Origin of the sequence: Lacrimispora sp. 38-1, assembly GCF_049890855.1 — a bacterium.
Taxonomy (GTDB): Bacteria; Bacillota; Clostridia; order Lachnospirales; family Lachnospiraceae; genus Lacrimispora.
The window spans coordinates 173,014-230,684 of record NZ_JBANEW010000053.1 but is presented as its reverse complement, the minus strand read 5'-3'; the positions used below and the strand labels follow the sequence as shown (position 1 = coordinate 230,684).

Sequence of the window (57,671 nt, the reverse complement as noted above, 5' to 3'; positions counted from 1 at the left end):
TCGATTTTGGTCCCCTGCTATCCAATCCAAAAATGTTTCTCTTCGGTGGTGCAGCGCAGTTTGGTATCTTTTTTACGATCTTACTGGCAGTGCTTTTCAACTTTGATTTAAATGATGCCGCCGCAATCGGTATAATCGGCGCTGCCGATGGTCCTACCTCCATTCTGGTTTCCCAGATCATGCATTCCCGGTACATGGGCGCAATCGCTGTTGCTGCGTATTCTTATATGGCGCTGGTGCCAATTGTACAACCTTTCGCTGTCAGACTTGTTACAACGAAAAAGGAACGTATGATACGGATGGAATACAATCCGGCATCTGTAACGAAATTAACCAGAATTTTGTTTCCGATCATTGTTACCATGGTCTCAGGTCTCATTGCACCTCAGTCTGTTGCGCTGGTAGGCTTCCTGATGTTTGGAAATTTAATCAGGGAGTGCGGCTGTCTGGGAAGCTTATCAGATACCGCACAAAACACGCTTGCAAACCTGATCACTTTGCTGCTTGGTATTACAATCTCCTTCAGTATGCAGGCGGAAGCCTTTGTAAATGCCAAAACCTTACTGATTATGCTGCTTGGGCTGGTTGCATTTGTATTTGACTCAATCGGCGGTGTTCTATTTGCCAAATTTCTGAATCTGTTCCTGAAAAACAAAATCAATCCAATGATTGGGGCTGCCGGAATTTCTGCTTTCCCCATGTCAGCCCGTGTTATTCAAAAGATGGGACTTAAGGAAGATCCCACAAACCATCTTTTAATGCATGCCATCAGCGCAAATGTGGCAGGACAGATTGGCTCAGTTGTTGCAGGAGGAGTTGTTATTAATATTGTAAGCCAGATACTTAAGAATATGGCTTAACTGAAAGGAGTACGATATGAATACGCAAAACGTGATATACGCTTTAGAGATCATGGGAAAAGGCATGGCTTCTATATTTCTAGTAATTGGAATTTTAACCTTAATTGTCGTCCTGCTATCAAAGATTACTAATACGTCTGGATCAGGACAAGATGATACTTCAAAAGAATAAGGACATGTTTCATGAGCAGATAACAATGACTCTGTTTTTTCATTGTTATCTGCTCATTTTTTTATTTTACCCCAAAAGCTTCTGCTGTTCGAACCTGAATCTTAAAACTAGTGGCATATAAAATTTTCAGTAAAAGTGTAGCATATTTTTTTCTCTCTAATATAATGTAGTATACCATGACGGTATAATTAGAAAGCCTTAATTATCAAGTAAAATGGAGGTCACATCATGAATGATCAAGATATCAGAACAAGCGAATATGATGGAGATGAAATTCAGGACTATTCGTGCAATTGCGGCTGCTCATGTGAACGGCCCAAAAAGTTTCTTAAACCCAACCGGACAATCTTAAAGTGCGGCAGCCCGGGAGGCGTGTCTCTTCCAGCATTAACAGCTGCCGGTTCTACCTTTACTTTAGCTTCTGTTACTGTAGATACTAAATATTTAAAAAGACCTTGTATCAAATTTGAATTTGCGAGCAATGTCATAACCACCGCTGCTGTCATAACTCTCAATTTCCAGTTGTTTAAGCAGTGTAAAAATCAGATTACTGCTCTTCCGGTAGGACCAATCTGGACATTCTCACGGGCCGTTGCGATTACAGACAGCAATACTTTTAGCTTCTTTGTCTGCGACTGCGATTTCTGTAGCGATGATTGCTGCACTTACAGCGTAGTTGCTACCGTAGCTGGTGTTGCTTCAGTTGGCGTAACCGCCATTAACAATGCAACTCTTGCAGCACTCATTGTAGATAACGAATGTTATTAATAAAACCTGAGAAACAGCAGGAAGCAGGGCCGTATTATTTGCAAATAGTTGCATGAACTGACTTTCTTCATAGATAGAGCATTTGGTCTTACCGGCCGAATACTCTATCTATGAACATTCATATAAGGAGCTATCGCCATGTATAACTGCTTTTTCGGTATGCCTTTCCGTCGAAACATGTCATATAACAGAACGTTCAATAAAAATCCTCAGCCTGCCCATACAAAAACATATGACAGCCGGCAATATCCGAAAAGCAATCATGAGCGCCCTGTAAAATATTCTGCTGCTGATGATGTTCTGTTAAAGAGTTCTGAATTAGGAGGAATTATTCTACCTGACAGTTCCGAAAGGGGCGCTACATATATCGTAGCATCAATAAACCTGGATACCTCCACTTACAGAAATTATATCATATATTTTAATTTCTCCTGTAATATTGAAACAATCAGTGCCAGACTGCATCTTCGTTTTCAGCTGGTCAGACAGGAGGCCTGCCAGTTAACGAAGATTCCTGTCAGTGCAAATTATGTTTATGCCAGAAATGTGCTGGCAACAGAAACTAATATACTAGCATTCACAGCCTGTGATTGTAATCCGTCGAAATGTAAATGCTGTAATTATATCGTATATATGGAAGTTATGGGTTTTGACACCACTGGCACCATCATAGTTACAAACCCGGTTCTATTCGCATCTCTCATTGAGGATAACAATAAAAACCAGAAAGGAGAATTATGATAAATCATACCATGAAAAGATTCAAGAATTCCATGATTAATATAAATAAAAATACTTTTAAATGGGAAGACAATATGATTCAAATTCCCAATATTTCCCGAATATGGGTTGGAAACTGTTTTAAAGATCAATTACCGGTACATTTATATATAATTTTATTTTTTATAGCTTTATCTGGCTTTAATCAGGCAGTCCGCATCATTTTGCTGATTATCCTCATCACCTGCCTCCTGGTTTGGATAGCATGGTACTTGAAAAGAAAGGATATTAAAGATATTAATATTGAGATAAATACAGGAATAATTTTTTCTTTTGCTTCCAATAATGAAGATTTTACTCAGCAGGTATACGAACTAATTATTGACCATTTAGCAAAAAAAGAGGGTTACTCTGATATAAATATAGATTTTAGCGGTGATGGTAAAATAGATGAAATTACTTTAGAAGTTGAAGAAAAACCCATCACGAAAGAAATAATTAATGTACAGTCAGTAAAAGAAACCAGCCCGGTAATCATTGATCTTCAAAAATTACTTGCTAAATATGCCGATAAAAGCACTGATGATAAGGACACTTTGGAGCTTATTGAAAATACGATCATGCTAACGCAATTTAGCGATAATGAAGGAATTAAGCAGTCTTTTAGTGAATTTATTAAAAAAGGATTGATTAATGACTGTAATGAGCTTGGATTATATTCTTTGATTGAAGCAATCAGAAAAGCTGTTTATAACGCATGATATAAAAGTTGTTTTTTATACGAAACCTCCATTCAAAAAAATGATGCTTTTTACTCCTTTTTGGTAAAGATTCAGCGTAAAGCACCTGCTAAAAAGGAGTTTTTTTCTGTTGGAAACAAACACTCTGCAAATCCATTTTCTTAACATTGTCAGGCTCATTTCTCTCAATTGGGACAACCGGAATTCTTCACCCAAATCGTGTAAAACAATCAAACAGCTGAATTAAATTCTAACAAACTGAAGGATAGATACATATGATATGTTATAAAGGTGTGTATAAGCCCTTTATAATATAGTTTCCGAACTATAAGAATGCTACACGTTGGCAGGAGGAAATAACTATGAATGATTGTAGAGATTGGGATAATAATCGCTGCTGTTGCGGACCGCAGGGACCCAGAGGACCACAGGGTCCCAGAGGCTGTCCTGGACCTACCGGACCACAGGGTCCCAGAGGCTGTCCTGGACCTACCGGACCTACCGGACCACAGGGAATTCCAGGACCTGATGGACCTACCGGACCTACCGGTCCTATCGGGCCTACCGGGCCTACCGGTGCTACTGGCGCTACCGGTGCTACCGGACCTACCGGGCCTACCGGGCCTACCGGACCTGTAGGCGCTACCGGCGCTACTGGTGCTACCGGACCTACCGGGCCTACTGGCGCTACCGGTGCTACCGGCGCTACCGGCGCTACCGGACCTACCGGGCCTACCGGCGCTACTGGCGCAACTGGCGCTACCGGACCTACCGGACCTACCGGCGCTACCGGCGCCACCGGCGCTGCTGGGCCTGCCGGACCTACCGGACCTACCGGACCTACCGGACCAATAGGACCTGTCGGGCCTACCGGACCTACTGGCGCTACTGGCGCTACTGGCGCTACCGGCGCTACTGGCGCTACCGGACCTACCGGACCTACCGGGCCTACTGGCGCTACCGGTGCTACTGGTGCTACTGGCGCTACCGGACCTACCGGGCCTACCGGACCTACTGGCGCTACCGGTGCTACCGGCGCTACCGGACCTACCGGACCTACCGGACCTACCGGACCTACTGGTGCTACCGGCGCTACTGGCGCTACCGGACCTACCGGGCCTACTGGCGCTACTGGCGCTACCGGTGCTACCGGACCTACCGGACCTACCGGCGCTACTGGCGCTACTGGCGCTACCGGACCTACCGGACCTACTGGCGCTACCGGTGCTACCGGTGCTACCGGACCTACCGGACCTACCGGCGCTACTGGCGCTACTGGCGCTACTGGGCCTACCGGACCTACCGGACCTTCTGGAGCAGCCGCGCAGTTAAGAGGTATCGAAGTACAGCTTAGTACAGGAACTTCTGTAGCAGACGGCAGTCCCGTTATTTTTGATACAGTACTGATTGACCAAAGTCTCAATATTGCTTATGATACCACTACAGGTGTCGCAACCATTAATGCCACTGGAGTATATTATGTATCCTGGTGGATTTCTACAGATGGTGCAGGACCTTCCACTTATGTTGAATTTACTACTCAGGTAAATGGCAGCGGAGGTACTGTTGCTGACTCACCGATTGTAACAGGCCAGCTGAATGGATCCGCTCTGGTAACCGTAGGTGCGATCCCCGCAACTGTGCAAATTATTAACACAACCGGTCAGACAGTATTCTTCGGTGACACTCCAGTTAAAGCTCATATGATAATCCTTGAAGTTTCGCTTTAGTTTATCCATTAAAACATGAAAAGCGCCGGTTTTCATTCCGGCGCTTTTTTGTCACATAAGCGGTGCAAATAACCTGAGTGCACGCCCTGCAAATCTCTCATACCATGGATCATTTGGTATATCTTCCAAAGAAATTCTTCTGCATAAGGACAACGTTTCCTGGAAATCCCGTTCAACCTCCCGGATTACCTCATTCCGGTACAGATACGTTCCGCATTCAAAGTGAAGATACAAACTTCTGAAGTCCAAATTGATTGTTCCTACTGCTGCCTTTGTATCATCACTTGTAAATACTTTTGCATGCATGAATCCCGGTGTATATTCCCATATTTTAACTCCTGACCTGATCAGTTCCCCATAATGTGATTTAGCAAGCAGAAACGCGTATTTTTTATCTGGGATATGAGGAAGAATAATGGAGACATCCACTCCTCTTTTCGCTGCAAATGTGAGCGATTTAACCATCTCATAATCAAGGATCAGATAGGGAGTCATAATATGCACATATTGTCTGGCATTATTAATGATGTCAAGGTAAATCTCTTTTCCAACTGCCTCCGTATCAAACGGACTGTCTCCGTAAGGAATCACAAATCCCTCCATATTAAGCTCCAGGGGGTAAAAATACTCCGGATCTCTTAAATAATTATCGTATTTTTCCGGTTCTTTTTCAGATATATTCCACATTTGAAGAAACATCATGGTAAAGCTGGTTACGGCATCTCCTTTCAGCATAATACCCGTGTCTTTCCAATGACCAAACCGAACTTTTCTGTTGATGTATTCATCTGCCAGATTTATTCCTCCTGTAAATGCAGTATGTCCGTCCACCACAAGAATTTTTCTATGATCCCTGTTATTCTGGTAACTGGATAGAACCGGTCTGATTGGGGAAAATACTTTTGCCATTAACCCCTTTTCCTTAAGAATTTTAATATAATTATGAGGAAGAAACGTGAAAGAACCCATGCCATCATACATAATTCTCACTTCTACCCCTTCCCTGCTTTTCGTTTCCAGCAGTTCCAGTATGCAATCCCACATCTCCCCTCTCTCAATAATAAAAAACTCCAGAAAAATAAATCTCTTTGCAGCCGCCATTTCCCGTTTCATGGCTTCAAACATTGCCTCTCCAGAAGGAAAGTATTGTGCATTGGTATTTCCATATGCCGGATAATGTCCGGATTTTTTGATATAATGAGCCAGATTTGCATTTCTTCTGCTGACTCTGGATAATTGCTCTGATACCTTTAAGTTCTGCTCCAGATAGCACTCCGTCTCATTCATACTGGATATTAACTTCTTTTCCATAAAGCGTTCAATAATCTGCAGCTCTGCCATCATATAGAAAAACGTACCAAAAACCGGCACCGCTGTTACAGGAATCATCCAGCTCATTTTAAAACTGGGATTGTCTTCTTTATTTAATATATAAATAATAACCAGCGCACTGAGCAACGTAACAGCACCATAAAAATACGCCAGATAATAGCTCAGAAAGCGGAATGCTGCGGCCAGAACAAGAATTTGTATCACAAGTGAAGCAACTGCAAACATCGTCCTTCCAAAAATAATCCGTAGCATTTTTTTGATATAACCCATCTTTTGTACCTCCACGTTTCCTTACATGGTTCCTATTATACCGCCTGGCCGGTTATCTTGCAAGAGTCTGGAAATGAACCGGCAGCCACAGATAAGTCTGATTGAAATCCCCTTTTATTTACAGTATAATAGCATAATAATAAAAATTATCAAAAGGAGACCATCTATGGAAAAATCTAAGGTTTATTACACAAATTTTCATACCACTTTCCGTGAAAACCTTCCTCAAAAGCTTGCCCGGCTCATTAAAACAGCCGGAATGACCGAGCACATTCATTTCCAGAATAAATATGCTGCAGTAAAGATTCATTTTGGAGAACTGGGCAACTTATCATTTTTGCGTCCTAATTATGCGAAGGTAGTGGTTGACTTAATTAAAGAAGGCGGCGGTAAACCGTTTTTAACTGATTGCAACACTTTATACGTAGGAAGCAGAAAGAACGCCCTGGATCATCTGGATACTGCCTATGAAAATGGATTTTCCCCCTTCTCCACCGGCTGCCATGTTCTGATTGCCGATGGTCTGAAGGGAACAGATGAAATTCTGGTTCCCATAGACGGGGAATACATTAAAGAAGCTAAAATCGGACGGGCTGTCATGGATGCTGATATTTTCATATCTCTCACTCATTTTAAAGGTCATGAAAGCACAGGCTTTGGCGGAACATTAAAAAACATTGGAATGGGCTGCGGATCCAGAGCCGGAAAGATGGAGATGCATAACGCCGGGAAACCTCATGTAACAGAAGAATCATGCATCGGCTGTCATGCCTGCGAAAAAAACTGTGCTCACGATGCCTTCTCTTTTCAAAATAAAAAAGCATTCATTGACAGCAGTAAATGTGTCAGCTGCGGCCGCTGCATCGGTGTTTGTCCAGTCGATGCCATCGAATCAGATTGTGATGAATCCAACGATATTCTAAACTGCAAAATAGCGGAATACACCCAGGCAGTCTTAAAGGACCGCCCCCACTTTCATATCAGCCTTGTGATGGATGTTTCCCCTTATTGTGACTGCCATTCAGAAAATGACATCCCGATCATACCAGATGTGGGCATGTTCGCTTCTTTTGATCCCGTTGCGCTGGATGTTGCCTGTGCCGACGCAGTTAACAGACAGCCAGTTATGGCAGGAAGTATTCTGGAAAAACATGGAAGCCATCATCACGATCATTTTAAAGACACTCATCCCAATACAAACTGGGAGTCTTCCATTGAGCACGCAGTTAAAATAGGACTTGGAAGTGCCCAGTATGAGCTGATTTCCATATAGAAAAAGAGAGAGGAACCCCCTCTCTCTCTTTAATCAGACCACCCCAGATGATAAACTCCATCCTCACTTAAGGGAACTTTGTCCCTTCCGATCTGCCACACAGATATTTCGCTGTTATTGATCTTCTTTTCAGGAATATCCTTCGCTATAATCAGCTGAGGCCACACAAACGTGGTATCTGCCTCTTTTCCGTCAAAACATATTTTAGAATAAGGAGTGAAATTCTCTCCGTAAATCAGCAGATTGGAATCATTGTAAACCACCTTATCAATTTTTATCTTATCTGTTCCCATCTTCAAATTGGTTTTCTGGTATGGAGTTTCTCCGCCATAAACTTCATGTTCTCCATAAAGAATATCATACTCCAGGTTTTTCATGTCCTCCAAATATTTTTCCTTGTCTGTATTTTCACCATTTAAATATTTTTGATGAAACCGGATCATGGTACCTTCGTGGATATTCAGCATATTAAGGACGTGAGAAGAAATCTGATAAGCCTCCACATCCTTTTTAACCACTGGCAGATTCATGTTATTCCAGATGACGTATTCCGTCTGGAACAGAGAGTGATTCTTCATATCGTCCTCACTCCATTCAAAACCCGGAAGATGATCTCCATACATCACCAGTACAATAGGTTCTTTGCGGGTTCTTAAAGTATTAACAAGTGACCGTATAAATTGATCCATCTCGCTGATCTGCTGGCAGTAATATTCAAAATTCGGATACTTTCCGTGTCCCTGCACCGATATGGTATAGATATAGTCCGGCCCAGGCGTGGAGTCTAACGTCTTTATAATCTCCCCGGTCAAAATTTTATCCTTACACCAGCCAGTAGGATTGCGCTCAATATTGTTCATATATTCAATGGGAGTAAATGTATCAAATCCCAGCTGGGCAAATACCCTGTTTCTGTCATAAAAGGTAGCTTCATTGTTATGAATGGTGTGAGCCGTATAACCCAGATTTTTCAAATCAAACGCAGTACTCTCACAGGATGTTTTTTTAAGAACTGTCTTATATGGATACTCACCTGGTCCGAAGAAGTCCAGATTCATGCCTGTTATGGATTCAAATTCAGTATTGGCTGTTCCTGCTCCAACAGAAGGAACACTTATATATCCGCCCGGATAGTTTTTCTGCAGCTGGTGGAAAAAAGGTATGGGATCATACGTCACCGGGTTATTTTTCCACAAAGAAGGATCAAAAAACGATTCCAGCTGAATCATAATCACATTGGGTTTGGTGTTCTCTGTAATTGCATAAGTATTCTCAGGCACCAGTTCCTCTGACTGAATGGTCTCCAGTGTCTCAGATCCGTATCCTTCCGGCTTTGATATACCGGTATTAAAAACGGAATTGGAAAAGCAATAAGGAAATCCATAGGTTTTAAAGCCCTGACCGATATTACCAAAGTGAACAGCCACAAGTCCGCACTTCATGGCTCCGCTGGTAATACCAAGTACCAGCACGGTACTTAAAAATATTACAGCCATACCGGAACCAACCCGTGTCTTCTCCTGACTGACCGGTGCTTTTTTCCAGACTCCCACCAGTAAAATAATTGCAACTACTCCTGCCACACCCATGAAAATAATCTGCATCCAGGTAAAGTAAACCGTAGCAAGACTCATGGCATACTTCACCAATCGTAAATCCGCTGCTGTAAATGGCGTTGTACGGAAAATCAGAAGTATACCGTTTACAATTCCCATAAAAATCCAAATAAAAGTTATTAAAAAACAGGCAAATGCTTTCCGCCTTGTAATAAATATGACTGTAAAAGGAAGTAGGATGATCAAAGTATTAAGTAAAAAAATTAAAAAACTATTTCCTATATAAGAACCCAGATTAAACAATGACTTCCTGCTTGCCAGCTCAATCACAATATTAATACCTGCAGAAAGAGCCAGGAGCCTGCAAAGCCATCTGATATAAGCTTTCATAGTATACCTCATTTTCTAAACTCGTTTGCTGACCGGGTTTAGTCTATCACATTTTACAGCAAATTTACATACCTTTTTCAAAAAAATAAATTTAAAAAGGACCGGATCAAGTCCGGCCCCTCGTTATTATTCCTGTTCTTCCGTAGGTTCAAACACGTCATCATTCACAGCGTTGATGCCTGCAGTTACATTTACTTCCTCTGCCGATGCAGTCTGTTCCTTCTCATCCGTCTCTTCTGGAACAGGATCAGCAGCAGCTTCTTTCACAGGCGCTCCGCATTTTCCGCAATACAGGGAACTTTTCGGAACCTTGGCTCCGCACTCTGCGCAGATACGGCTGCCTTCGCTTTGGGTCAATTCAATCTCCAGAGCGGCAATTCTTGCCCGGCTGGCTCTGACAGTTTCATAAGCCTTAGTATAAGCTTCCTTTGGCTCACTGTTGTCTTCATAATACAGTTTTCCGATGACTGCATAAGCCTCTTCCAGCTTAGTCTTTTCTGCACCGATCTGTGTCTTCAGCTGTATCGTCTCAGTCAATGCTTTCGCCTTCGTTGCAACCTCTTTGCCGGTATCACTAAGTGTCTTTCCCAGCTCTTCAAAAAATGCCATCCGTGATTCCTCCTTTGACTTTTGCTCCTACTATTGTAACTTTATTGGAAGAAAAAGTCAATGAAAGTCTGATTTCACACTGCTCATTTTGGTTTGACTGCATCTCTTACCGAATCAGGAAGCAGTTTTAAAGGCACTGTATACTGGATCTCACTGCGGCTGCCAAGTGCGCTGCTGACAGCGGAAAAACTGATCCGTTCTGTGTTCGACATACCAAATGGGTTCATGCCCACATACTCTTCAATTGCTGCCTGACTCATAATTTGAGTAATCACCTGGGGATCAGTGATCGTATAATACCTGGCACTGCTGTTTTCGTAACTTTCTTTTTCATACTCAGAATACAGGCTCAAATCAAAATTAATTTCTTTCATTCCCTCAAAGGAAGTCCAGCTGTCTACATCAAGCTGGCATTCTCTTAATAATTCAAGAGTATTTTTAAAGGATGGATAGATCGGATAAAACCCTCTGGAAGTCACATCACTATACTGCCAGGAATTTTGATTTTCCTCTCTTGTGCTGTCCGCCTCAGCCTGCTTCTTAGTCATAAACTGTATGGAAGCCACTGGATTTTCATTGTTCATAGTCTCCACTTTTAACTGTCCAAAATCCTTCTGGTATGCGAGAAGCAGTTTTTCCGTCATAGCCTTATCTGTACCGTTCTTATCACGGCTCACAATACTGGACTGTGATCCTCTGCTGACTCTTACCGCAGATGTGTTTTCAGCCGTCTGACTGAAAATAGGATACACAGCCTGAATGAAATCCGGATCTTCATATAGCTGAGTCAGTTCTTCTTTCATATCTGCATCTCTTAAGGAATAACTGCGATAAACATTTTTTCCATTCTTCAAGGTGTATTTCACAGAAAAATCATGCCACATTCCCTCTTCATCCCAGTTGGAAGAACTAAGCTCTTTCCAATCCGTCCCCCTGTTATTTTTAACTGCTTTTTTCACCATGGACAGAACCGGGGTATGATTCTTGAGATTCATGTGAGCGAAAATATAGTGATCAGAGCTTTGATATTCCCATTGATACTCTCCCTGAAGATCCTGGCTCACATCTCCATAGGAAACCCAATAATTTTTATCTGTAAGAGAAACCGCAATGGAGTCTATGGAACTCTCCGTCGGAATATAGCTGTCATATTTAAACAGATCAAGCTGAAAACTGGCAAATATCAACGCTGCCACAAGAGCGGAAGCAATCATCTGTTTCCAGTGGGAAAATAATTTTCTAAAATCAAAGTGATATATAATTTCAATAACGCAGTGAGATAAGAACATCCCGCAAAGCAGTCCAAACACTGCCCAACCAAAATCCGAACGGATCAGCCAGAAAAAGAAGCATCCGGAAAGAGACGATAAAACAACAATGGGAATCCGGATAATTGGCATACTGATTTTAAAAGCCATTGCCTTTTTCGCGGACTCGGAACCCCTTTTCTTGTACAAAAGCAGACAAAGAAAGGTAAATATGATAAATAATACAGCCACAAGTATAATTTGTAACCCTCGGAGTCCGTCTGATCCCCTTCTAGCAGCAACTATATTAGAAATAAATATTGCATAAGGAGAAGATTTCATCAGAAACGGGAGGAATAACTCTTCTCCACTCTTATAGCTGGTAACAAAGAAGTGTCCATAGCATCCTTGTATAATCATAAGTAAAAGCGTAAAATAACCTTCAAACACTGCAGTTCCGAGTATACCCACGATCACGCTGCCTGTCATAATCATCGCCAGGACCGTAACGGCATATATCATGGAATAATGCAGCAGATAAAGCAAATAACCTGAAACCACAGAGCCCATAAGACTTGCAGGAGATATACCATAAGCCGCTATAACACCGAGGGATAGAATTAAATTGATTCCGTAAGCTGCTGCTACAATTAATATACCATTCATGTAATTGGCCCAGAATAAGTGTTTTCTGTTCACGGGAATACCATGATAGAAGTCAACTTTCTGTTTGGAATGGAGATAAGAAAAACTTGTAACCCCCATTATGATAGATAAAACAATCATCAGGAATGCAATCCAGCCATTCTGAAATCCCAGCAAATCCCTTAACTCAGAGATCATAAATGCCCGGCTTTCCTCCTGCTTCAAGAACTCTCCTATAATCATGGCTATGGCTACCGGAAGGGAAAAGAAAAACATCAAAAATGCAAGAGTCACTGCCCAGAGCCTGCGCTTTCCATCTTCCTTTATCAGATTAAAAAATAAGCTTTTTGATGTCATATCCTGCCACCTCCGTCTCACTTATAAATATTTCTTCCAGCGATAAGGGAATAATCTCATAGAATACCGGCTGGAGTGACTCCATCATTCCAATAACCGCTTCCTTTGTTCCCCGCACTGTCATGGTATAAAGCTTTCCCCGCGTCTCAGTCTTAATCCGGTCTAATGACGCCAGATCCGCCTCTGTCATACCATCTTTTAAAACACACTGAACCTTATGAATATTCAGCTTTAAATCGTCTAAATCTCTGGATAGTAAAATACCGCCTCTATGCAGCAAGCCTACATGGTCACAGATATCCTCAAGCTCTCTTAAATTGTGAGAAGCAATAATAGGAGTTAAATTTCTTTCCGCCATATCATTTGCAAAAATACTCTTTACTGCCTGTCGCATAACCGGATCCAGACCATCAAATGTCTCATCACAGAACAAATAATCTGTATTGGCGCTGATGCCGCAGGCCACAGACAGCTGCTTCTTCATACCTTTTGAGAAGGTATGCACCTTTCTTCTCATCTCAAGACCGAAATTACCAATCAGACTTTCAAAACGCTTCCGGTCAAATTCCGGGTAAACTTTGCTGTAGAATTCCATCATGTCCCTGGGAGTCGCATTATTAAAATAATACTGATCGTCTGAAATATAGAAAAATTTCTTTTTTACACTCTCATTTTCAAAAACAGACTCTCCATCTATGGTTACGGTACCTTCATCCGGCTTTAAAATTCCGCTTAGCAGCCTTAAAAAAGTACTTTTTCCGGCTCCATTGGTTCCAATCAGACCAAATACATTCCCATCTTTTATCTCAGCACTCACATGGTCCAATGCCATAATGCTGTCAAATCGTTTTGTCAAATTCTCTGCCTGAATCATTCTTCTGCTCCTCCCCCTGATTTAGATCCTTCCATCACCCATTCCTCTGCCAGCCATGAATGGGCTTTATCCTCTTTTAAACCGGCCCTTTTTGCCTCTTCGACCCAGCCGCCAAGCTTATTCTTTAATTCACTGGTTTTCAAAGCACGAATGGAGCTGGTATCTGCTACAAAGCTGCCTCTTCCTTTTACAGAATAAATAAATCCCCTCCGTTCAAGCTCCGTATAAGCTCTTTGAATCGTATTAGGATTAATGGACAAATCAGTGGCCAGACTTCTTACAGAGGGCAGCTGGCTGTCTTGTTCCAGAACTCCGCAAATCATAAGGTCTTTTAATTTTTCCACAATCTGTTCGTAAATAGGTCTGCGGTCTTTATAATCAAGCAGAATCATAGTTCACCTCTTTCTTAACTGTACTAACACTTTTAATACACTTAATATAGCAGATTGCCTCCGATTTGTCAACCGGAGGCTGGAAAATATTTCATTAATTTTTTCTATCTTCAACAATCAGAATCCGAATCGCGTTTATTGTAATGCTCCAGTTAAAAACATATAATGTATAAGAGGCATTTCCTCTGATATAAATATTAGAAGAAAGAAGAATATTTTCACTCTGGGTACTGCTGTTCATTACCGAAACAAGATAAAAACCTGTTTTCTGGTATTGAAAACCCGTAACCTCCTTATAATCCACTTCCCTGAATGTAAGTACTCCGCCATTTAAAAAGACGTTCACTTTTCGATTAGTAATAGACAAATTACAAACCCGAAAGCACCCTGTGCTAATCCCCCCATTGCAGTACATATCCATAATCTCCATAATATCAGGACCGGAATCTGAATTGATAACTGCTACTGTAATTGCCTGCCCCACAGGAACTTCTATTTGTTTTTCTATATAAACATATCCGTTTTCTCCTTCCACTGTCACCGTCTGCGTTTCAGCTGAAACTCTCCCGTATTGGCTCATATCCCCATTATCCAGTCCATTCACTGCAAGCTGTTTATTAATATAGATCTGAAATGGATTATAACCGGCGGCTGCATTCAGAAACCTCACCAGTCCATATTCACTGTTATTACAGAAGTAACATGGTATTATTGGCTTAGGAAATACAGTTATCACAGAAGAATTCTGATTGTCTGTTTCAGTCCCAGAATCTGACTGGGGTTTATTAACTTCCTGATTAGAATCGGGACTTTGATCTTTATTTGTATCATTTCTCATATAATAAATGATTCCCATATAATTCCTCTTTATTATCGTTATATAGTAAGTTTATTCCGCGAACAATCCTCAGTGCCTGTCTGAAATCAATCATCCTGCATTTGTTATAAGGATACTGGAAGATTTCTAATGGTATTTTCACTACTTCTCAAAAAAAATGCACCCGGATAACCGGGTGCACCTTTTTTTATCAGTAATTCAATTATTCATTTCCGTATAAAGTAACCAGCTTCTGCAGATATTCAAATCTTGCTTTTGCATCGTCCTCATTCTTACCGAATAATTCAGCTGCTCTTTCAGGATTCTTCATAGCTAAGGATGCGTAACGAACCTCACCCTTTAAGAATTCCTGGTATCCTTCCAGTGCAGGAGCCTTGCTGTCTAAGGAGAACTTCTTCTCAGCAGCAGGATTGAAACGGAAGTTATTCCAGTATCCGCACTCAACAGCAAGCTTCTCTTCTGTCTGTGCCTTTGACATACCCTTCTTGATACCATGGCTGATACATGGAGCGTATGCGATAATTAAGGATGGTCCCGGATATGCTTCTGCCTCTGCAATTGCCTTAACAGTCTGATTGTAATCAGCACCCATAGCAATCTGTGCTACATATACATAACCATAGCTCATGGCAATACTTGCAAGATCCTTCTTCTTCGTATCTTTTCCGCCAGCTGCGAACTGTGCTACTGCACCAGTCTTGGTAGCCTTGGAAGACTGACCACCTGTATTGGAATAGATCTCAGTATCAAATACCATAATGTTGATGTCCTTACCGCTTGCAAGAACGTGGTCAACACCGCCGAAACCGATATCATATGCCCAGCCGTCACCACCAAAGATCCACTGAGACTTCTTGCCAAGGAAATCCTTTCCTTTCACAACAGCTTTGGATAATTCGCAGTCAACTCCCTCTAATGCTGCAACCAGTTTATCGGATGCAGAACCATTGGTAACACCGACATTGAATGTGTCTAAATATTCTTTGCATGCAGCTTTTACTTCATCAGATGCTTTATCGGAATTGCAGATTTCTTCTACTTTATTCTTTAATCCTTCTCTGATCGCATTCTGAGCTAAAAGCATACCATAACCGTATTCCGCATTATCCTCGAATAAGGAGTTAGCCCATGCAGGACCCTGTCCCTTAGCATTTACAGTGTAAGGTGTAGAAGGTGAAGAGTTACCCCAGATGGAAGAACATCCAGTTGCATTTGCAATGTACATTCTGTCACCGAATAACTGTGTGATTAATTTTGCATAAGGTGTCTCGCCGCAGCCTGCACATGCTCCTGAGTACTCAAGAAGAGGCTGTTTAAACTGACTGCCCTTAACAGTTGCTTCTTTGAATTTATCAATAACTTCCTGCTTGATTGGCAGAGTCTGACCATATTCAAATGTTTCCTGCATTACATCACAGTTTGCTTCCATGTTAACCATGGTAAGAGCCTTTTCGCCCTTCTTTCCAGGACAAACATTAGCACAGGAACCGCAGCCGGTACAGTCAAATGCAGATACAGTGATTGCGAACTGATATCCTGGCATACCGGTCATTGGAAGAACTTTCATGTTCTCAGGTTTCTTAGCAGCCTCTTCCTCTGTTAAAGCGATTGGACGGATAACAGCGTGAGGACATACATAAGAACAGAAGTTACACTGAATACAGTTGTCCGGATTCCACTGAGGAATGGTTACTGCAATACCACGTTTCTCGTAAGCAGCAGATCCGGAAGGTGTGGAACCGTCAACATAATCAACAAATGCAGATACTGGTAAGGAATTACCGTCCTGAGCGTTGACCTTTGTCTGAACGTTGTTAACAAAATCAACAACATCCTGTCTTCCATCTGTGATCTTCTTATAATCAAGACCTTCGTCTTCGCAGTTCTTCCAGCTCTCTGGAACTTCGATTTTAACAACGCCCTTTGCACCGGCATCAATTGCTGCCCAGTTCTTCTGAACGATCTCTTCACCCTTACGGCCGTAAGTTGCCTTTGCAGCAGCTTTCATAAGCTCGTTTGCTTTTGCTGCAGGAATGATTCCTGTCAGTTCAAAGAATGCAGACTGAAGAATGGTGTTGATACGGGTTGCACCCATACCAGTTTCGATACCGATCTTAACACCGTCAATGGTGTAGAATTTGATGTTGTGCTCAGCAATATACTTCTTAACCTGTCCAGGTAAGTGCTTTTCAAGACCTTCCTGATCCCATGGGCAGTTTAATAAGAACACACCGCCGTCAACCAGTTCCTGAACCATATTGTACTTACGGATATAGGAAGGATTGTGGCATGCTACGAAATTAGCTCTGCGGATTAAATAGGTTGATTTAATCGGCTTATGTCCGAAACGTAAGTGAGACATCGTGATACCGCCGGACTTCTTGGAATCATAATCGAAGTAAGCCTGTGCGTACATATCAGTATTATCACCGATAATCTTAATGGAGTTCTTGTTGGCACCTACGGTACCGTCAGCACCAAGACCCCAGAACTTACAGTTAGAAGTACCCTCTGGAGTAGTGACGATCTCAGCTCCTGTCTCAAGAGAAAGGTGAGTTACGTCATCCACAATACCGATGGTAAACGGAGTCTTTGTCTTGTTCTCGTAAACAGCTACGATCTGAGCTGGAGTAGTGTCTTTGGAACCAAGGCCATAACGTCCGGTAAGGATCTTAACCTGATCAAACTTTGTTCCCTTTAAAGCCGCAACAACATCTAAGTATAACGGTTCGCCTAAAGAGCCTGGTTCTTTTGTTCTGTCTAAAACAGAAATAGTTTTAACTGTATCAGGAATTGCATCGATCAGAGCCTGTGCGCTGAATGGTCTGTAAAGACGTACTTTTACGACACCAACCTTATGGCCTGCTGCAACTAAATAGTCAAGGGTTTCTTCAATTGTATCATTAACAGAGCCCATGGAAATAATTACATGATCTGCATCTGCAGCGCCATAGTAATTGAAAAGTCTGTAATCAGTACCGATCTTTGCATTCACCTTGTCCATATATTTCTGAACAATTGCAGGCAGTGCATCATAGTACGGATTGCATGCTTCTCTTGCCTGGAAGAAGATGTCAGGGTTCTGAGCAGAACCTCTCAGACATGGATGATTTGGATTTAATGCATGACTGCGGAACTCATCAACTGCATCCATATTTACCATCTCTTTTAAGTCTTCATAATCCCATGTTTCAATCTTCTGAATCTCGTGGGAAGTACGGAAACCATCGAAGAAGTTAATAAATGGTACTTTACCCTCAAGAGCTGCCATATGAGCAACCGGAGTTAAGTCCATAACTTCCTGTACGCTGGATTCGCACATCATAGCACAGCCGGTCTGGCGGCAAGCATAAACATCAGAGTGGTCACCAAAGATTGATAAGGCATGGCTTGCAATAGCACGTGCAGATACATTGATAACGCCAGGTAACTGCTCGCCGGCAATTTTATAAAGATTAGGGATCATGAGTAACAGACCCTGGGAAGCTGTATAGGTGGTAGTCAGAGCACCAGCTGCCAAGGAACCGTGAACCGCACCTGCGGCACCTGCCTCAGACTGCATCTCTGTAATGTGCACTGTCTGGCCAAAAATATTGGTTCTTCCGTCTGTAGACCATTCATCTGTAGCTTCTGCCATAGGTGAAGACGGGGTTATAGGATAGATTGCCGCTACATCAGTAAATGCATAGGATGCATGTGCTGCTGCATGGTTTCCATCCATGGTTTTCATTTTTCTTGCCATTCTTGATTTCCTCCTGCAAATGTGAATATTTGTATAATTTGGTTCCCCTTAGGGGAAAGTGACCTGACATTATTATAACAATTATTCAACAAAAAGCAAATATTAAAACTGGAAAATAAAGTATTATTTTCAAAACAATTTAAAAAAAGACAGCATCAGATTGGAAAAACGCGTCTGACACTGTCTATTTTACACGATTTTACTACTGGCTCATGGGATTGGGCTGAATCACAGTCTGAGTATTGTCAGCAGTGGTTCCTTCCGTCTCCGTCTGGGTTGCCGCAGTGTTCTGGGTTTCCTGTGCCGGTGCCTGCGGGGTTGTCTCCGCATTCACTCCCGGACCATTCCCTGTTGCCGCCGTAGTCTGGGTACTGCCCTGACTGTTCTCCGGTACTGATGCTGACGGATCTGTGGCAGGTACCACAACACCGGATGTATTGCGCTTGATTGTGGCGGGCTTGCCGCGGTACGTACTGTTATGGAAGAATTCATCGCTTACCACAGTACCATCCTTTTTAGTCACCAGATTAGTTACCCAGCGGCTTCCCTTGGTTTCCTGCTTAATGACTTTTTCCTCTCCCGGCTGCATGGTCTGATCCTCTTCATAAATTGGCGCCGGAGCATCTAACTCCGCTGTCTTCTGGGAGGTCATTGACAATGTCACACCATCTTCCAGTATCGAGATACCTACTATGGAAATCTTAAGCTTGCGGTCAGCAAAACTGGTCCTGATCGCGATGGCGCTGGAAGAATTATTGATAAACTTCATATCCGGTCCGCCAAAGCTTACCATGGCATCCTCACCAGGGGTAACATAGGAAGGTTCATAACTGTGAGCATGGCGCTCTGTGGTTGTCAGTCCTGCAAAAACAACTGCATTATACAGTGTAGAAGAAACCTGGCATACACCGCCTCCCGGCTCTTCAATCAGCACTCCGTTTAAATAAGCTCCAGCCGGGCGGTATCCCTTTGCAGAGGAACGCTCACCAGTTGTCTTATTAAAAGAGAACTCTTCTCCGGGCTGCAGAATCAGGCCATTCAGTGCAGTGGAAGCAAGCTCGATGTTCTTATTCCTGTCGCTGTTTGTGGTGGTCGTCGTCGTATAGGTCCCGATCACTTTATACAGTGCCTTTGCCTGCTCTTCTGTAATTTCAGGAGCAGTTTCATTCACCTGAGCAGAAACAGAAGCCTTATAATTCTTCGCCTTAATCTGTGCAAGAATATCGGCTGTCAGCTTGTCCTGATCAACGGCAATTCCCTTTTCTTCCCCGGAATAAACAAACTTCCCGGTGCTTTTATCAAAGCCGGAAATAGAACCATTCTTAGCGGGTACATCCCACTTAGCCGCAATGGCTTTTACCTCAGTCTTTACGTCATCTTCAAGGCCCTCGGTATCAATGGTATACTCTTCTTTCGCATCTTTGCTGTAAATCTCCTCCAGCAGAGTATCAATTCTGCTGTCCAGAAAATTCTTCAGTTCATAGGTTTCGTCCTGATAAGTAACTTTCATCCCCCAGCCAAGTGACTGATCTATGGTTTTTTTTGCCTCAGCCCTTGATAAACCTGTAATTGAAATTCCTTCTACATGTACCTCTTTTTTCAGCTGGGTCTCAGAGACTGTCGTGGAATTCACATCTGTCTCCTTCGTCTTATGACCCCCAATATACTTAACAGCAGCCATAACACTGATAACGGAGGCAACAGCGAAAACAGCAGCCAGCAGAATCTTCGTAATGCCGTACTGCGGCCCTCTTCTTCTCTTCTTCCCACGCCTTTGCTGATAGGAGCTGCCCCCTCTGTAAGACTGGCTTGTCCTTCTGCCTGAATTCGGCGTATTTCTTTTGCTTCCGTTCTGGGAGGAATAGGTTCTTCCCCCGCTTCTTTGTCTGTTATCATCCTGACTCATTTACTTCACCTTTTTACATGATTATGTAGCATTACACTGAGTAGTATACCATACTTTGTGGGAAATGCTATTACGTTTTTATGAATTTTCTTAATTATTTTTCGCGTAAATTCTACATTTTACAGAACTAAAAAAACATGTTACTATAGTATTAATAAACTATTTCATTTCGGAGGTTACTATGAATTTTGTCGATCTTCACGTTCATTCAAATGCTTCAGACGGCACCTTCACACCTGCCAGAGTCGTAGAACTGGCAGCACAAAAGGGACTCTCGGCAATTGCGCTTACAGACCACGATACAATAGAAGGCATCCCCGAAGCACAGAAAGCAGCAGAAAATCTGCCATTGGAAGTCATTCCCGGCATCGAGCTCTCCTGTGTTTATCTGGAAGAGGAAATTCACATTTTAGGGCTTTATGTCGATCTGACTGATAAAAAGTTTCTTGCAGAGACTGACAATTTAAAAGAGATCCGCATAAAAAGGAACCTGGAAATGATAAACCGGTTTCAAAATGCCGGAATTGATATCACGCTCCTGGAAGTGCAGGCCGGAAATCCTGATACAGTCATTACCCGGGCCCATTTTGCCCGTATCCTTTTGGAAAAAGGTTATGTCACAAGCATGGAGCAGGCATTTAAAAAATATTTAAGCTATCATGGCCCTTACTGTCCCAGGAAGGAAAAAATCACACCGGAGCATGCCATGAAACTACTGGGAGACTGTAACGCTTCACCTGTTCTCGCCCACCCTTACCAGTATCACCTGGGAGACAAAAAAACGGAAGAACTGGTCTCCTTTTTAAAACAACTGGGACTTCACGGTCTGGAGGTATACCACTCTTCCAATAATCAATATGAAAGCGGAAAGTTAAAAAAACTCGCAAAAAAATACCAGCTCTTTCCTACCGGCGGCTCTGACTTTCACGGAACCAACAAGCCAGACATTGACTTAGGTACAGGAAGAGGCGGTCTTCGTGTCTCAGCCCTGCTTCTTGATGATATCAAAAGAATACGGCAGGAGAAGGGGCTGTAAACCTCATCCTGCCCATATCATAAATTATCCGATTTTTCCTTCATCCATATAACGGGCAAGGTCTATGGCAAAGTACGTAATGAGAATGTCTGCCCCTGCACGAAAGATGCTCACTGCTGACTCACACACTGTTTTTTCTTCATCCATATAACCGGCTTTGGCAGCAGCCTTGATCATGGAATACTCTCCGCTCACACTGTAAGCTGCCACAGGCACATCTGTACGGTCTGCTACCTCACGAATGATATCCAGATAGGAAAGAGCCGGTTTCACCATTACGATATCCGCACCTTCGGCCACGTCAAGCTCCACTTCCTTTAACGCTTCCTTCCTGTTATGGTAATCCATCTGATAGCTTTTGCGGTCTCCGAAGGCAGGTGCCGACCCGGCGGCCTCCCGGAACGGTCCGTAAAAAGCAGAAGCATATTTGGCAGAATATGCCATAATCGGAACATTCACGAACCCTGCTTCATCAAGAGCCCGCCTTATGGAGCTGATCCTTCCATCCATCATATCAGACGGAGCCACCATATGAGCACCCGCGTTTGCATGAGAGACTGCAATGCGGTTTAGGTATTCCAGAGTCTGGTCATTATCCACATACTCTCCATCTAAAATCCCACAATGTCCGTGGGATGTATATTCGCACATACACACGTCAGTTATGATATAAACAGAGGGATAGAATTCCCTGATGTACCGGATGGTACGCTGCACAATTCCATTATCATCATATGCCTGGCTGCCGCAGCTGTCCTTTGATGCCGGTATTCCAAACAGAATCACCTTGTTAATTCCCGCAGATATAAGCTGATCAAGAATAACGTTCAGCCGGTCCACACTATATCGATACTGTCCTTCCATAGAAGGAATCTCTTCTACTATGCCTTCTCCATCCACCGCAAACAGCGGATAAACAAGGGACTGCCTGGATACTCTGGTCTCCCGAACCATCTTTCTTAAGGATTCAGATGTTCTGAGTCTTCTAGGTCTGAATAATAAATCCATTTCCATTACCTCCCTTTTATTCCTGTCCTATTATACACCCTCTCAAATAAGATTCAAGTAATTCTTGCGGCATTGGAAAAGATTGCTTATAATAGCAGATGTACAATATGAACCAGAAATGAGGTACTTTATTATGGAAGAATTCTATCAGGCAATCGAAGAAGCCATACGTAACACCGGATATGACGCACCGGTAAACGGGCAGGAAATCTACGATGAGATCTGTGATGAAATTGAAAGCAGGGAGCCGGGAGCTTACGTGTTTATGTCTAAAAAAACAGATGAAATTTTCTTTGAGTACAAGATTCAGATCTTTGAAGATCAGTTTAATTTAAGTGCCATTGACATTCACACCCCGGATCAGGTTTATCACGCTGACCTTGATTAACCGAAAAAGGATATCCGAACGACTGTATTCGTCTTCCGGATATCCTTTTTTTCTTACTGTTTCACTGTTTTTCCACGTTTTAAGCGTTCTTTCGCCCAAATTCTTTTATTCACGATTTCTCTTAAAACAGCATATAAGACGGAACAAAGCGGGATAAAAATCAGCATCCCCACAATTCCCATGGCGCTGCCGCCTATGGTTACCGCAACCAGAACCCAGATGGCAGGAAGACCAACCGAATTTCCCACCACATGAGGATAGATGAAATTTCCTTCAATCTGCTGCAGAACGAAAAAGATGATGAGAAACAGGGCAGCATCAAAGGGTTTTACCATCAGCATTAAAAAGGCCCCGATTGCACAGCCGATAAATGCCCCGAACATAGGAATCAGCGCGGTAAACGCAATCAGCACTCCAATAAGTAGTGCATACGGAAGACGCAATACCGATAATGTGATAAAGAACATACTTCCAAGTATGACTGCCTCCACGCACTGTCCTGCAAGAAAATTGGAAAAGGTACGACTGGCAAGACTTAATATTTCCAAAATTCTCTCAGATGCATGGTCAGGAAGAAATGCTTTCATAAGTTTTTTTATCTGCCTGGATAAATTTTCCTTCTGTAAAAGAATATAAACTGCAAACACCAGACCAATTGCAAAGGTGGTTACTCCGCTTATTATGCTTAAAGCTGCAGATATGGTGGAAGATAATACCGTTCCGGCGCCAACAGATAAAAATTGGACAATCTTCTCAAGATAAGATTTCCAGTCAATATGGATGTTGTTAATATAATCTGCTATTTCCGGATATTGGGAAAACAGCTTTTCTGCCTCTGCCTTTACTCCGTTCCAAAAAACGGGTAAACTGTACTGCAGGCTTAAGACTGTATCAAACAACTGGGGCATGACTACAAAAATAACCAGAAGTAAAATTCCGATTACAAACAAAAAGGTCAGGCACAGGCTTAAGGGACGGCGAAACTGACTTTCTTTTTTTACCGGCAGGACCCCTTCTATTGCGCGCATGGGAACATTTAAAACAAATGCCATGACACCTCCTAACAAAAAAGGGGTAAGAATCGCAACTGCCCGTACAAGAAGGGCAAATAAACTTCTATAATTAATACCTGCTACTACGGCAACCACAGTAAATACAATCAACCAGCGTATTTTTTTTATTGTGCTGTCATTTAATTCCATTCAATCCTCCTCTTAAAGCTCTTCTTTAAACACTTTCTGAATTTCCTGAAACGATGTCTGGAAGGTTCCCTGCGCCAACAGGGTGTTACCGCCACCGCGTCCATTTAATCTTTCATTTAACTGACGGCTGAGTGCCCGCATATCTGCCGTGCTGCTTCCTGCTGCATACTGATACAGACCTTCTTCCCCGGAACATACCAATACGATGCTGCCCTTTTTTTCTTCATACAGCATCGTGCAGAACTGTCTTAGCTGCACCGGCATAAGATTCTCTTCAAGTACCAGCAAAGGGGCGTCCGATTCCGGATATTCTGCCGCCTTTCGTACAAACAGCTCTCTGGTAAGGCGGTTTAAATCACCGTCCTTCCTGATTCCATCCTCTTTTAGCTTTGAAACCGCATCGGACACGCTGTCCGGCTTTGCCGATAATAATACGGAAATGTTCTGGACAGTCTTTAATTTTCTCCGGTAATCAAGCAGTGCCTCCCTGCCGCACAGCAGTGACACTCTCACCCCGCCTTTATAACGTGCCAGACCTGTAACTTTTAAGATGCCGATCTCTCCTGCAGTCATTACGTGGGTTCCGCAGCAGGCACATACATCCGCTCCCGGAAATTCAATAATCCGGACCTGTCCGCTTAATTCCTTCTTGCTTCTGTAATCAAGAGCATCCAGCTCTTCTTTTGAAGGATAAGTCTCAAGAACCGGTATATTCTGCCAGATCAGTTCATTGACCTCTGCTTCCACTTCTTCTAACTGCTCCATGGTCAAAGTTCCGTTAAAATCAACGGTCACTTCGTCTTTGCCCATATGAAATCCTATATTATCATAACCGTAATGCTTATGTACCACGCCTGAAAGCAAATGCTCTCCGGAATGATTCTGCATATGGCTGAATCTTCTCTCCCAGTCCAGGATTCCAGTTACCAGCGTCTTTTCCGGAATGGGCCTGTCCGTAATATGAACGATTCCCTCCGGCCGCTCCCTGACATCACAGACAAGGGCTTCTCCCAACGTTCCTGTATCCGCCGGCTGCCCTCCCCCCTCAGGGTAAAAGGCTGTCCTGTTTAACCGAACCAGATATTTTCCATCTTTATCCGGCCTGCACTCAACTACCTCTGCTTCAAATTTTTTCACGTAGGGTCTCTCATAATATAATTTTTCCATCTTTTACTCCTTTTAATCCTGTTGCTACTAATTATACACAACATTTCTTTAAGTTCAATCATATCAAATCTAAAATTTTTCAGAAAAAATGGAAACAGTGGCAAGCTGACTTTCATACACTTACAGTGTAAACAAATTATTTGGAGGAACCAATATGAGTGATCTGGCAGCAACTAACTGTGGATGCGGATGCGATTGCAACAACGGAGGATGCGGTAATAACGGTTGTAATATTATCTGGATTATCCTTCTTCTGTGCTGCTGCGGCGGTAATGGCTTCGGCGGCGGATGCGGCAACGGTTGTGGCGGTTGTGGCGGTTGTGGAAATGATGGTTGTGGCAGTTGGATTTGGATCATCATTCTTCTGTTCTGCTGCGGCGGCTGTGGCTTCGGCGGCGGATGTGGCGGCGGATTCGGCTGCTAAACAAAACATAAAGCAGGACCCGAACCATCTTTGGTTCGGGTCCTGTTTACGTTTACCCCCGGCTCTGTCCTTTCTCCTGCCCCGGTCTTGTAAAAGAAGCCTGATTCATTGTGCCTTCCTGGGTATTTCTGTTTTCTTTCTGTTTCATGCATTCATCATCAATTTCGTAAACTGCATTTCCATCTATGATTAATCGGTTTCTCATATATATCACTCTCCTGTAATACTAATATATGCGGCTGCATATATTGTCAACAAGAAAAGTAAGGATCTCTTGAAATGAATAACGATCAAAATGTCCATGCAAATGAATTAGACTCCCGTATCGGCGATAATCATCTTGATATGATGAAGGCTGCCCTGCCTTATATGAATGTTCCCCAGCAACGTTTTATCTCCACCTTTGTCAAATTCAGGGAACTGCAGCGTACCATAAACTTATTTGAGGATGATGAAGTGGCAGCTATGGGAATCTGCTCTGTAGGTGAAAAGGAGCGGTCTGACTCTCCCATCGAAATGTTAAACACCATCAAGCCTTATGCCAATCCTTCAGAGCAGGATTTAATTGATTTATTTATCAACATTTTCCAGGGATTTAACCTGGCAAACGCCTATTCGGAAGTTGTCCCCAGTTCTACAATTCCGCTGCAGGCACAGGCACAGCCGCAATCCCAGTCACAAAACCAGACTCATTCCGACGGACAAAACCGTTCCGGCAATTCCCACCGGCAGAACAATCCATTTGGCAGGATGCCCTTTGAGCAACTAAAGAACTTCATGCCGCCGGAACAGCAGTCACGCCTGGAAACCATGCAGCTTATGATGTCCGCCATGCAGCAGATGAATTAAAGTGTGACAGTCCCCCAGCCCGTTTTTTACATATTCACAGGAAAGGAAGCGTATCAACTTATGAATACCAACTGGAAACAGGACCCACGATTAAAAAATATGAATCCCCAGAAGCTATCCATGCTGACCGAATTTGCCAAGCGGGCAGAGTCCGCTCCAAAAGACCAGCTGTTCCCGACTCTTATGAGTCTGAGCGCGGAGGCCAGTCAGAAGGGCATACAGTTCAGCGATGAGGAGACGGATCTTCTTATTTCTATTATCAGTGCCAACATGAATCCAGGCGAACGGCAGCGCATAGAAACCATTCGCATGCTTTCAAAAAATATGATGAAGCGAAATGGAAAGAAATAAATTACCGGTGCCGGGACACAAGTCCTGGCACCGGTATTCTATACAAATATAGTATTTTACTAAAAACTTAGTGTTGCCATAAAAACTTGAATTAGTAACAGTGATAAATAAGATCTTCGAACACGCAGTCTGTATATATAACCAATGGTACAATATATCAGCCACATTTTCAGAACATTAATTGCTAATACTCCATCCTTAACAAATATCAGAATCGCAGCACTGATACAAATACTTCCAAGCAATATGACCAATCTAAGTATGTCCCCAACCCGGAACAATATATCTTTGAATTTTGTACGACTGGAAAAATACATGATACCATCTGAGTATATTCCTTTACCTTTTATAATATCGTGAAGATCACCTGTAAAATATAACAGAAAAATAAAATTCAACGCTAGGTAAAGCGCTATACTCAACTGATTGAAATATAAATCCCCTTTGTTTATCAATAATATTTTCAGCACCAGACTGATTACAGAAAGAACAAGTAATATTGAAATAAGAGCTGTAGATTTTTTTATGTGAATGCCAGGTAATTTACTTTGTTTTTTTACAATCATATCTGATTTCAATTCATCAGCGTCACTGGAGGGAATTCCAAATATGATACAATGATTGTTCTGGCATAGAATTTCCATTTTCTCAGCTTTCATTTCTTCAATTTGTGCATCTGTTTTATCATCTAGATGTTTGTGATAAATAACGCAAGACTTTGGTGCCCTGGCTTTTTCATAAAAAAATTTTAATATATTGCAGGATTCTCCTATTATACCGCAAATATGATATCCCTCTGCCATCTGCTTTTCTATCATTTCAGTCAAAGCGGCATTCTCATAAAATTGATAATTATTATATACAATTTTGCATTTGTTTTTCTGTCTCTCAAACATTGGAATCAATCCTCCTTCGCTTTGATTGAATTCTATCATTCAGCATATACCCGATGCGAAGAGTTATCAACCCAAATGCCAAAATTATATACATTGAGTGCCAAAATTAGCATATACCCCTGAAACATGCATTGAAGCTTTGAAGCAAAATAAGGACACTACAGCTGTACTTCTTCAGTCATAGTGTCCTTACTTAATGCTTAGAATTTTTTCTTAAAACTATTTACAGACAATATTTATAATCCTTCCGGGAACATAAATTTCCTTCACAATAGCCCCAGTAATCTTATCCGGAATCAGTGCTTTGCCCGCTTCAATTGCATCTTCCTTTGAAACATCTGCCGGAAGTTTTACCACAGCTCTTGTTTTTCCATTCACCTGAACGGCAACTTCGATTTCATCCTCTTTCATGGCCTCTTCACTCCACTCCGGCCATGTTGCATGGAACACGGAATCTGTGCCGCCAAGCTGCTGCCACAGTTCCTCTCCGATATGAGGGGCAAATGGTGCGAGAAGAATTACAAAGGTCTTTAATGTCTCTTTATCAATGCCGCCGGCTGTTTTTGCAAGCTCGATCAGTTTATTGTTATATTCCATAAAGCCGGAAATAACCGTATTTAAGTTAAACTGGTTGAAACGCTGTTCAATATCAAATACCAGTTTGTTGCGAAGACGGATCATTTCCTTTGTGGCTGCCACGTTCTGACCGCAGTTGTCTGATACCAGATTATAGAAACGGTTTAAGAAACGGCTGACACCTTCAATTCCTCTGTCATCCCACTCTGCATCTAACTCCGGCGGTCCTACAAAGAGCTCATACATACGGAGAGAATCACATCCATAATCCTGAACAAGCTCGTCGGGAGATACCACATTGCCCTTTGATTTGCTCATCTTAATTCCGTTTTTACCTGTAATCATTCCCTGATTAAACAGTTTGGTAAACGGCTCATCAAAATCCACCACACCGATGTCAGATAAAAACTTGGTGTAGAAACGGGAATAAAGAAGATGGAGAACCGCATGCTCCACACCCCCGATATACATATCAACAGGAAGATATTTATCTGCCTTTTCCCTGGATACCAGTTCCTTATCATTGTGGCTGTCTACGTAACGGAGGAAATACCAGGAAGAACCCGCCCACTGAGGCATGGTATTTGTCTCTCTCTTTGCAGCTGCACCACATACCGGACAGGTGGTGTTTACCCACTCGTCAATATCAGCAAGAGGAGATTCTCCTGTACCAGTGGGCTGATAGCTTTCCACTTCCGGAAGAGTGAGAGGAAGCTGGTCTTCCGGTACCGGAACATTGCCGCAGTGAGGGCAGTGAATGATCGGAATCGGCTCACCCCAGTAACGCTGTCTGGAAAATACCCAGTCACGAAGCTTGAAGTTCACCGTTTTCCTGCCAAGGCCTCTTGCTTCGATCATGGCAGGTGCTTCCTTTTTAAGAACTGCTGATTCCATGCCGTTCCATTCTCCGGAATTGATCATGGTTCCGTTTGCCTCTGTATAGGCCTCTGTCATGTTCTCAATTTCTTTGCCGTCTTTTGCAATTACCTGAATGATGGGGATATTGAATTTGGTTGCAAATTCAAAGTCTCTGTCATCATGAGCCGGAACGCACATGATTGCGCCTGTACCGTAGTCACCAAGTACGTAATCGGAAATCCAGATCGGAACCTTTGCACCGCTTAATGGATTCATGGCATAGCTGCCAGTAAATACACCGGTTTTTTCCTTATCCTGCAGACGGTCAACATTGGATTTCATGGATGCATCATAGATATACTGGTCCACTGCTGCTTTTGTTTCCGGTACTGCAAGGGAAGACGCAAGCGCATGCTCCGGTGCGAGCACCATAAAGGTTGCTCCGTATAACGTATCAGGTCTTGTGGTGTAAACCGTAATGGCCTCTTCCCGTCCTTCTACTTTAAAGTCTACTTCTGCACCGTAAGATTTTCCAATCCAGTCCGTCTGCATCTTCTTAACCTTTTCCGGCCAGTCAAGCTTATCCAGGTCATTTAAAAGGCGGTCTGCATAAGCAGTGATTTTTAACATCCACTGCCTTAAGTTCTTTTTCGTTACTGTGGTTCCACAGCGCTCGCAGCAGCCGTTTACCACTTCCTCATTGGCAAGACCAGTTTTACAGGAAGGACACCAGTTAATGGGGAATTCCTTTTCATAAGCCAGACCCTTCTTAAACATCTGGACAAAAATCCACTGAGTCCATTTGTAAAATGCCGGATCTGTGGTATTGACTTCCATATCCCAGTCATAAACAGCAGCAATCTCATTAATCTGTCTTTTAATATTGCTCACATTCTCAGCTGTAGATTTTGCCGGATGGACACCCATTTTAATTGCATAATTTTCTGCCGGAAGACCAAACGCATCCCAGCCCATTGGGTGAATGACATAATGACCCTTTAAAATCTGATAACGGCTCCATACGTCAGAAATTACATAACCTCTCCAGTGGCCTACATGAAGACCGCTGCCGGACGGATAAGGGAACATATCCAGACAATAATATTTTGGTTTTTTTCCATCGTCAACATTGATCGGGTTCTTCGCCCAATTCTCACGCCATTTTTTTTCAATGGCACTGTGGTTATAAGATGATGCCATAACAATATTCCTCCTTTTGTGAAAGGGATTTCCCCTGTTTTAACATTCACGGGTATATCAGCATAAAAAAAGCGCCTCCAACCGTAATAAAACGGCTATAGAGACGCAGAATCTACCGCGTGGTACCACTCTATTTCATACAAATGTATGCGCTCAACCGGACAGACTCTCCTGTCCGCCCGCTGTAACGGTTGGGATTCCGGCTATACCTACACAAAAGCCATGGCTTTCTTCAGTATGCTACTCAAAGGCCAGTTCAGCTGTCTTCCCCAACCGGCTCTCACCAACCGCCGGCTCTCTGAATGCTTCAGACTGCTTACTACTCCTAATCACAGTATTTTTGCTAACTGTAAATGTAACATAATTGCCCGAATGTGTCAACCCGATTTTATGAAAACTCTGCGACAACAAAGGAAATGGCAGACAATACAAAAAATAATATCATTCCAACATTCAAAAATAGAACTTTACCCGCTCCTCTGCCCCATACCGCTTCGTCGCCCTGCCAGAAAATCCAGTCACCCTTTGTGATAAAAAACAACACGATCCCCGCAAGCATGGACCCGTATAGAAGCAGAGCATAGATGACTACAAATGCTAAGTTATTCTGAATAAAAATTGCTGCGACTGATCCCAGGAAGTTAATGATCATATGAAACAGAATGGTATAGCGAAGCCGCCCTGTTCTGGTATAAATGTAACCAAACACAAGACCAATTCCAAATGCATAGAAGAACTGATAAAAATTCCCATGGCAGAGCCCAAAAATCACGGCAGATACCAGAATAGCAGCTTTATCTCCATATCTTCGGATGCGGTCAATCAAGAGTCTGCGAAAGAGAAATTCTTCACAGACCGGCGCCATAACCACCATAATTGCAAAGATAGTTCCTGTATTCAGTCCTTTAAGCACTTCCTCAACCGGATTGATCATGGGCTTTCCTTCCAGAGCACTGATGACAGTCATGAGAAGCCGTCCCAATAAATTTCCGGCAATCAATGCGCTGATGCAGATAAAAAAAGAACAGATCAACAGCTTTTTTCCCGCGCTCCGGCTTACCGGTTTATGGGTGACAGGCATATTTTTAATAATTAAAAATAAAACCAGCCCTCCTGCTGCATAATTTGCCAGAGAAGCAGCAAACAGATACCAGCCCCGTGGCAAATTAAAAATTCCAGCCTGATCAAATACATGAATCATTACTTTTAAAGCTATCTGTAAAACAATTGATGCACTAAGAAAACCGGTATATCCGATTCCTATTCTTCCAAAAACTTTTTTTGCGGCCCTCGTCTCTTCCACTAAAAACCTTACCTCCTGTTTAACTGATACCAGTTTAGCACAGATTGTTCAATTACGCAATTCATCCGGAATGCCGCAGCCTGATTAAGAAAAAGGCGGATCCAATTTATTCTTTGGATCCGCCAGTGTTATCACTTCATTTAAACATCCATACGGTCAACCTTGGCTGCCCGTTCCTCTACCTCTTTCTTCTGTACATCTCCCGGAGCCAGTTCATAGCGGCTGAACTCATATTCAAAAGTACCGATACCGCCTGTCATGGAACGAAGGTCTGTATTATAGCCAAACAGCTCAGATACGGGTATATCGGCTTCAATGACCTGCTTTCCATGGTGATTGGAGTTCATTCCCAGAACCCGTCCTCTTCTCCGGTTTAAATCTCCCATGACATCTCCGGTAAACTTATCCGGCACTGTGACTTTTAAGGATGCGATTGGTTCCAAGAGCACCGGATTGGCGTCCATAAAGCCTTTTTTAAAGGCAAGCGTTGCTGCCATCTTAAAGGCAAGCTCTGAGGAATCCACCGGATGATAGGAGCCATCAGTCAGAGTCGCTTTGATCCCCACAACGGGATATGCAGCAAGGGGGCCCTTTAAGACACATTCTGCAATTCCCTTCTCCACTGCCGGGAAATAATTCTTGGGAACAGCTCCTCCAAACACAGATTCTTCAAATACATAGGGAGTTTCCAAATCCCCGGAAGGCTCAAAGGTCATCTTTACATCACCAAACTGGCCATGACCGCCTGACTGCTTCTTATATCTTCCCTGAACCTCCACTTTTTTACGGATGGTCTCGCGGAAAGCAAATTTAGGCTTGCTTAATTCAATCTCAACTTTATAGCGGTTTAACAGCTTGCTGACCACTACCTCCAGCTGCTGGTCACCGATTGCATACAGAAGTGACTGCCGGTTTTCCGTATCATTCACTGCTTTTAAGGTCCAATCCTCTTCCGTCAGTTTCGCCAGTGCGTTGGAAACCTTATCATCGTCACCCTTTGTCTTCGTCTTATACCGCATATACGTATAAGGGGTGGAAATCTCAGGCTTGTGATATACGATGGGTGCGGAACGAAGCGCTATGGTATCACCGGTCTGTGTCACGTTTAATTTGGATACAGCACCGATATCGCCAGCCTTTAATTCCGGCACTTCTATGGCATCTTTTCCTCTCAGCAGATAGAGTTTTCCAATCTTTTCTTCCGTGTCCTTATTCACATTATAGATCGCTGAATCTGATTTCAGTGTTCCCGTACAGATCTTTAGCAGGGAATACTTTCCGATAAACGGATCTAAGATGGTCTTAAATACACGGGCCGACAGAGACACATTGTCATTGTATCTGGCAGTAAACCGTTCTCCGGTGGAGACATCCACACCGATACATTCATAACGCTCCGGTGATGGAAAATACTTGTCAATCGCCTGTAAAACCATCTTTACACCCTGGGCATTAATTCCGGAACCCAGCATAACCGGAACTATATTGCCCTGTATTACATGTTCCCGAAGTGCAGAAGAAATCTCTTCCAGGGTAAACTCATCGCCTGAGAAATACCGTTCCATGTATTCCTCGCTGATCTCAGCAACTGCCTCCATCAGAGCTTCTCTGGCTATACCTAAATTCTTCTGGCTGTAATCAGGAATCTCACATTCAACATAATCGCTGTTAACGGTAAAGCGCCGCCCAGCCATTTTCACCACATTCACAAATCCTACGAACTTCTCATTCTCTCTGATAGGAAGGTGGAACGGTGCTATTTTTCTTCCGAACTCTTTTTCCAGCTTCAAAAGCAGTTCACGAAAGCTGGCCTGATCATCATCCATATTAGTTACAAAAAACAGTCTGGGAAGCTTGTACTTTTCACAAAGCTCCCATGCCTTTAACGTACCAACTTCAATTCCTGCCTTGCAGTTTACTACGATTACAGCAGCATCTGCCACGCTGATTGCCTCTTCAACTTCACCAACAAAATCAAAATAACCGGGAGTATCAAGTAAGTTAATCTTGATCGGTCCATCCTCTCCTTCATATTCCAACGGAATCAGGGAAGTGGAGATGGAGAACTGTCTCTTAATCTCTTCTTTGTCATAATCGCTGATGGTATTGCCATCGGAAATTTTTCCCATTCTGCTGATGGCTCCGGTCACTAACGCCATAGCTTCTGCAAGGGTAGTTTTACCGGCGCCCCCGTGCCCAAGTAAGGCGACGTTACGGATCTGTTTGGTTCCATACACGTTCATAAACATTCCTCCTGTTCGGTATTTAAGTCTATAACAATATTTTACTAAAAATGTCTTATAATTGCAAGCAAAAGGTACAATTTGCACAAATATTTTTCGACATTTTTCTATTTTTTGATAAAAGAAAAGAGGGGCGCGCTCTCCCTCTTTCTCATTTTTGCCTATTAATATTCTCTTTTTTCCTAAATCCGACTTTTCAGCGCGTAAGACTGCTTTTCTCTGAAGCCTGAAGTGCAGCATCAAGGGCAGTGATCCGGGGTATGGCAATGCTCACCTCAGGCAGCCCATTTCGGACTTTTTCTTCCACCATGCCGCGGAGAATATGGTTTTTCACCAGAAGACTTCCCCATAACCAGAGGTTTAGTCCGCCCGTTTTCATCTTAGCTGCTGTATCATGAATCAGCCCCCATAAGGCATCTGCGCACTCCCGGTGAATGCCCATGGCTGTCTCATCTCCTAATGCTGCTGCCTGACAGGCCAGAAGGGAAAATCTGGCTATCCGGGACTTTTCCATCAGATTGGCATTGATATATTCATCTATTTTCCCCAATGTGTCAAGCCCGGTTGACTTTATAAAAAGCGGGGTGAGAATGGGACTTTTACCCCGTCCGGATAAATCATTTCCAACTGTCCTTAAAACCTTCAGTCCCAGATCAAAGCCGCTTCCCTCATCGCTTACAATATGATTAAAACCGCCCGTCCGGTATATGGATCCATTCTCATCTCTGCCAAAGCAGACAGAGCCTGTGCCGGATACGATTACAAGAGCCGGCAGTTCCGTAAGATAAAGAAATACTTCACAGTCATTCATTACCATCAGCTTATCTGGTAAAAATCCCATCTCTTCAAAAAAGGATCTGCATTCCTGCTCATGAAACGGGGAATCAATCCCGCTTGCTGCCACGCAGATTCCCAGACAGCAGCCAGGATCCAGCTTCAGTTCCATAAGAGCAGGAATCACCAGCTCGCGGTAACGCAGCCTGCTTTTTTCTGCCCCGTCTGTATTAAGGCTGCAGCCAGGAGCCGTAAGTTCACCCAGCACTTTTCCTGTGGGATCACAGACCTTTAACCGTCCGTTGGTTCCCCCCACATCCAGTCCGGCATAATATCCTGTCATAATCAAGTACTCCTCCCAGTTGTCATTTCCATGGCATAAAACCAGCTGTGGTAAACATCTCATTTCCGTCCAGAAGATACTTCTTTAATGAGGTCTGAAGCGATGTGGTACAGGAAAAATGTTCCAGTGCTTCCATGGTAAAATCAAACCCCATGACCCGTTCCAGTATCTGTGGACGTTCTGTCATTACAGGCATTTTATTAAATCTCTGCATAAAGCTGATGAGCCTCCCGGTTTGAGGCAGGATGTGCTCCAGATGGGCATCCAGCATCCAGCTTTCGCAGACAAGAATATGATTCTCATAATATTTTTTTGCAGTCTTTAAAGAGGAATCAACGCTGTCCGGGGACAAATCTGAACCTTCCGGAATATGAACAGCAACCGCCTTCTCTCCCGGAGCAAGCTTAAGCTCCCATTCCTCCAGATTTAATGAGACGGGTGCATCCACGCTTACAGTTCCCTTTTTTAAATCCGCAGAGTATCCGGTTACAGTCCTGTCCTTAAAGTCCAGATAAGTTCTTATTTCTCTTATCATGCTTCTTCCGTTTGTACCGGAGATATATCCGTCCTGATCAATCATAACATCCGGGCAGGCCAGTGCCATAAACTCTCCGGATTGTCTGTTTTCATAGATCAGAAAAGGAAATTCATAAGTCACTTCCTCGAACTGCAGACTGCCGAATCTTCGTACTTTTCCGGCAAGTGAACGGAACACCCACTCAATCCGGTCAAGCCCGGTCTGTCCCTGGTGATATTTGCGGTATGACTGAATCCAGATTTCAACATCCTTTAAAGATTCCCAGACAACAGATTCCGGAATGCCCTGTTTCATTAATTCTTTTTCCAGCTCCGGCAGCATCCAGTCAATGTAAACAACCGGAAGTAAAAAATCATCCAAATGAAGGAGCCTGGCATGCCTGATTCCAAACATCATGGCTTCTGCTGCTCCCTCAGGATCTTTTTCCACCAGCAAAAGCTCACGGCATCTGCTGAAATTTCTCATAAAATAAGCATTACTCTCATAGGCAGCGGAAGAAAAAGCCACCGCCGCCTGAGTATCTTCACTAAATATACTGTGTCTTATCATTGTTATCTGCAAATCCCACTTTTAAGGGGCCTGCTGTTAAAATACGTTGTCCGTCATCAAATACCGGCCGGAGATTTTCTGCATAGGCTGAGAACTCAGCCAGGGTCTTAAAATCCTGGTTGCTGCCGCATACACAGAAGTATGCAATGTCATCCCCATAGGTTCTGTACTCGCATTCAAACAGCTGGTCATCAACAGGCTCCAAAATACCGCTGCACCAGAGTGCAGCAAATCCTCCTGCCTTTCTTCCGAAAAGCCAGTGGCCGGAGACATTGGTTTCCAAAAACTTCGGTGCAGGAAAATAAGCATGTGTAAAATGAATGGGATGCTCCTCCGGGATGTGATAAACAGCTCCCAGTAAATTTCCCTCCTGAACCAGTGCAGGCATTACCCCATTTCCGTACCAATACCCCGGTCTCATGGAACTGGAATCACAGGTTCCGCCCGGGTGATTCGTAAAGATGTCAGTTTCCTTATCAAGGGCAGCATACCACATGTGCTGCTGATAGCCATATACTCCCGGCTCAAAGCAGGTGGTTCCATGAAACCGTTCGTTCAGTGACTTGGTGTATTCACAGGTGGATGTATCCGAATCCGGATCCAGGGTAAGGTTCCTCCAGCGTTTAAATTCCGGGTCCGGTCTGGGGGACTGAACGGAAGTCATGCAGTACTCCGGCGTTTTCTTCAGCCTTATGAGAGCATTTCCTGTGGAATAATCCATATCTGCCGGACGCTCCATAAGTTCCTTTAACCCTTCTGGAAGTTTATAGCTGCTGCATGAATAAAAGCCCAGCCAACCCTCTCCGTAGGAATAAGGGACATCAGGATTGATTAAATTCATCAGTGCCTGGGCTCCCTGCTCAAAGGGATGGATCACTTCTCTGTATACACGTCCCATAGGGGCAATGACAACACCGTCATAGGTATGGAGACACAGCATTTCAAGAAGTTTATCGGTAATCTTTACTGCCCTTTTTGAAATGGCTTCCTCTGAAAAATCGATTACATTTAAAAGCGCTGCAAACGTAACGCACATATAAACTGTGCTTAAGAATTCTTCAAATCCATGTTCTTCCACATCCGCCAGCCATGCTTCTACCTTGGTTCTTCCGAATTCAAAAAGCTCTCTGCCAGTCATGTCTGCCCGCGGGAAATACTCATCCGGATACATCTCTCCTGCATTCATGGCACAGGTATAGAACATAAGAGAATGGTTTTCGCTCCAGAAGCACATGGCGTCAGATCCTTTTTGATCCATCCAGTAACGCCAGTTTAAAAGAACCTCTTTTGCACGTTTCGCCAGATCCTCACTGACCGGATAATTCTTTAGATATCTGACCATGCCGCACACCAGAAAATCAGAGCAGTCATATCTGCTTTCTATTTGGTCCAGCGTCTCATAAAGAAGTTCTATATCCCGCCCGTTGTCCATTCCAAGGGCTTTTCTTGCAAGAATATTGGAAATGGAAAATCCGAATTTATCACCTCTGGACAGACTTTCTGCTTCTGCAATTCTATGGAAAATAGCCTTTTTATTCTCCTCAAAGTATTTGTCTTTCCCATATTCCGGTCTCTGAGCCAGGATATTCTCCACTTTTCTGGTGAGGACTCCATGGTCACTTTTTACACTTACTAAAATAACACCTGGCTTTTCGACCTCAAGCTTCACCTGATTTTTCCCGCTGATCTCCTGCCATTCCTTCCGGCTTTTCACCTGTGCAAAATCAGGGCTCTGGCTGTCGTAGGCCAAAGAGGCACCTTTGGGCGCACATTCTTTAAAAGTCATGATGGAATTCTTAATGGAGATGGAACCAAGCCAGTTTTCAATCCGTACCAGTTCATCGGTATGTTTCTCATCAGGCAGTACAACAGAGATCTCTTCCATGTGATCCATGATCTGAATGCCGAACAACGTTCTCGTATCCCTGACACCCAGAGTCTGAAGGCTGACATAGATTTCATTGATTCCTTTTTTCAGCCGGAGTTCCATCTGTTTCTTTTTAATTGGTTTATAAACCGGCGTATCCATACGGCATACCAGTTCCCTGTTGCACCAGACATCTACAGCTGCATAGGACCATACAACTGCATTCACGGTCAGATCTTCTTTTACCTCTATTCCCGTCACCGCATCAAGCTCCACTTTCTGCAGTGTGGAATAAAATGTGCTTTCGTCTACAAACCAGTTTCCATAGTGATAATAATACTTCCATGGCATCTGAAGCCTGCTGTTTTCTCCAAGGATGGCAGGGCCATCCGGACAGGACCTGCTTAAGTCAGCTACAATGGATCTTAAATGCTGTTCATAACGCAGCTGGTTGTCATCTGTTTCATGATTGATAAAATCCGTTTCTTTCGGACCGGATATCAGATAATTGGTAAGAAATCCGGTTCTGTTCAATTGCAATTTTTCCATTGTCTTATCCCTTTGCTGTGCCATCAGTCTGTCTGTTATAAGATGACGTCTGGTGCACATATAAATATTTTTTTGATATGGTATATAGTTATATTAAATGATTTCATAAAAAAATCACATGGCATTTTCAACGTTTGATGTAACTTTTTTTAACATTTCCCAGGAATGACTGCTCTTTTTCACAAAAAAACTGCATACCAGGCCGCTTTTTCCAGCACAAATTATCCAATAATCAGGTTCTAAATAATAATCTACTTTAAAGTGTAAAAGTTTAACGTATAAAAGCGTTGACAACTTCCCTGCTATCCATTACAATGGGGATTAATCATTTGTAAGAAAAGAGGAAAAAGGGATATGATTATTATTATGAAACCAAACACTTCTGCAGAAGCTGTCAGTAAAGTAAAACACTTTATTGAATCCAACGGCCTGACCGCTCATTTATCAGAGGGAACGGAAGTAACCATAGTAGGTGTTGTAGGAGATAAGACGAAAATTCAGGGTGCGAATATTGAGATGATGGATGGTGTGGATAAAATCGTTGCAGTTACAGAAAGCTATAAGGTGGTTAATAAGAAATTTCATCCGGAAGATTCCGTAATCACTGTAGGCAATGCAAAAATTGGTCCCGGCCACCTTGCCATGATGGCTGGTCCCTGTGCCATAGAAAACCATGACATGCTTTTAGAAACTGCCTATGCAGTAAAAAAAGCCGGCGCCCAGTTTTTAAGAGGCGGTGCTTACAAGCCAAGGACTTCCCCCTACGCATTTCAGGGTCTGGAGGAAGAAGGATTACAATATATGAAAGAAGCCAGAGAGGCAACAGGACTGAATGTAATCTGCGAGGTAACCAGTCTCCGCGCACTGGAAACTGCGGTAAAATACGTTGATATGATTCAGATCGGTGCAAGAAACATGCAGAATTTTGAGCTTTTAAAAGAAGCAGGTAAGGCAGGAATCCCTGTTCTCTTAAAGAGAGGCCTCTGCGCTACCATTGATGAGTGGTTAAATGCAGCAGAATACATCGCTTCCGAAGGCAATCCCAATATTGTTCTTTGTGAAAGAGGAATCCGCACATATGAAACTGCCACCAGAAACACCCTGGATATCAGCGCAATTCCCGTAATCCGCGGGAAGAGCCACCTTCCGGTTATCGTAGATCCCAGTCACGCAACCGGTGTCAGGGCTTACATCGAACCGATTTCAAAGGCAGCTATTGCAGTTGGCGCAGACGGCTTAATTGTAGAAGTTCATCCCTGTCCTTCCTGCGCATTATCTGATGGGCCCCAGTCTCTCACATTTGAACAGTTTGAACACTTGACAGAACAGTTACAGCCTTATGCAAAACTATCAGGGAGGGTTTTCAATGAATGATGAAGTCATTGCCTTTATCGGGCTTGGTCTGATCGGGGGGTCCATCGCCCGGGGGATCAAGCGTGAAGCACCGGAGACAAAAATAATGGCTTATATGCGGACACGTTCCAGGCTGATGAAAGCCAGAGAAGATGGCATTGTTGATGTAATTCTTGACGGAATTGGAGAAGAGCTGACAGAATGTGATTTTATATTTCTTTGCACGCCAGTGGAATATAACGCTGACTATTTAAGTAAGATCCGGCCCTTTTTAAAGCCTGGGGCCATTGTTACCGATGTGGGAAGCACCAAAACCGACATTCATGAGGCCGTAATCCGTCTTGGTATGGAATCCTGGTTTGTCGGCGGCCATCCGATGGCTGGCTCAGAAAAAACGGGCTATGAAAATTCCACGGATCATCTGCTGGAAAATGCTTACTATATCATTACCCCCACTGCCAAAACCACAAAGGAACAGACGGATCGTCTCGTCCATATTGCAGAAATGATCGGATCCATCCCTATCGTTCTGGATTTTCATGAGCACGATTTTGTAACAGCTGCCATCAGCCATCTGCCCCATATTGTTGCCTCCAGTCTGGTTAACCTGGTAAAGAACTCTGACAACCAGCAGGGACTTATGAAAAGGCTCGCTGCCGGAGGCTTTAAGGATATTACGCGAATCGCCTCCTCCTCACCGGAAATGTGGGAACAGATCTGTATGACAAACCATCAGAATCTTTCCCTGATTCTGGAGCGGTATATCGCTTCTTTAAATCAGATTCTGGATCAGTTAAACAGGAAAAACGGCAGCTACATCAACCAGCTGTTTGAAACATCCAGGGACTACCGGAATTCTTTTTCAGAAAAAGCAACAGGCCCCATTGCGCCTGAATACTCCTTTACCGTTGATATGGCGGATGAAGTGGGTGCCATATCTACCCTTTCCGTCATCCTGGCTGCCAAAGGCATCAGTATCCGCAACATCGGAATCAATCACAACCGGGAGCACGGTGAAGGAACCCTTCGGATCGCATTCTACGACAGGGAATCCATGGACGAGGCCTGGAAACAGCTGGAACGCTATCATTATGATTTAATATCCAATTAAGAGAGGTATCTTATGAAATTTACAAAAGCCTCCCCTCTTAGGGGAGAACTGTCCATACCCGGGGATAAGTCCATTTCCCACCGCAGTATCATGTTCGGCTCTCTGGCAAAAGGCACGACGGAGATCACCAATTTTCTTCAGGGTGCCGACTGTCTGTCCACCATTGCCTGCTTTAAAAAGATGGGAATCGATATTGAAAATAACAAAGACTCTGTGATTGTTCACGGAAACGGCCTTTTCGGACTGAAAAAACCGGAGACAATCCTGGACTGCGGAAACAGCGGAACCACCACCCGGCTTATATCCGGTCTCTTATCTGCCCAGAACTTTGACGTCACCCTTACCGGTGATGATTCCATAAAAAAACGTCCCATGAAGAGGATTATGGATCCGCTCTCCCACATGGGTGCGGACATAAGAAGCCTGGAGGGGAATGGCTGTGCGCCTCTTGCCATTACAGGAAAGAAGCTTTACGGCATTCATTACACCAGCAGGGTAGCCTCTGCCCAGGTAAAGTCCGCCATTCTTCTGGCAGGTCTTTATGCAGAGGGTGAAACGAAGGTGACAGAACCTTATGTATCAAGAAACCATTCAGAAATCATGCTGAAACACTTTGGAGCCGATGTAACCACGGAAGGCACAACTGCCTCCATACGGCCTGCTAAGGAGCTGTATGGCAGCAGAATCGTTGTTCCTGGAGATATCTCCTCTGCGGCCTTTTTCATCGCAGCAGGTCTTCTGGTACCAGGCTCTGAAATTCTGATGAAGCATGTGGGGATCAATCCTACCAGAGACGGAATTCTTTCTGTATGCCGGGATATGGGGGCGGACATTACGCTGCTCAACAAAAATACGGATTCCGGAGAGCCAACTGCAGATATCCTTGTAAAATCCAGTTCTCTTCGCGCAACTACGATCGGCGGTGCCATTATCCCCGCTTTAATTGATGAACTTCCCATAATAGCAGCCATGGCATGCTTTGCAGAAGGTGAAACCATTATAAAAGATGCAGGGGAATTAAAGGTAAAGGAATCCAACCGGATTGAGGTAATGGTACAGAATCTTTCCGCAATGGGGGCTGATGTCACAGAAACAGAGGACGGAATGATCATCCGGGGAGGAAAGCCCCTTCACGGAGCGGTGATTGACAGCAGGCTGGACCACCGGATTGCCATGACCTTTGCTGTTGCGGGATTATGTGCAGATGGGGAAACGGAAATTAAGGGAGCTGAATGTGTTAATATCTCCTACCCCGGTTTCTACCAGGATTTAGAACGTCTGGGCAAATAACAGTTATCATACAAAAAAGCAAAAAAACAGCTTTATCACATGTTTTTTTGCTTTTTTATGTTTTGTTTATAAAATGGTGACCTGGCACATCTTCATGGCACTTAACGCATTCTCATGGCTTTCTGGCGTAACTCCTGCACAACAGGAAGAATCAACCAGAATCGGAATCTCAGGAAGAAATGCCTTGATTAACAGAGCATTGGATATGACGCAGATATCGGTGCACAGACCAATCAGCTCTATGGACTTATAACTGCCTGACGCCGCGTATTCCCCCACAGCCTTACTGGCAAAGGTATTCTTCTCAAACCGCCTGCCCGGAATCTCTTTTAAAGCATCAGCCAGTTCCCAGCCGGCAGTCCCTTTCACACAGTGAAGAACAGGAAGATTCTTTCCCTCCTGAGTATCCATATAATCATTCTCATGGGTATCCAGAGTAAAGATCACATCGTCTCCTGCTGCCTGATATTCTTCAATTTTCTTTTTTACATTGTTAACGATCGCTTCCGCTTCTCCGGTTCCTAATGAACCGTCTATAAAATCCTTCTGCATATCCACCACAACTAACAGTCTGTTCATAAGTTCTCCTTCCTTCGCATGTCTTTTTCCTATTCTATCACAGTTTCAGGAAATAAATAAAGTTTTTTCAATTACCTGTTGACAAAATTCCTTTCACGCATTAATATATTGATTAATAAAAGAAACCGTTGAAAAAGAAGAGTAAGCTTTCCCAGCAGTATTTCAGAGAGCCGCCGGTGGTGTGAGTGCGGTATAGTGCAGATAGCTGAATGGACTTTTGAGGGCAGCCTTGAACCGAATAACAGTATGGGCTGACGGAATCCACAACCGTTATATGATGTGGCATATATGTTAGTATATGAAAAGAGGACTTATATTAAGTCAATTTGAGTGGCACCGCGGATTGTATGATTCGTCTCAAGTATGTGAATAACATACTTGGGACTTTTTTTATGCAATGAAAGCTTTTCTATCAATGAAAATAAATTTTAGGAGGAATTATTTATGAAAAAATCTGTAAAAATCATGTTACTGGCAACACTTGCTGCTGCTCTCACCGGATGTGCTTCCGGTAAAGCGCCGGAAAAGACACCGGAGTCCACTTCTGCAGCATCTGCAAAAAGTGAAGGAACATCAGCCTATACCATCGGAATCGCCCAGTTTGCAGAGCATGGTTCTCTGGATAACTGCAGAGAAGGTTTTTTAAAGGGACTTGCCGAAGAAGGTCTGGAGGAAGGAAAGAACTTAACAGTCCTTTATGAAAATGCACAGGCAGACGGCGGTACTGCAAGCCAGATCGTAAACAACTTTCTTGCCAAAAAGACCAATCTGATCTGCGCCATTGCAACCCCCATGGCACAGGCGGCCTACGGCGGAGCAAAAAAAGACAATGTTCCTGTTATTTTCACAGCTGTTACAGATCCGGTAGCTGCTGCCCTGGCCAAAGAAGACGGTACCCCGGTAGGTGAAATAACCGGTACCAGTGATAAGCTCCCTGTTGAAAAACAGCTGGAAATGATCCGCAAGATACTTCCTGATGCAAAGAAAATCGGAATTCTCTACAGCACAAGTGAAGTAAACTCAGAAACAGCCATTAAAGAATACAAAGCGGCTGCCGCAAATTACGGATTTGAAATCGTGGAAGGACCAGTTACCTCCACCGCTGATATCTCCCTGGCAACTGACAGCATTTTGGAAAAGGTTGACTGTCTTAACAATTTAACCGATAATACAGTAGTCAGCTCTCTTCCGCTTATCCTCGATAAAGCCGGCAAGAAAAACATTCCTGTTTTCGGAAGCGAAGTGGAACAGGTAAAAATTGGCTGTCTTGCAGCAATGGGTCTTGATTATGTGGATTTAGGAAAACAGACCGGTGTCATGGCTGCCAAGGTATTAAAGGGAGAAGCCAAAGCAAGCGAATTAAATTTTGAAGTAATCAAAGATGCAGCTTTTTACGGAAATTCCAAGGTTGCTGAAACACTGGGCATCACATTACCAAAGGATTTAACCGATTCTGCAGCCGAGATCTTTACTGATATTTCAAAAGGAACAAAATAAGAAGAAACATAGTGGAGGAAATTTAATCATGTCAATTATACTTGGCGTTTTGGAAGAAGGTCTGGTTTATGCCATAATGGCGCTGGGCGTATACATCACCTATAAGATTCTGGATTTTCCGGATCTGTCTGTAGATGGTACGTTTCCCCTGGGAGGCGCTGTTACCGTAACACTGATTTTAGCCGGATTGAATCCTCTGGCAACCCTGTTTATCGCATTTGCCATAGGAGCTCTGGCCGGATGCATCACCGGTTTTATCCATGTAAAATTAAAGGTGCGGGATCTTCTGTCTGGTATTATTGTCATGACTGCTTTGTACTCCGTTAATTTAAGAGTTGCCGGAAAAGCCAATGTTCCATTTTTCAATGCCACCACCATTTTTGAAAACAGCCTGGTTAACAGGCTGTTTCCGGCGTCTCTGAGCGCTGTTACCATGGTTATTATTCTGGCAGTCATTGTTTTCGTTGTTAAATTCATTTTAGACCAGTACTTAAAAACCCGCTCCGGTTATCTGTTAAGAGCGGTGGGCGATAATGAGACACTTGTCACTTCTCTTGCAAAGGACCGGGGAATGGTTAAGATCGTTGGTCTGGCCATCGCAAACGGTCTTGCTGCCCTGGCTGGTTCCGTATACTGCCAGCAAAAAGGATTTTTCGAAATCAGCATGGGAACAGGAACCATTGTCATAGGACTTGCCAATGTAATTATCGGAACAAAGCTTTTTAAGCGGGTCGGATTTGTTAAATCAACCACTGCTGTCATTATAGGCTCTATTATTTACAAAGCCTGCGTATCTTTCGCAATTTACCTGGGAATGGAAGCTTCTGATTTAAAACTGATTACATCGGTTCTGTTCTTAGCCATTCTGGTACTGAGCAACGGCAGGGAAAAGAAGGTGAAAGCATGATTGAACTGAAAAACATTCATAAATATTACAACCACGGGACTGTCAATGAAATGTGCCTGTTCCACAATTTTGATTTAACCATAAAGGACCAGCAGTTTGTATCGGTTGTGGGAAGCAACGGATCAGGAAAAACTTCCCTTTTAAACCTGATCTGCGGCAGCATTCCTTTAGACAGCGGAACCATACTCATTAACGGAACCGACATCACCAGCATGCCGGAATACCGCCGCCAGCGGCGCATCGGACGAGTCTATCAGAATCCGGCCATGGGAACCTGCCCTAACATGACCATTCTGGAAAACATGGCACTGGCTGACACAAAAGGAAAACCCTTTAACTTACTTCCCGGAACCAATAAGCAGCGGATTGGCTATTACAAAGAACAGCTTCACACCTTAGGTCTTGGTCTGGAAGACAAACTTCACGTAAAGGTAGGGGTATTGTCCGGAGGCCAGAGACAGGCCATGGCACTTTTAATGTCAACCATGACACCTATCGAATTCCTGATTCTCGATGAACATACAGCAGCCCTTGATCCCAAAACGGCCGAAATCATCATGCAGCTGACAGACAAGATCGTGAGAGAAAAACAGCTGACAACCATCATGGTGACTCATAACCTCCGTTATGCAGTGGACTATGGGAACAGGCTTTTGATGATGCATCAGGGAAATGCAGTTGTGGACTGCGCAGATCAGGAAAAAGACGGCCTGGATATCAACTTCATTCTTGAAAAGTTCAACGAGATCAGTGTAGAGTGCGGTAATTAACAAAGGCAAAGCCTGGATCAGTATTTCATGGATCCAGGCTTTTTTCTATTCCTTCTCTCTCATCCAGACAATCATCTCTCCCTCTCCCCGGTTATTCCAGCAGGAGTAAGGGACTGCTTTAAAATCCGCCTCTTTATAAACCGGCTTTTCTTCCCCATAGAGGGAATCGCCGGCCTTCCCATAATCAATACGGACTCCCTTTAGTCTGGCGCACAAGGTGCCTTTTAAAAGTTCATGATCATATTCTTCCTCTGGCTCCACTCTGGTATCTATAACCGCTGCTGATAAATAATTGCCGTTGTCGACCTCTTCCAGGCAATAAACCACCGGCCCTTTCATCAGACTGACTTTTCCTATATTATGACGCACTCTGGGATTGGACCTGACGTATCGGAACGGAACATTCAGTTCAACCACAACCACATCTCCCTTTTCCCACATCCGTTTTAAATAGAGATACCCTTTTTCCGGCTGTACCGTCTCTTCTCTCCCATTGATTTTAAGCACTGCTCCCCTGCTGTATGAAGGAATACGCACAGCCAGGGTAAATTCTCTTCCCTCTTCCTGGGGATTTACAGAAAGAGTAACGGTTCCGCTTGCAGGATAGTCGCATTCCTGTCTCACGCTTACACCAGTGCCCGAAAGCTGACACTCAGCGCTGCTTTGTATAAAGAGATTAACATAGAGTGTGTTTTTATCAGAAGCGTATATGTAATTTCCAAGGGAAGCCAAAGTCCTTGCTATATTTGGCGGACAGCAGGCAACTCCGAACCAAAGCTGTCTGGTTGTCTTTACATGCCGGTAAGTTGGATTCTTCTTTACTGTATCAGGCACCACTTCCAATGGATTTACATAAAAGAAATGTTTTCCGTCCATTGCAATTCCTGCAAGCAGAGTGTTGTATAAGGCCTTTTCCACAATATCCATGTATTTCCCATCTCTTGTGAGATGAAACATGCGGTTGGAAAACATGGCAAGTCCCACCGTGGCACAGGATTCCGAATAGTTTGTGTCATTGGGAAGATCATAATCCCCGGTGAAACGTTCGCCATAAGAGGCCGATCCAATGCTTCCTGTTATATACATCCGCCTGTTCACGATATTGTCCCAAAGCGTTTCGCACTGGCGGATAAGGGACTCATCCTGATACTCATATGCCAAATCAGCCATTGCGCTGTAAAGGTAAACAGCCCGGACACAATGACCTTCCGCTGTCTGCTGCTGCCTTAAGGGCATATGCGACTGATTATAATCCAGATCAAAATCTTTAAATTCAGGAAAAATGTAATTTCCGTTTTTAATACAGTCTTCATTTAAAAAATAGCAGGGATTTTCCCCTCTTGTTCTTACAAAATAATCCGCAAGCCAAAGATAGTTTCTGTTCCCTGTTATCCGGTATAGTTTTACAAGAGCAAGCTCCACCTCGGGATGACCCGGATAACCATGGATTTTTCCTTCTTCAGGTCCAAAAACAAGGCAAAGATAATCCGCAAACTTACATACTACATCCAGTAACTTTCTCTTTCCGGTTGCCTGATAATACGCCACTGCTGCCTCAATCATATGGCCTGCCGTATAAAGTTCATGCCCCTCGAATAAATCTGACCATCTTTTATTTCCGGTAATTGTATAATAAGTATTCAGATACCCGTCCTCACACTGGGCTGCTGCAATCAGATCAATGGTCTGGTCAGCCGCTTTTTCAAGTTTTTGATTTCTGTTTTTATTGAGGGAAAAAGCAACTGCTTCCAGCCACTTTGCAGCATCAGTATCCTGAAATACCATACCCTTATGCTCTCCTGCTTCCTCACCGCCTGCAATGCGGAAATTCCTGATGCAGTAGCTTTTTTCCGCTCCCTCAACCCGGTCATTAATAAGATCCCACTGAAACGGCAAAATCACCTCATCCACCAGATCAATATATTTATCCCAGAATGAATCCTGTATTGCAACATGCTTTAAATTTGCATCTGTCAGTTTATTCCCCTCCATACTGTTTCCTCGCTCTGCTATCTTTTTTTCTAATTAAGTTTTCTTACTGACTCCCCTTCAATCAGGGCACAGGGAAGCGTAATGTTCACATCTCCCACACTGGCTCCGCTTACGCTCTCAAGCAAAAGCTCCATGGAGCGGTATCCCATCTCCTGCAAAGGCCTTTCCACCGTTGTAATCCTTGGCGTTACATATTGAATAATATCCGCATTGTCAAAGCCTGTGACAGAAACATCATCGGGAATCTTAAGTCCCAGCTCTTTTGCCGCATCACAGACCCCCACCGCCATATCATCATTCATCGCCACAATTGCAGTGGGGCGGCCGGTTTTTCCCAATAGCTTTTTCGCCGCTTCTTTTCCTTCCCGGTATTTCCAGTTTCCACAGGTTATGTTCTCCTCTTTCACGGTAATTCCTGCTTCTTTCAACGCTTTCAAAAACCCATTGTACCTTAATGCAGCAGGTTCCGACTCCTGTCGTCCATTAATAACCCCAAATTCCCTGTGACCGTTATTAATCAGCATCTGTGTCATCTGATAAACCGTCTTTTCATTGCTGTAGCGGACCGATGAACCTTCACCGTCTGTATAACAGTAGCAGTAAACCACCGGTTTTTTAATATTGCCAAGAATATGGCTGATTTTCCGGTCATGCATGCCTACATAAATAATGCCATCCACCTGCATTCCGATCATCACATCAAGTGCCTTATCAATATCCTTCTGGTAATTAGAAATGTGGTCAAACTGAGATTCAATTTTATTCAACAGTCTTAAATTGCTCAGTATGGTATTGTATCCTCTTGCTTCCGCAATTTCATTGATTCCGTCAATAATATAAGCAGTGTGCCATACCGTTACATCCTCTACAATCACTCCAACCAGAAAGGATTCATTCCTTCTTAAGCTCTTGGCCAGAATGTTGGACCGGTACCCGGTTTCCTTAATAATCTTCTCTACCTTTTTTCTCGTCTCATCACTTACCTGTGCCGTATTATTCAAAACATACGAAACCGTCGCAACTGATACACCAGCCATTGATGCAATTTCCTTTAGTGTCATGGGGTTTTCTACTCTCTCTTTCTATTTACCTGTTTATCCCTTCAGACCAGACGTTTTAATTCCTTCCACTAAAAATCCGGATCCAAACAGATAAAGCAGCATGGGAGGCAGAATCATCAATGTGGAGGCAGCCATGATCGAAGGCCAGTTGATTACAAACGCATTACCTGAAGTATACATAAATGTCGTCATAAGTGCAATGGTCAGAGTCCTCCATTTATCACTGTTTATGTAAAATACCGGCTGCGTCAGCTCATTCCACCAGAATACACAGGACAGCACTCCAATCGTCGTAAAGGTTGACTTAGACAGCGGAATGAGTACACGGAAGAAAATCCCGATTCTGCTGCAGCCATCCATGGTAGCAGCTTCATCCAGTTCCTTAGGGATGGAACGGAAAAACTGCCGGAATAAAAATACGTTGTACGGATAGGCAAAAAATGCAGGAACGATCATGGGAAGCAGAGAATCCAGCCAGCCAACTTTTCCGAACATAATATACTGAGGGACAATTAAAGCAATATTGGGAATCATCATGGTACCGACGATCAGGGAAAAAATCAGATTTTTCCCGGGAAACTCCATTCTCGCAAGCGGGTAAGCTACCAGCGAGGAGGATATTAAAGTTCCCAAAGTGGTACCCGCCATCAGAAGCACCGTATTTCTTACATATAGTACATAATTGGAATGATAAAATATATATTTATAATTTTCTATCGTCCCTTTCTGCGGCAAAATACCGGAAGATGATGTAAACTCTGTTAAAGTTTTAAAGGAGCCGGTGAGTACCCAGATGATCGGAGAAAACATGATTATCCCCACCAGAATTTTAATCATGAAAACCAGAATCCGGCCGGCTTTTTTTCTTGTTTTAGCTGATTTCATGTACTCTCTCCCATCAATTTTCATAATAAACAATTTTTTTCGAAATTGCGAATATCCCGATTCCAAAACAGCACGCAATCAGAAACAGTATTACGGACATGGCGCAGGCATAACCAACCTTCATATTGCTGAATGCTTCTTTATAGATCAAAAGGCTGAGCACCTGGGACATTCCGTTTGGATCACCATTTTCTCCAGTCAGGGGATATAAAAGAGCAAACGAGCCATTTAATGCGCTGATACAGCCCATTACTGCGTTAAAAAGCACAATAGGCGATATCATGGGCAGGGTAATCTTAAAAAATTTCTTAAAAGGGCTGGCTCCGTCAATCTCGCATGCCTCATAAAGTTCTCTGGGCACATCGTTTAATCCGGAACGGAATATAAGCATCATCTGTCCGGTGTTATACGTAAACAGAGTGATGAAAAACAGAGCCAGATAGACTGTCCGGCCGTCATACAGCCAGTTGACCATCACATTCTTACCAGTAAATGCGGAAATAATTCCATTTAACAGTCCTGCCTCCTTTCCGAATATGGTACGGAATGTATAGGCAAGTGCTACCGTCGGGATTACCGACGGCAGAAAATAGCAGAACTGAAAGAAACCATTTAATCTTTGCCTGTAATTCAGCAGCAGTGCCATCACCACCGCCCAGACCGTAGTTACAATCATCATAACAACCGTGAAAAACAAAGTAACCCGAAAAGAATTCCAGAACGTGGCACTTTGAAACATATTGATATAATTTGCCAGACCTATGAACTGCGAAACACCACTCAGTTTCCGGTTTGTCAGACTGACTGCAAATAAAAAAGCAATGGGAAACAGGGTGAAGCAAACAAATCCTATCATCCACGGAGCACAAAAAGCATAAGCTGTCAGATGATTCTTAAGCTTTTTGTTCTTTGCAGACTTACTGCTTTCATTTACCATTATCATTCACTTTCCTTCCAGCTTTGCAGTCTAGTAACCAATGGTTTCCTTCGCATAGGCATCAGCTTTTTTAACAGCCTCTTCGGGAGTCTTCTGTCCCAGAACTGCCGCGTTAAATTCGCTGACTGCATTATTGGTAACTCCGGACGGAAGGCAGGTATATCCAAATACGCCGGCTTTTAAAGAATCCGTCATTGCTTCCCAGTTCTTCACAGAAGTGGCACTTTCCACTTTCCATGCACCTTTTTCTGCAATGGATTTAATGGCAGAGGGATTTCCGCTGGATCTGGAGTTAATGGTCTGCCCTTCTTCCCCCATAAGATATTCAATTACCTTAAAAGCAGCATCCTGGTTCTTACTCTTGGCATTGATGCTGTAAAAACCGGTATGCAGGGTATTATATTTAATCTTGTCCGTGGGTATGGTTGCAATATCCCACTGGAACGGAAGGCTGCTTCCATAAGTTCCGATATTCCAGCTTCCCTGCCAGCTCATGGCTGCTTTGCCGGAGGCAAATAAATCAGCTGTATCGGAAGATGGTTCCGGCATCACACCGCTTTTTGCCATAGCTGCCACATCCGAGACAAAGGATACCGCTCCGCTGCCGATCACCATCTGTCCCTTGGACGGATCGTATACCTTGTCGCCTGCCCCTCCGATTCCAGCCCACCAGGTCTGGGTGTTGGGAAGTGTGCAGCCGTACTGCTTCGTTGTGCCGTCAGCCTCCTTTATCGTCAGCTTTTCAGCTGCAGCCTTATAATCGTTATAAGACCAGTTGTTGTCGGGGTATGGAATACCGGCGGCATCAAACATATCCTTATTATAGTAAAGAAGCTCTGTCGCAGCGCACCATGGCAGACCATATGTACCCCCAAGCCCGGCAGACAGTGCGGAAACTGCATCAATAAAATCCTTAGTCTGAATGGATGAATTTTTTAAGTAGTCATCCATGGAAATAATACCGCCTGCTTTTGCAAAATTAGCAATATCATTCTCCCATATCACATAGATATCAGCAGAATCATCACCTGTGGAAACCATCTGGTTTAATTTGGACGAATAATCACTCTCCGGGATCACAGTCACTTCCACTTTGATACCGGTAGCTTTTTCCGCCTGCGCATACATATTCAGTGCCTCATCCTTATTCGGTTCATTCCATACTGCTATGGTAACCTTCTGTTCTCCGTCTTTTTTTGTTTCACCTGATGATGATCCCCCGGTTGTCTGTCCTCCCTTTGTACTGCAGCCAGCCAGCATACTCACTGCTGCCGCTGTCAGGAAAATCCGTCCCCATAAATTCTTCCTTCTCATTAATCTTCCCTCCAAATATTTTTCTATTTAATCGTTTAAACTATCAGGCTTTAAAATCGCCAAAAGATAATTAGGTATCTCTCAGCGCAGCTTCTATTTAAACGTTTAAACAAAGGATTATATAACACTCATTACATATATTAACTAATATTACTATATAATATTATTCTTATTTTGTCAATTATGTATTAAATTATTATTATCCTCTTTTTAAAATATACTTTTTCCATTTAAAGGTTTAAACCCAGTGCAATGTATGAAAAATAATAGTGCTTTTATTCTTCTCTCTCAATCTTCAGAGCGTTGTTTTTTTGCCTCTAACACTTCGCGGTAATCATTTTCTGCCCGAAGTCTATCCTTTTTCTCCTGGCGGTTTTGACTCATCATAATGATTGATGCCTGAATCGCAGCTATACAGGATAAGATCAGGTTTAATAAGATAAAGGGGTAAGGATCAAAGGAACTTATCTCCCAATTGAGGATCTTGGTATGGTTCATGATGAACAGCTTGCCATTCGAGACAGAGAAATGAGTCGTTATGAAAAGGGACTTGCCTCTCCAAAGAGCGGTAGAGATCTTGACGAATCAGCTTATGAGCAGGCAATTTCCATGCGTGATTACGCATTTTCTCATATTGCGACAACCATGAAGTTTATCGAAAAACAGCATCCAGAATTTGCAGAAGAAAGGGCTGTATCTCAGGTTCAAGAGGAAGAAGGCGATAATGGGATCAGTCCCATCCCCACCCCCTTGCCTCAAAATCCCAAGGGGCTCAAAGAGGAAAAGTCATATGGATCAGCAGTAAGAATCGTTTTACAAAACGAATTTACTGTAAGATGATTGTCAAGTGTCACTGTACGGCCATCTGGAAGGGAAACAGTTCCTGTCATTGTGGAAAGCAGATAACAATACATACGAGTCCCTGTTGCAACTGGCCAGTGGCTGTAAGCACGACCATGTGAAGCTATTTCTACATCAACGACACAGTCATCTTTTACCATCTTTAGTCTCCATTTAACTGGCATGTATATACCACTTCTTGGATCTTCCCACTTTTCAATAGTTTCATACTCAACCGCACCATTACCAGGGCCAAAATCAACTTGCTTATCAGCATACTTTACAAAGCCGATTTTATTTGGACCTGGCTGGAAGAAGTTAACTTTAACATCTCCTTGAATTGTGTAAAGCCACCACATCCAATTAGGTACAGGCAGATTCTTAACTGGGTCGTTTGACTGACCTGTAATGATGTGTTCACGAACTCCATATCCATTCTCAATCTTTAAATCATATTCTGATGTGCGAATAGTTCCATTCACATTAACAAATGCATCATATCCCGCACGGTCATTCTCATTAGCCTTTGAGAACGGACCCCAGTTCCAAAGAGCTGTACCAATTTGCTCATACACAAGATCAAGTTCAGCATCACCAGCTTTTCCGTTGATGTTCCATGTAGGAGGAGCTGCTACAAATTTAAGTCCATTAAAGTCCCAAGTGATTTTATCCTCTGCCTTTGTAACCGTAAATTTATCATTGTGTAAACGCTCCTTAGGTGTCCAGCCAACACGTACAAAGTTGTTGTCTTTCATCGTACCACGCTGTGATTTAGGTACAACAATTAACTGAATTTCTCTTTCTGCTGACTGACCTGGTCCCCAGATGCCTTTTCCATTTCCAAAAAGAGCATAACCGGCTGCCCATAACAGAATATCGTAATCTCCTGCTTCTGCAACAACTCCTGCAGCTGTTTCTTCCCATATATCAGTTTGTGATGAAGGTACTGAAAGTGACTCAAAATGTGTCACTTCATCTTCTAATGTAATTGCTTCATGTGAAGCTTTAATGTTGTTATACTTTTCATTGTAATCATTTGCCATAGTCTGTTTTCCTCCTATAATTCGTTAGTTGTTTTGTTGATGAATAAAGTATATAATAGTTTTTATAAATAGTGAAACACTTAATCAATTCATGTTAACACTCAATACATACATAATGCAAAGAGGATACATTTATGGAAATAAGACAATTACAGTATTTTTTAACAGTATGTGAAACATTACATTTTGGAAAAGCAGCGGAACAGTTACATATGGCTCAGCAGCCACTAAGTTTTCAAATTCATAAATTAGAGGAAGAATTGGGATATAAATTATTCTATAGGACTACAAGATCGGTATCTATTACCCCTTCAGGTATTGAATTAAGGGATAAAACCATAAAAGCCTTGTCATATCTCAAGCAAGGAGTGGAAACTGGTAAACTGATTGCCGATGGAAAGATTGGTAAACTAAGAATTGCATATAATAGTATGATTATCAGCACCTCTGTTACAGAGATTCTTTCGGCATTTAAAGAAAAATATCCTCAAGTTGAATTGATATTAGAAGAAATGAATTCACCCGACCTTGAAAACAGTGTGTCAAATCAAGAGGTGGATGTTGGAATAGCTGGATTAATATGGAAATCTTATGATGATTTAAATTATCAATTAATTGCAACCGAAAATTCATCTATTGCAATTCCAAAGAATTGGGATTTGGCAAATCAGGATATTTCAAGTCTGTCAGAATTAAAAGACCAGCCTTTTATAACCTATTCTCAATCTTCTAAATGGAAATCCTATGGTGATTTCATGTCTGTATGTCATTTAGCAGGATTCACACCTAATGTTGTACAAGATGCTGAAACAGATATTTCTGTATTGGGATTGGTTGCATCAGGATTAGGTATAGCCCTTGTCCCAAATTGCTATACCAATATATTAAATGATACAATCTGTTACAAACCATTGAAAAATCCAGAAGTACATATTGATATCTCTCTTGTTTGGAACAATGAAAATATATGTCCGATGGCTCAAAACTTTATTGATCTAGCTGGTGAATATAAAAATCTCCCTGTATCAATCAATGTTTCTGATTGTTCTTGAAAACAATTGTAATTATACTTCTTCCTAAAGAACGCAAAATATAGGAGTTGAAGATTTTCATCTTCAACTCCTATATTTTGAACTTTTATGCATGCTGAACTTTCAATTATATTACCCATTACAAAGGTAGATAAAATACAGCACATATGAAATTAACATAACATCACCACATGGTTCTCTCATTCGTTTATGACCTAAGTTCGGACTCCCATAGACTCCAGATAAGTCTTAATCTGACCAAATGTCAGTCCCTGAAAATATAAATCGAATATCATCCTCACAATCTTAAATTCCTTGTCCATTCTAATAGAATCCAAATTCCACATGCCTTGAACCGAAAAAATGATGCCGGGTGAGCCTGGTGGAGCCTTGGCGGAAAAAGTTCATACGTTAATTTTTCTGGACTTCAAATACACTATTTACATTAATGATTCCATACCCCCAACTCCTATTCGGATAAGTTAACTTTCTGTCTCTTATAGCTCCCCTGACTAAATAGTTCTTCATCTCAATCGTGTCCAGTCCAGGTCTGTTTCCCTTAATCACCGCCCATTCGAAAATCATGGCTACGATGCCTGCAGTATGTGCTGCAGCTACACCAGTACCCGTATACGGGATAAATTCTTTATTTTGATTTGGTGCAATATAATTCACACCAGGTGCAGCTAACTCCGGCTTAATTGTTCCATCTCTTGTATACCCTCTGCCTGCGTTTATATACAGGTTATTATTTGCAATATCATATGCTGTAATCGTAATAGGAAGTGCTGCTGTTCCAGGATCCAATAAAGTCACATTATCGTCCGCATTGATAAAGTAAGTGCCGCTGGTTATCATATTTCCCATAGGCAGCCATATATCAATGTCACAGGGTACATTTGTCAGGTTATATACATTAAACTTCCAAGTACCGGGAGTAATATTCTGAAAGCGCATTAAAATCAGCGGCTCCCCAGTCGGTGTCTGGGCTAGTTGGAAATCAATATATATTCTCGTACCTTCAAAAACAAATGAAACCTCTTTACTAAGTCTTATAGTTGCTGATATTCTTGGAATAAGTTCACCACTTGGCGATAAGATATCAATGGCATATATACCAAATGCATTCCCCCAAAATTCCATGGAAAATCCATCTTCATTCTTAGCAACATTAAGCTCAACGCTGCAAAAACCACTGGCATCATTGATATTATTGTGATAATGTCTTCTTAAAATTCCTTCATTTCCAGCCGGCACCACGACTGCTGTATTCGGATAGTCTCCAATAATTGATAAAAGCGTTGGTAAAGGAGCATATCCATTATGCGATCCTTGTGAAGTTCCCATGCCTGTCAAAATAACAATTGGCCTGTTAAGGCTCCTTGCTAACTGAGTACAATATTGTACTCCCCACATAATGTGGTTTTCCTGATAGCAGGGTATATCTTTTGGAACAATAAAAAAGTCTCTTAAGTAATCTTTTGCTTGCCTTAATTTAACAATAATCAAATCACTTTCCGGTGCCACGCCTGCAAATCCTGCTCCCGGCACTTTATTTCCTGCCGCCACTCCAGCTAACATCGTTCCATGTCCGATTTCATCAATACTTGGAACGATTTTAAAAGGATCTTCGGAAGCCAGGGCCTGATTAATCTGCTGGTTATTATATTCAGATCCAAAATCTGCTCCAGGAGGAGTAGTTCCGGCTGCAATGGTCTGATCCCATATGGATAAAACTTTTGAAGTTCCATTTGACTTTATAAATACTGGATTCGTATAATCAATACCGGTATCAATAATACCTATCAGCACTCCGCTGCCCTGTAAATCAAACCCCGGCATTCCTCTTAAGCTGGATACACCGGAGGCTCTAAGGCTTTCTTCACTGGTCAGTCCATATAACTTTGGTATTGCTGTATACCCAAAGAGACTAATTGCCTGTTGCGTTATCTGAGATACCGGTACATGTACAATAGCAAAGGCTTCGTTCATATAACGTATATAAGCCTCCTTGTAACTGTTTAGAAGTGCCGGATTGTTTAAGTAAAATACAATCAGATCAGCATAATCTTCGTTATCTAAACGCATCCTTCTCTCTCCTCTCATATCTCTTATGGTTATCCCCTTTTAACTCCCGGATCGTAAACTTCTGAACACATTGTAAATATCAAGAATGCCGTACCCCCATTCACGGTTCGGATATGTCAGACTGCTATTACGTCTGGCTCCTCTTTCGAGTAAAATCTTCATTTCAATCGAATTCATAAATGGAATATTACCTCTGACTACCCCCCACTCTAATAACATGGCTGCAACTCCTGTAGCATGTGCAGCTGCAACACTGGTTCCGCTAAATACAGCAAAACCCTGATTCAGGGTTGGGCCAACAATATTCACACCTGGGGCTGCAATATGAGGGGTAATGACCCCTATGCTTGAATAACCTCTGCCTGCTTTCAGATATAAGCTGTCATCTTCCGGATTATATGCTGTCACTGTAATTGGCACAGGGTTATTTG

51 protein-coding genes and 2 other annotated features (2 of these 53 only partly in view) are annotated in these 57,671 nt (G+C 42.9%); of the genes, 20 read left to right on the top strand and 31 right to left on the bottom strand.

Annotated elements, in window-relative coordinates; translation table 11 throughout:
• The 6 genes from V7D18_RS13755 to V7D18_RS13730 all read left to right on the top strand — a co-directional run.
• Positions 1-860 carry the 3' portion of a sodium ion-translocating decarboxylase subunit beta gene (locus V7D18_RS13755; RefSeq protein WP_426154843.1) on the top strand. The gene continues 289 nt to the left of window position 1, outside the view, so only the last 860 of its 1,149 coding nucleotides appear in the window; the start codon falls outside the window, past its left edge; its stop codon occupies positions 858-860.
• Positions 861-876: 16 nt separating this feature from the next.
• Positions 877-1,032 (top strand): OadG-related small transporter subunit, encoded by a 156-nt coding sequence (locus V7D18_RS13750; RefSeq protein WP_426154842.1) that lies wholly within the window; start codon positions 877-879, stop codon positions 1,030-1,032.
• Positions 1,033-1,260: 228 nt separating this feature from the next.
• Positions 1,261-1,800: a DUF4489 domain-containing protein gene (locus tag V7D18_RS13745; RefSeq protein ID WP_426154841.1), complete on the top strand. Its 540-nt coding sequence runs from the start codon at positions 1,261-1,263 to the stop codon at positions 1,798-1,800.
• A 138-nt stretch (positions 1,801-1,938) separates the two neighbouring features.
• Positions 1,939-2,541, top strand: coding sequence for a DUF4489 domain-containing protein (locus V7D18_RS13740; protein WP_426154840.1), 603 nt, complete (start codon positions 1,939-1,941; stop codon positions 2,539-2,541).
• Positions 2,538-3,281: a hypothetical protein gene (locus V7D18_RS13735; RefSeq protein ID WP_426154839.1), complete on the top strand. Its 744-nt coding sequence runs from the start codon at positions 2,538-2,540 to the stop codon at positions 3,279-3,281. Before V7D18_RS13740 ends, V7D18_RS13735 begins: the two co-directional genes overlap by 4 nt.
• Positions 3,282-3,622: 341 nt before the next feature.
• Positions 3,623-4,990, top strand: a complete 1,368-nt coding sequence (locus V7D18_RS13730; protein WP_426154838.1) for a hypothetical protein — start codon at positions 3,623-3,625, stop codon at positions 4,988-4,990.
• A gap of 51 nt (positions 4,991-5,041) precedes the next feature.
• Here V7D18_RS13730 and cls read toward each other — a convergent pair whose 3' ends face one another.
• Complete coding sequence (gene cls, locus V7D18_RS13725) at positions 5,042-6,592, bottom strand: cardiolipin synthase (protein ID WP_426154837.1); 1,551 nt, start codon at positions 6,590-6,592, stop codon at positions 5,042-5,044.
• Between the two features lie 166 nt (positions 6,593-6,758).
• Here cls and V7D18_RS13720 point away from each other — a divergent pair, with 166 nt between their 5' ends.
• Positions 6,759-7,865 (top strand): DUF362 domain-containing protein, encoded by a 1,107-nt coding sequence (locus V7D18_RS13720; RefSeq protein ID WP_426154836.1) that lies wholly within the window; start codon positions 6,759-6,761, stop codon positions 7,863-7,865.
• A 29-nt stretch (positions 7,866-7,894) separates the two neighbouring features.
• Here the strand turns inward: V7D18_RS13720 and V7D18_RS13715 are convergent, their stop codons facing one another.
• From V7D18_RS13715 to V7D18_RS13680, 8 genes are all read right to left on the bottom strand, one after another.
• On the bottom strand, positions 7,895-9,811 hold the full coding sequence (locus V7D18_RS13715; protein WP_426154835.1) for a sulfatase-like hydrolase/transferase: 1,917 nt from the start codon (positions 9,809-9,811) through the stop codon (positions 7,895-7,897).
• A gap of 126 nt (positions 9,812-9,937) precedes the next feature.
• Positions 9,938-10,420 carry a zinc-ribbon domain-containing protein gene (locus tag V7D18_RS13710; protein WP_426154834.1) on the bottom strand — a complete coding sequence of 161 codons (483 nt, stop codon included), beginning with the start codon at positions 10,418-10,420 and terminating at the stop codon, positions 9,938-9,940.
• Between the two features lie 83 nt (positions 10,421-10,503).
• Entirely contained in the window at positions 10,504-12,669 is a 2,166-nt protein-coding gene (locus V7D18_RS13705; RefSeq protein WP_426154833.1) for a DUF6449 domain-containing protein, read from the bottom strand.
• On the bottom strand, positions 12,644-13,543 hold the full coding sequence (locus V7D18_RS13700; RefSeq protein WP_426154832.1) for an ABC transporter ATP-binding protein: 900 nt from the start codon (positions 13,541-13,543) through the stop codon (positions 12,644-12,646). Before V7D18_RS13700 ends, V7D18_RS13705 begins: the two co-directional genes overlap by 26 nt.
• On the bottom strand, positions 13,540-13,935 hold the full coding sequence (locus V7D18_RS13695; protein ID WP_426154831.1) for a GntR family transcriptional regulator: 396 nt from the start codon (positions 13,933-13,935) through the stop codon (positions 13,540-13,542). Before V7D18_RS13695 ends, V7D18_RS13700 begins: the two co-directional genes overlap by 4 nt.
• 94 nt (positions 13,936-14,029) lie before the next feature.
• On the bottom strand, positions 14,030-14,791 hold the full coding sequence (locus V7D18_RS13690) for a DUF4397 domain-containing protein (RefSeq protein WP_426154830.1): 762 nt from the start codon (positions 14,789-14,791) through the stop codon (positions 14,030-14,032).
• A 184-nt stretch (positions 14,792-14,975) separates the two neighbouring features.
• The gene (gene nifJ, locus V7D18_RS13685; protein WP_426154829.1) at positions 14,976-18,515 is read right to left on the bottom strand and encodes a pyruvate:ferredoxin (flavodoxin) oxidoreductase; all 3,540 of its coding nucleotides are present in this window, start codon (positions 18,513-18,515) and stop codon (positions 14,976-14,978) included.
• Between the two features lie 202 nt (positions 18,516-18,717).
• Positions 18,718-20,421, bottom strand: coding sequence for a VanW family protein (locus V7D18_RS13680; protein ID WP_426154828.1), 1,704 nt, complete (start codon positions 20,419-20,421; stop codon positions 18,718-18,720).
• A 181-nt stretch (positions 20,422-20,602) separates the two neighbouring features.
• Here V7D18_RS13680 and V7D18_RS13675 point away from each other — a divergent pair, with 181 nt between their 5' ends.
• A complete protein-coding gene (locus V7D18_RS13675; protein WP_426154827.1) occupies positions 20,603-21,457 on the top strand; it encodes a PHP domain-containing protein in 855 nt (284 codons plus the stop codon).
• 24 nt (positions 21,458-21,481) lie between these two features.
• Here the strand turns inward: V7D18_RS13675 and hemB are convergent, their stop codons facing one another.
• Positions 21,482-22,465, bottom strand: coding sequence for a porphobilinogen synthase (hemB, locus tag V7D18_RS13670; protein ID WP_426154826.1), 984 nt, complete (start codon positions 22,463-22,465; stop codon positions 21,482-21,484).
• A gap of 133 nt (positions 22,466-22,598) precedes the next feature.
• On the opposite strand from hemB, the gene V7D18_RS13665 reads away from it, so the two are divergent.
• Positions 22,599-22,853, top strand: coding sequence for a hypothetical protein (locus V7D18_RS13665; RefSeq protein ID WP_426154825.1), 255 nt, complete (start codon positions 22,599-22,601; stop codon positions 22,851-22,853).
• A gap of 53 nt (positions 22,854-22,906) precedes the next feature.
• On the opposite strand, the gene V7D18_RS13660 is transcribed toward V7D18_RS13665, so the two are convergent.
• A complete protein-coding gene (locus V7D18_RS13660; protein ID WP_426154824.1) occupies positions 22,907-24,055 on the bottom strand; it encodes an AI-2E family transporter in 1,149 nt (382 codons plus the stop codon).
• A gap of 12 nt (positions 24,056-24,067) precedes the next feature.
• Positions 24,068-25,222, bottom strand: coding sequence for an alanyl-tRNA editing protein (locus V7D18_RS13655; protein WP_426154823.1), 1,155 nt, complete (start codon positions 25,220-25,222; stop codon positions 24,068-24,070).
• A gap of 154 nt (positions 25,223-25,376) precedes the next feature.
• On the opposite strand from V7D18_RS13655, the gene V7D18_RS13650 reads away from it, so the two are divergent.
• Positions 25,377-25,646 (top strand): hypothetical protein, encoded by a 270-nt coding sequence (locus V7D18_RS13650; protein WP_426154822.1) that lies wholly within the window; start codon positions 25,377-25,379, stop codon positions 25,644-25,646.
• A 52-nt stretch (positions 25,647-25,698) separates the two neighbouring features.
• Here the strand turns inward: V7D18_RS13650 and V7D18_RS13645 are convergent, their stop codons facing one another.
• A complete protein-coding gene (locus V7D18_RS13645) occupies positions 25,699-25,851 on the bottom strand; it encodes a hypothetical protein (protein WP_426154821.1) in 153 nt (50 codons plus the stop codon).
• 74 nt (positions 25,852-25,925) lie between these two features.
• On the opposite strand from V7D18_RS13645, the gene V7D18_RS13640 reads away from it, so the two are divergent.
• Positions 25,926-26,495, top strand: coding sequence for a hypothetical protein (locus V7D18_RS13640; RefSeq protein WP_426154820.1), 570 nt, complete (start codon positions 25,926-25,928; stop codon positions 26,493-26,495).
• 60 nt (positions 26,496-26,555) lie between these two features.
• A complete protein-coding gene (locus V7D18_RS13635; RefSeq protein WP_426154819.1) occupies positions 26,556-26,846 on the top strand; it encodes a hypothetical protein in 291 nt (96 codons plus the stop codon).
• 59 nt (positions 26,847-26,905) lie between these two features.
• Here the strand turns inward: V7D18_RS13635 and V7D18_RS13630 are convergent, their stop codons facing one another.
• The 7 genes from V7D18_RS13630 to V7D18_RS13600 all read right to left on the bottom strand — a co-directional run bounded on the left by V7D18_RS13630 (position 26,906) and on the right by V7D18_RS13600 (position 38,542).
• A complete protein-coding gene (locus V7D18_RS13630) occupies positions 26,906-27,742 on the bottom strand; it encodes a hypothetical protein (RefSeq protein ID WP_426154818.1) in 837 nt (278 codons plus the stop codon).
• Between the two features lie 219 nt (positions 27,743-27,961).
• A complete protein-coding gene (gene leuS, locus V7D18_RS13625; RefSeq protein WP_426154817.1) occupies positions 27,962-30,376 on the bottom strand; it encodes a leucine--tRNA ligase in 2,415 nt (804 codons plus the stop codon).
• 96 nt (positions 30,377-30,472) lie between these two features.
• Positions 30,473-30,718 (bottom strand) — a binding site (T-box leader).
• 46 nt (positions 30,719-30,764) lie between these two features.
• Positions 30,765-31,679 carry a CPBP family intramembrane glutamic endopeptidase gene (locus V7D18_RS13620; RefSeq protein WP_426154816.1) on the bottom strand — a complete coding sequence of 305 codons (915 nt, stop codon included), beginning with the start codon at positions 31,677-31,679 and terminating at the stop codon, positions 30,765-30,767.
• A 140-nt stretch (positions 31,680-31,819) separates the two neighbouring features.
• Complete coding sequence (locus V7D18_RS13615; RefSeq protein WP_426154815.1) at positions 31,820-33,922, bottom strand: elongation factor G; 2,103 nt, start codon at positions 33,920-33,922, stop codon at positions 31,820-31,822.
• A gap of 196 nt (positions 33,923-34,118) precedes the next feature.
• A complete protein-coding gene (locus tag V7D18_RS13610) occupies positions 34,119-35,039 on the bottom strand; it encodes a BadF/BadG/BcrA/BcrD ATPase family protein (RefSeq protein WP_426154814.1) in 921 nt (306 codons plus the stop codon).
• Between the two features lie 22 nt (positions 35,040-35,061).
• Positions 35,062-36,126, bottom strand: a complete 1,065-nt coding sequence (locus tag V7D18_RS13605) for an acyltransferase domain-containing protein (protein WP_426154813.1) — start codon at positions 36,124-36,126, stop codon at positions 35,062-35,064.
• Positions 36,104-38,542: a hypothetical protein gene (locus V7D18_RS13600; RefSeq protein WP_426154812.1), complete on the bottom strand. Its 2,439-nt coding sequence runs from the start codon at positions 38,540-38,542 to the stop codon at positions 36,104-36,106. Before V7D18_RS13600 ends, V7D18_RS13605 begins: the two co-directional genes overlap by 23 nt.
• Positions 38,543-38,896: 354 nt before the next feature.
• On the opposite strand from V7D18_RS13600, the gene aroF reads away from it, so the two are divergent.
• From aroF to aroA, 3 genes are read left to right on the top strand one after another with little or no spacing between them, the layout of a single operon-like run.
• Positions 38,897-39,916 carry a 3-deoxy-7-phosphoheptulonate synthase gene (aroF, locus tag V7D18_RS13595; RefSeq protein WP_426154811.1) on the top strand — a complete coding sequence of 340 codons (1,020 nt, stop codon included), beginning with the start codon at positions 38,897-38,899 and terminating at the stop codon, positions 39,914-39,916.
• Positions 39,909-41,006, top strand: coding sequence for a prephenate dehydrogenase/arogenate dehydrogenase family protein (locus tag V7D18_RS13590; protein ID WP_426154810.1), 1,098 nt, complete (start codon positions 39,909-39,911; stop codon positions 41,004-41,006). Before aroF ends, V7D18_RS13590 begins: the two co-directional genes overlap by 8 nt.
• A 12-nt stretch (positions 41,007-41,018) precedes the next feature.
• Positions 41,019-42,296 (top strand): 3-phosphoshikimate 1-carboxyvinyltransferase, encoded by a 1,278-nt coding sequence (gene aroA, locus V7D18_RS13585; RefSeq protein WP_426154809.1) that lies wholly within the window; start codon positions 41,019-41,021, stop codon positions 42,294-42,296.
• A 66-nt stretch (positions 42,297-42,362) separates the two neighbouring features.
• On the opposite strand, the gene V7D18_RS13580 is transcribed toward aroA, so the two are convergent.
• The gene (locus V7D18_RS13580; RefSeq protein ID WP_426154808.1) at positions 42,363-42,875 is read right to left on the bottom strand and encodes a cysteine hydrolase family protein; all 513 of its coding nucleotides are present in this window, start codon (positions 42,873-42,875) and stop codon (positions 42,363-42,365) included.
• A 119-nt stretch (positions 42,876-42,994) separates the two neighbouring features.
• Positions 42,995-43,238: a binding site (T-box leader), on the top strand.
• Positions 43,239-43,319: 81 nt separating this feature from the next.
• Here V7D18_RS13580 and V7D18_RS13575 point away from each other — a divergent pair.
• From V7D18_RS13575 to V7D18_RS13565, 3 genes are read left to right on the top strand one after another with little or no spacing between them, the layout of a single operon-like run.
• Positions 43,320-44,372 carry an ABC transporter substrate-binding protein gene (locus tag V7D18_RS13575; protein WP_426154807.1) on the top strand — a complete coding sequence of 351 codons (1,053 nt, stop codon included), beginning with the start codon at positions 43,320-43,322 and terminating at the stop codon, positions 44,370-44,372.
• Between the two features lie 28 nt (positions 44,373-44,400).
• Entirely contained in the window at positions 44,401-45,279 is an 879-nt protein-coding gene (locus V7D18_RS13570) for an ABC transporter permease (protein WP_426154806.1), read from the top strand.
• Positions 45,276-46,049: an ABC transporter ATP-binding protein gene (locus V7D18_RS13565; protein WP_426154805.1), complete on the top strand. Its 774-nt coding sequence runs from the start codon at positions 45,276-45,278 to the stop codon at positions 46,047-46,049. Before V7D18_RS13570 ends, V7D18_RS13565 begins: the two co-directional genes overlap by 4 nt.
• Positions 46,050-46,094: 45 nt before the next feature.
• On the opposite strand, the gene V7D18_RS13560 is transcribed toward V7D18_RS13565, so the two are convergent.
• The 6 genes from V7D18_RS13560 to V7D18_RS13535 all read right to left on the bottom strand — a co-directional run bounded on the left by V7D18_RS13560 (position 46,095) and on the right by V7D18_RS13535 (position 52,736).
• The gene (locus V7D18_RS13560) at positions 46,095-48,041 is read right to left on the bottom strand and encodes a glycoside hydrolase family 127 protein (RefSeq protein WP_426154804.1); all 1,947 of its coding nucleotides are present in this window, start codon (positions 48,039-48,041) and stop codon (positions 46,095-46,097) included.
• Positions 48,042-48,070: 29 nt separating this feature from the next.
• Positions 48,071-49,102 (bottom strand): LacI family DNA-binding transcriptional regulator, encoded by a 1,032-nt coding sequence (locus V7D18_RS13555; RefSeq protein ID WP_426154803.1) that lies wholly within the window; start codon positions 49,100-49,102, stop codon positions 48,071-48,073.
• Positions 49,103-49,135: 33 nt separating this feature from the next.
• Positions 49,136-49,987 carry a carbohydrate ABC transporter permease gene (locus V7D18_RS13550; RefSeq protein ID WP_426154802.1) on the bottom strand — a complete coding sequence of 284 codons (852 nt, stop codon included), beginning with the start codon at positions 49,985-49,987 and terminating at the stop codon, positions 49,136-49,138.
• A gap of 13 nt (positions 49,988-50,000) precedes the next feature.
• On the bottom strand, positions 50,001-50,930 hold the full coding sequence (locus tag V7D18_RS13545; protein ID WP_426154801.1) for a carbohydrate ABC transporter permease: 930 nt from the start codon (positions 50,928-50,930) through the stop codon (positions 50,001-50,003).
• A gap of 24 nt (positions 50,931-50,954) precedes the next feature.
• Complete coding sequence (locus V7D18_RS13540) at positions 50,955-52,238, bottom strand: ABC transporter substrate-binding protein (RefSeq protein ID WP_426154800.1); 1,284 nt, start codon at positions 52,236-52,238, stop codon at positions 50,955-50,957.
• A 288-nt stretch (positions 52,239-52,526) separates the two neighbouring features.
• A complete protein-coding gene (locus V7D18_RS13535) occupies positions 52,527-52,736 on the bottom strand; it encodes a DUF1003 domain-containing protein (protein ID WP_426154799.1) in 210 nt (69 codons plus the stop codon).
• Here V7D18_RS13535 and V7D18_RS13530 point away from each other — a divergent pair.
• Entirely contained in the window at positions 52,728-53,078 is a 351-nt protein-coding gene (locus V7D18_RS13530) for a hypothetical protein (RefSeq protein WP_426154798.1), read from the top strand. The genes V7D18_RS13535 and V7D18_RS13530 overlap by 9 nt on opposite strands.
• On the opposite strand, the gene V7D18_RS13525 is transcribed toward V7D18_RS13530, so the two are convergent.
• A complete protein-coding gene (locus V7D18_RS13525) occupies positions 52,994-54,121 on the bottom strand; it encodes a hypothetical protein (RefSeq protein ID WP_426154797.1) in 1,128 nt (375 codons plus the stop codon). The two genes, V7D18_RS13530 and V7D18_RS13525, sit on opposite strands and share 85 nt — an antisense overlap.
• Before the next feature lie 134 nt (positions 54,122-54,255).
• Between V7D18_RS13525 and V7D18_RS13520 the strand changes: the two genes are divergently transcribed.
• Positions 54,256-55,173 carry a LysR substrate-binding domain-containing protein gene (locus V7D18_RS13520; protein WP_426154796.1) on the top strand — a complete coding sequence of 306 codons (918 nt, stop codon included), beginning with the start codon at positions 54,256-54,258 and terminating at the stop codon, positions 55,171-55,173.
• A gap of 194 nt (positions 55,174-55,367) precedes the next feature.
• On the opposite strand, the gene V7D18_RS13515 is transcribed toward V7D18_RS13520, so the two are convergent.
• From V7D18_RS13515 to V7D18_RS13505, 3 genes are all read right to left on the bottom strand, one after another.
• Positions 55,368-55,475, bottom strand: a complete 108-nt coding sequence (locus tag V7D18_RS13515) for a recombinase family protein (protein ID WP_426154795.1) — start codon at positions 55,473-55,475, stop codon at positions 55,368-55,370.
• Positions 55,476-55,563: 88 nt separating this feature from the next.
• Complete coding sequence (locus V7D18_RS13510) at positions 55,564-57,240, bottom strand: S8 family peptidase (protein WP_426154794.1); 1,677 nt, start codon at positions 57,238-57,240, stop codon at positions 55,564-55,566.
• 39 nt (positions 57,241-57,279) lie between these two features.
• Positions 57,280-57,671, bottom strand: the 3' end of a protein-coding gene (locus V7D18_RS13505) for a S8 family peptidase (protein WP_426154793.1). 1,306 nt of this gene lie beyond the right edge of the window; only the last 392 of its 1,698 coding nucleotides appear in the window; its start codon lies beyond the right edge, outside the window — the gene reads right to left on this strand; the stop codon is at positions 57,280-57,282.

Coding starts and splice junctions, on each gene's coding strand:
- V7D18_RS13650 (WP_426154822.1), top strand. CDS start 25,377: ATGAGTGATCTGGCAGCAACTAACTGTGGATGCGGATGCGATTGCAAC.
- hemB (WP_426154826.1), bottom strand. CDS start 22,465: ATGGATTTATTATTCAGACCTAGAAGACTCAGAACATCTGAATCCTTA.
- V7D18_RS13705 (WP_426154833.1), bottom strand. CDS start 12,669: ATGACATCAAAAAGCTTATTTTTTAATCTGATAAAGGAAGATGGAAAG.
- V7D18_RS13630 (WP_426154818.1), bottom strand. CDS start 27,742: ATGTTTGAGAGACAGAAAAACAAATGCAAAATTGTATATAATAATTAT.
- V7D18_RS13645 (WP_426154821.1), bottom strand. CDS start 25,851: ATGAGAAACCGATTAATCATAGATGGAAATGCAGTTTACGAAATTGAT.
- V7D18_RS13700 (WP_426154832.1), bottom strand. CDS start 13,543: ATGATTCAGGCAGAGAATTTGACAAAACGATTTGACAGCATTATGGCA.
- V7D18_RS13745 (WP_426154841.1), top strand. CDS start 1,261: ATGAATGATCAAGATATCAGAACAAGCGAATATGATGGAGATGAAATT.
- V7D18_RS13615 (WP_426154815.1), bottom strand. CDS start 33,922: ATGAACGTGTATGGAACCAAACAGATCCGTAACGTCGCCTTACTTGGG.
- V7D18_RS13610 (WP_426154814.1), bottom strand. CDS start 35,039: ATGACAGGATATTATGCCGGACTGGATGTGGGGGGAACCAACGGACGG.
- V7D18_RS13600 (WP_426154812.1), bottom strand. CDS start 38,542: ATGGAAAAATTGCAATTGAACAGAACCGGATTTCTTACCAATTATCTG.
- V7D18_RS13565 (WP_426154805.1), top strand. CDS start 45,276: ATGATTGAACTGAAAAACATTCATAAATATTACAACCACGGGACTGTC.
- V7D18_RS13535 (WP_426154799.1), bottom strand. CDS start 52,736: ATGAACCATACCAAGATCCTCAATTGGGAGATAAGTTCCTTTGATCCT.
- V7D18_RS13735 (WP_426154839.1), top strand. CDS start 2,538: ATGATAAATCATACCATGAAAAGATTCAAGAATTCCATGATTAATATA.
- V7D18_RS13720 (WP_426154836.1), top strand. CDS start 6,759: ATGGAAAAATCTAAGGTTTATTACACAAATTTTCATACCACTTTCCGT.
- V7D18_RS13590 (WP_426154810.1), top strand. CDS start 39,909: ATGAATGATGAAGTCATTGCCTTTATCGGGCTTGGTCTGATCGGGGGG.
- V7D18_RS13740 (WP_426154840.1), top strand. CDS start 1,939: ATGTATAACTGCTTTTTCGGTATGCCTTTCCGTCGAAACATGTCATAT.
- cls (WP_426154837.1), bottom strand. CDS start 6,592: ATGGGTTATATCAAAAAAATGCTACGGATTATTTTTGGAAGGACGATG.
- V7D18_RS13520 (WP_426154796.1), top strand. CDS start 54,256: ATGGAAATAAGACAATTACAGTATTTTTTAACAGTATGTGAAACATTA.
- nifJ (WP_426154829.1), bottom strand. CDS start 18,515: ATGGCAAGAAAAATGAAAACCATGGATGGAAACCATGCAGCAGCACAT.
- V7D18_RS13545 (WP_426154801.1), bottom strand. CDS start 50,930: ATGATAATGGTAAATGAAAGCAGTAAGTCTGCAAAGAACAAAAAGCTT.
- V7D18_RS13710 (WP_426154834.1), bottom strand. CDS start 10,420: ATGGCATTTTTTGAAGAGCTGGGAAAGACACTTAGTGATACCGGCAAA.
- V7D18_RS13635 (WP_426154819.1), top strand. CDS start 26,556: ATGAATACCAACTGGAAACAGGACCCACGATTAAAAAATATGAATCCC.
- aroF (WP_426154811.1), top strand. CDS start 38,897: ATGATTATTATTATGAAACCAAACACTTCTGCAGAAGCTGTCAGTAAA.
- V7D18_RS13555 (WP_426154803.1), bottom strand. CDS start 49,102: ATGACACTAAAGGAAATTGCATCAATGGCTGGTGTATCAGTTGCGACG.
- V7D18_RS13515 (WP_426154795.1), bottom strand. CDS start 55,475: ATGGACAAGGAATTTAAGATTGTGAGGATGATATTCGATTTATATTTT.
- V7D18_RS13690 (WP_426154830.1), bottom strand. CDS start 14,791: ATGGGAATCATTTATTATATGAGAAATGATACAAATAAAGATCAAAGT.
- V7D18_RS13750 (WP_426154842.1), top strand. CDS start 877: ATGAATACGCAAAACGTGATATACGCTTTAGAGATCATGGGAAAAGGC.
- V7D18_RS13570 (WP_426154806.1), top strand. CDS start 44,401: ATGTCAATTATACTTGGCGTTTTGGAAGAAGGTCTGGTTTATGCCATA.
- V7D18_RS13660 (WP_426154824.1), bottom strand. CDS start 24,055: ATGGAATTAAATGACAGCACAATAAAAAAAATACGCTGGTTGATTGTA.
- V7D18_RS13655 (WP_426154823.1), bottom strand. CDS start 25,222: ATGGAAAAATTATATTATGAGAGACCCTACGTGAAAAAATTTGAAGCA.
- leuS (WP_426154817.1), bottom strand. CDS start 30,376: ATGGCATCATCTTATAACCACAGTGCCATTGAAAAAAAATGGCGTGAG.
- V7D18_RS13695 (WP_426154831.1), bottom strand. CDS start 13,935: ATGATTCTGCTTGATTATAAAGACCGCAGACCTATTTACGAACAGATT.
- V7D18_RS13730 (WP_426154838.1), top strand. CDS start 3,623: ATGAATGATTGTAGAGATTGGGATAATAATCGCTGCTGTTGCGGACCG.
- aroA (WP_426154809.1), top strand. CDS start 41,019: ATGAAATTTACAAAAGCCTCCCCTCTTAGGGGAGAACTGTCCATACCC.
- V7D18_RS13560 (WP_426154804.1), bottom strand. CDS start 48,041: ATGGAGGGGAATAAACTGACAGATGCAAATTTAAAGCATGTTGCAATA.
- V7D18_RS13525 (WP_426154797.1), bottom strand. CDS start 54,121: ATGGCAAATGATTACAATGAAAAGTATAACAACATTAAAGCTTCACAT.
- V7D18_RS13680 (WP_426154828.1), bottom strand. CDS start 20,421: ATGAGTCAGGATGATAACAGACAAAGAAGCGGGGGAAGAACCTATTCC.
- V7D18_RS13605 (WP_426154813.1), bottom strand. CDS start 36,126: ATGATAAGACACAGTATATTTAGTGAAGATACTCAGGCGGCGGTGGCT.
- V7D18_RS13510 (WP_426154794.1), bottom strand. CDS start 57,240: ATGCGTTTAGATAACGAAGATTATGCTGATCTGATTGTATTTTACTTA.
- V7D18_RS13675 (WP_426154827.1), top strand. CDS start 20,603: ATGAATTTTGTCGATCTTCACGTTCATTCAAATGCTTCAGACGGCACC.
- V7D18_RS13580 (WP_426154808.1), bottom strand. CDS start 42,875: ATGAACAGACTGTTAGTTGTGGTGGATATGCAGAAGGATTTTATAGAC.
- V7D18_RS13665 (WP_426154825.1), top strand. CDS start 22,599: ATGGAAGAATTCTATCAGGCAATCGAAGAAGCCATACGTAACACCGGA.
- V7D18_RS13640 (WP_426154820.1), top strand. CDS start 25,926: ATGAATAACGATCAAAATGTCCATGCAAATGAATTAGACTCCCGTATC.
- V7D18_RS13575 (WP_426154807.1), top strand. CDS start 43,320: ATGAAAAAATCTGTAAAAATCATGTTACTGGCAACACTTGCTGCTGCT.
- V7D18_RS13540 (WP_426154800.1), bottom strand. CDS start 52,238: ATGAGAAGGAAGAATTTATGGGGACGGATTTTCCTGACAGCGGCAGCA.
- V7D18_RS13530 (WP_426154798.1), top strand. CDS start 52,728: ATGGTTCATGATGAACAGCTTGCCATTCGAGACAGAGAAATGAGTCGT.
- V7D18_RS13715 (WP_426154835.1), bottom strand. CDS start 9,811: ATGAAAGCTTATATCAGATGGCTTTGCAGGCTCCTGGCTCTTTCTGCA.
- V7D18_RS13550 (WP_426154802.1), bottom strand. CDS start 49,987: ATGAAATCAGCTAAAACAAGAAAAAAAGCCGGCCGGATTCTGGTTTTC.